The organism is Nocardia sp. NPDC050412, from assembly GCF_044458825.1.
Taxonomy (GTDB): domain Bacteria; phylum Actinomycetota; class Actinomycetes; order Mycobacteriales; family Mycobacteriaceae; genus Nocardia.
In genome coordinates this window covers 111,384-159,699 of record NZ_JBITIJ010000013.1, presented here as the reverse complement: position 1 = coordinate 159,699, position 48,316 = coordinate 111,384, and the positions used below count along the sequence as shown (strand labels likewise).

At 65.2% G+C, this 48,316-nt stretch carries 45 protein-coding genes and 1 tRNA gene (1 of these 46 running past the window's edge); 29 read left to right on the top strand and 17 right to left on the bottom strand.

Annotated elements, in window-relative coordinates; all coding sequences use genetic code 11:
• From ACIBI6_RS31560 to nudC, 3 genes are all read left to right on the top strand, one after another.
• A partial coding sequence (locus ACIBI6_RS31560; RefSeq protein ID WP_396958731.1) for a PD-(D/E)XK nuclease family protein occupies positions 1 to 993 on the top strand: 993 nt, incomplete at its 5' end.
• A gap of 136 nt (positions 994 to 1,129) precedes the next feature.
• The gene (locus tag ACIBI6_RS31555) at positions 1,130 to 2,185 is read left to right on the top strand and encodes a potassium channel family protein (protein WP_364356786.1); all 1,056 of its coding nucleotides are present in this window, start codon (positions 1,130 to 1,132) and stop codon (positions 2,183 to 2,185) included.
• 23 nt (positions 2,186 to 2,208) lie between these two features.
• Positions 2,209 to 3,111: an NAD(+) diphosphatase gene (gene nudC, locus ACIBI6_RS31550; RefSeq protein ID WP_396958730.1), complete on the top strand. Its 903-nt coding sequence runs from the start codon at positions 2,209 to 2,211 to the stop codon at positions 3,109 to 3,111.
• A gap of 61 nt (positions 3,112 to 3,172) precedes the next feature.
• Here nudC and ACIBI6_RS31545 read toward each other — a convergent pair whose 3' ends face one another.
• Positions 3,173 to 3,403 (bottom strand): mycoredoxin, encoded by a 231-nt coding sequence (locus ACIBI6_RS31545; protein ID WP_364356912.1) that lies wholly within the window; start codon positions 3,401 to 3,403, stop codon positions 3,173 to 3,175.
• Between the two features lie 117 nt (positions 3,404 to 3,520).
• Here ACIBI6_RS31545 and ACIBI6_RS31540 point away from each other — a divergent pair, with 117 nt between their 5' ends.
• The 5 genes from ACIBI6_RS31540 to ACIBI6_RS31520 all read left to right on the top strand — a co-directional run bounded on the left by ACIBI6_RS31540 (position 3,521) and on the right by ACIBI6_RS31520 (position 8,011).
• Positions 3,521 to 3,943, top strand: coding sequence for a hypothetical protein (locus tag ACIBI6_RS31540; protein ID WP_364356780.1), 423 nt, complete (start codon positions 3,521 to 3,523; stop codon positions 3,941 to 3,943).
• A complete protein-coding gene (locus ACIBI6_RS31535; RefSeq protein WP_364356777.1) occupies positions 3,940 to 4,386 on the top strand; it encodes an EVE domain-containing protein in 447 nt (148 codons plus the stop codon). Before ACIBI6_RS31540 ends, ACIBI6_RS31535 begins: the two co-directional genes overlap by 4 nt.
• A complete protein-coding gene (locus ACIBI6_RS31530) occupies positions 4,379 to 4,837 on the top strand; it encodes a MarR family winged helix-turn-helix transcriptional regulator (protein WP_396958729.1) in 459 nt (152 codons plus the stop codon). The genes ACIBI6_RS31535 and ACIBI6_RS31530 overlap by 8 nt, the downstream gene beginning before the upstream one ends.
• Positions 4,838 to 4,920: 83 nt before the next feature.
• Complete coding sequence (locus ACIBI6_RS31525) at positions 4,921 to 7,095, top strand: ATP-dependent DNA helicase UvrD2 (protein WP_364356771.1); 2,175 nt, start codon at positions 4,921 to 4,923, stop codon at positions 7,093 to 7,095.
• A 595-nt stretch (positions 7,096 to 7,690) separates the two neighbouring features.
• Positions 7,691 to 8,011 (top strand): WhiB family transcriptional regulator, encoded by a 321-nt coding sequence (locus ACIBI6_RS31520; protein ID WP_396958728.1) that lies wholly within the window; start codon positions 7,691 to 7,693, stop codon positions 8,009 to 8,011.
• Positions 8,012 to 8,151: 140 nt separating this feature from the next.
• Here ACIBI6_RS31520 and ACIBI6_RS31515 read toward each other — a convergent pair whose 3' ends face one another.
• From ACIBI6_RS31515 to ACIBI6_RS31505, 3 genes are all read right to left on the bottom strand, one after another.
• A complete protein-coding gene (locus ACIBI6_RS31515; RefSeq protein ID WP_396958727.1) occupies positions 8,152 to 9,504 on the bottom strand; it encodes an ABC1 kinase family protein in 1,353 nt (450 codons plus the stop codon).
• A 75-nt stretch (positions 9,505 to 9,579) separates the two neighbouring features.
• Positions 9,580 to 10,443 carry a hypothetical protein gene (locus tag ACIBI6_RS31510; protein ID WP_396958726.1) on the bottom strand — a complete coding sequence of 288 codons (864 nt, stop codon included), beginning with the start codon at positions 10,441 to 10,443 and terminating at the stop codon, positions 9,580 to 9,582.
• A gap of 88 nt (positions 10,444 to 10,531) precedes the next feature.
• Positions 10,532 to 11,941: a zinc-dependent metalloprotease gene (locus ACIBI6_RS31505; protein ID WP_396958725.1), complete on the bottom strand. Its 1,410-nt coding sequence runs from the start codon at positions 11,939 to 11,941 to the stop codon at positions 10,532 to 10,534.
• A 127-nt stretch (positions 11,942 to 12,068) separates the two neighbouring features.
• Between ACIBI6_RS31505 and ACIBI6_RS31500 the strand changes: the two genes are divergently transcribed.
• Positions 12,069 to 13,094 (top strand): PDZ domain-containing protein, encoded by a 1,026-nt coding sequence (locus ACIBI6_RS31500; RefSeq protein WP_396958724.1) that lies wholly within the window; start codon positions 12,069 to 12,071, stop codon positions 13,092 to 13,094.
• Here the strand turns inward: ACIBI6_RS31500 and ACIBI6_RS31495 are convergent, their stop codons facing one another.
• Entirely contained in the window at positions 13,095 to 13,676 is a 582-nt protein-coding gene (locus ACIBI6_RS31495; protein WP_396958723.1) for a PPA1309 family protein, read from the bottom strand.
• Positions 13,677 to 13,877: 201 nt separating this feature from the next.
• Here ACIBI6_RS31495 and ACIBI6_RS31490 point away from each other — a divergent pair, with 201 nt between their 5' ends.
• Positions 13,878 to 16,880 carry a UPF0182 family protein gene (locus tag ACIBI6_RS31490; RefSeq protein WP_364356753.1) on the top strand — a complete coding sequence of 1,001 codons (3,003 nt, stop codon included), beginning with the start codon at positions 13,878 to 13,880 and terminating at the stop codon, positions 16,878 to 16,880.
• A gap of 111 nt (positions 16,881 to 16,991) precedes the next feature.
• Here the strand turns inward: ACIBI6_RS31490 and ACIBI6_RS31485 are convergent, their stop codons facing one another.
• Positions 16,992 to 17,543, bottom strand: coding sequence for a transglycosylase family protein (locus tag ACIBI6_RS31485; protein WP_364356750.1), 552 nt, complete (start codon positions 17,541 to 17,543; stop codon positions 16,992 to 16,994).
• 568 nt (positions 17,544 to 18,111) lie between these two features.
• On the opposite strand from ACIBI6_RS31485, the gene ACIBI6_RS31480 reads away from it, so the two are divergent.
• A tRNA-Met gene (locus tag ACIBI6_RS31480) sits at positions 18,112 to 18,185 on the top strand.
• On the opposite strand, the gene ACIBI6_RS31475 is transcribed toward ACIBI6_RS31480, so the two are convergent.
• The 3 genes from ACIBI6_RS31475 to ACIBI6_RS31465 form a co-directional block, all read right to left on the bottom strand.
• Positions 18,186 to 19,517: an MAB_1171c family putative transporter gene (locus ACIBI6_RS31475; protein WP_364356747.1), complete on the bottom strand. Its 1,332-nt coding sequence runs from the start codon at positions 19,515 to 19,517 to the stop codon at positions 18,186 to 18,188. It lies immediately after the preceding tRNA gene.
• A 1-nt stretch (position 19,518) separates the two neighbouring features.
• Positions 19,519 to 20,028: a hypothetical protein gene (locus tag ACIBI6_RS31470; RefSeq protein WP_396958722.1), complete on the bottom strand. Its 510-nt coding sequence runs from the start codon at positions 20,026 to 20,028 to the stop codon at positions 19,519 to 19,521.
• 204 nt (positions 20,029 to 20,232) lie between these two features.
• Entirely contained in the window at positions 20,233 to 20,805 is a 573-nt protein-coding gene (locus ACIBI6_RS31465; protein ID WP_364359345.1) for a TetR/AcrR family transcriptional regulator, read from the bottom strand.
• 199 nt (positions 20,806 to 21,004) lie between these two features.
• On the opposite strand from ACIBI6_RS31465, the gene ACIBI6_RS31460 reads away from it, so the two are divergent.
• The 8 genes from ACIBI6_RS31460 (at position 21,005) to ACIBI6_RS31425 (ending at position 33,027) form a co-directional block, all read left to right on the top strand.
• A complete protein-coding gene (locus ACIBI6_RS31460) occupies positions 21,005 to 21,997 on the top strand; it encodes a Rieske 2Fe-2S domain-containing protein (RefSeq protein WP_396958721.1) in 993 nt (330 codons plus the stop codon).
• A complete protein-coding gene (locus ACIBI6_RS31455) occupies positions 21,997 to 23,088 on the top strand; it encodes a dihydrodipicolinate reductase (RefSeq protein ID WP_364359273.1) in 1,092 nt (363 codons plus the stop codon). Before ACIBI6_RS31460 ends, ACIBI6_RS31455 begins: the two co-directional genes overlap by 1 nt.
• Before the next feature lie 112 nt (positions 23,089 to 23,200).
• The gene (locus tag ACIBI6_RS31450; protein WP_396958720.1) at positions 23,201 to 24,781 is read left to right on the top strand and encodes an FAD-dependent monooxygenase; all 1,581 of its coding nucleotides are present in this window, start codon (positions 23,201 to 23,203) and stop codon (positions 24,779 to 24,781) included.
• A gap of 419 nt (positions 24,782 to 25,200) precedes the next feature.
• Positions 25,201 to 27,354, top strand: coding sequence for a hypothetical protein (locus tag ACIBI6_RS31445; protein ID WP_396958719.1), 2,154 nt, complete (start codon positions 25,201 to 25,203; stop codon positions 27,352 to 27,354).
• 209 nt (positions 27,355 to 27,563) lie between these two features.
• Entirely contained in the window at positions 27,564 to 28,433 is an 870-nt protein-coding gene (locus ACIBI6_RS31440) for a MurR/RpiR family transcriptional regulator (RefSeq protein ID WP_396958718.1), read from the top strand.
• 41 nt (positions 28,434 to 28,474) lie between these two features.
• The gene (locus ACIBI6_RS31435) at positions 28,475 to 29,239 is read left to right on the top strand and encodes an HAD family hydrolase (protein WP_396958717.1); all 765 of its coding nucleotides are present in this window, start codon (positions 28,475 to 28,477) and stop codon (positions 29,237 to 29,239) included.
• The gene (locus ACIBI6_RS31430) at positions 29,236 to 31,581 is read left to right on the top strand and encodes a glycoside hydrolase family 65 protein (protein WP_396958716.1); all 2,346 of its coding nucleotides are present in this window, start codon (positions 29,236 to 29,238) and stop codon (positions 31,579 to 31,581) included. The genes ACIBI6_RS31435 and ACIBI6_RS31430 overlap by 4 nt, the downstream gene beginning before the upstream one ends.
• 18 nt (positions 31,582 to 31,599) lie before the next feature.
• Positions 31,600 to 33,027 carry a lipase maturation factor family protein gene (locus ACIBI6_RS31425; protein WP_396958715.1) on the top strand — a complete coding sequence of 476 codons (1,428 nt, stop codon included), beginning with the start codon at positions 31,600 to 31,602 and terminating at the stop codon, positions 33,025 to 33,027.
• On the opposite strand, the gene ACIBI6_RS31420 is transcribed toward ACIBI6_RS31425, so the two are convergent.
• The gene (locus tag ACIBI6_RS31420; RefSeq protein WP_364359294.1) at positions 33,021 to 33,422 is read right to left on the bottom strand and encodes a nuclear transport factor 2 family protein; all 402 of its coding nucleotides are present in this window, start codon (positions 33,420 to 33,422) and stop codon (positions 33,021 to 33,023) included. The genes ACIBI6_RS31425 and ACIBI6_RS31420 overlap by 7 nt on opposite strands.
• A gap of 87 nt (positions 33,423 to 33,509) precedes the next feature.
• Between ACIBI6_RS31420 and ACIBI6_RS31415 the strand changes: the two genes are divergently transcribed.
• Complete coding sequence (locus tag ACIBI6_RS31415; protein WP_396958714.1) at positions 33,510 to 34,064, top strand: PadR family transcriptional regulator; 555 nt, start codon at positions 33,510 to 33,512, stop codon at positions 34,062 to 34,064.
• Here the strand turns inward: ACIBI6_RS31415 and ACIBI6_RS31410 are convergent, their stop codons facing one another.
• Positions 34,065 to 34,718, bottom strand: coding sequence for a VC0807 family protein (locus ACIBI6_RS31410; protein ID WP_396958713.1), 654 nt, complete (start codon positions 34,716 to 34,718; stop codon positions 34,065 to 34,067). It abuts the gene before it with no gap.
• A gap of 123 nt (positions 34,719 to 34,841) precedes the next feature.
• Entirely contained in the window at positions 34,842 to 36,164 is a 1,323-nt protein-coding gene (locus ACIBI6_RS31405) for a lipase family protein (RefSeq protein WP_364359303.1), read from the bottom strand.
• A 324-nt stretch (positions 36,165 to 36,488) separates the two neighbouring features.
• Here ACIBI6_RS31405 and ACIBI6_RS31400 point away from each other — a divergent pair, with 324 nt between their 5' ends.
• The 3 genes from ACIBI6_RS31400 to ACIBI6_RS31390 all read left to right on the top strand — a co-directional run bounded on the left by ACIBI6_RS31400 (position 36,489) and on the right by ACIBI6_RS31390 (position 39,338).
• Positions 36,489 to 37,742 (top strand): helix-turn-helix domain-containing protein, encoded by a 1,254-nt coding sequence (locus ACIBI6_RS31400; RefSeq protein ID WP_364359306.1) that lies wholly within the window; start codon positions 36,489 to 36,491, stop codon positions 37,740 to 37,742.
• Between the two features lie 82 nt (positions 37,743 to 37,824).
• Positions 37,825 to 38,286, top strand: coding sequence for a DUF2231 domain-containing protein (locus ACIBI6_RS31395; RefSeq protein ID WP_396958712.1), 462 nt, complete (start codon positions 37,825 to 37,827; stop codon positions 38,284 to 38,286).
• A 245-nt stretch (positions 38,287 to 38,531) separates the two neighbouring features.
• Positions 38,532 to 39,338, top strand: coding sequence for a nuclear transport factor 2 family protein (locus ACIBI6_RS31390; RefSeq protein WP_364359312.1), 807 nt, complete (start codon positions 38,532 to 38,534; stop codon positions 39,336 to 39,338).
• Between the two features lie 39 nt (positions 39,339 to 39,377).
• Here the strand turns inward: ACIBI6_RS31390 and ACIBI6_RS31385 are convergent, their stop codons facing one another.
• Positions 39,378 to 40,280 carry a sterol desaturase family protein gene (locus ACIBI6_RS31385; protein ID WP_396958711.1) on the bottom strand — a complete coding sequence of 301 codons (903 nt, stop codon included), beginning with the start codon at positions 40,278 to 40,280 and terminating at the stop codon, positions 39,378 to 39,380.
• 215 nt (positions 40,281 to 40,495) lie between these two features.
• On the opposite strand from ACIBI6_RS31385, the gene ACIBI6_RS31380 reads away from it, so the two are divergent.
• The 3 genes from ACIBI6_RS31380 (at position 40,496) to ACIBI6_RS31370 (ending at position 42,868) form a co-directional block, all read left to right on the top strand.
• A complete protein-coding gene (locus tag ACIBI6_RS31380; RefSeq protein WP_396958754.1) occupies positions 40,496 to 41,659 on the top strand; it encodes a sensor histidine kinase in 1,164 nt (387 codons plus the stop codon).
• Complete coding sequence (locus tag ACIBI6_RS31375) at positions 41,656 to 42,318, top strand: response regulator transcription factor (RefSeq protein ID WP_364359321.1); 663 nt, start codon at positions 41,656 to 41,658, stop codon at positions 42,316 to 42,318. The genes ACIBI6_RS31380 and ACIBI6_RS31375 overlap by 4 nt, the downstream gene beginning before the upstream one ends.
• Positions 42,319 to 42,484: 166 nt before the next feature.
• Positions 42,485 to 42,868, top strand: a complete 384-nt coding sequence (locus tag ACIBI6_RS31370) for a hypothetical protein (protein ID WP_364359324.1) — start codon at positions 42,485 to 42,487, stop codon at positions 42,866 to 42,868.
• On the opposite strand, the gene ACIBI6_RS31365 is transcribed toward ACIBI6_RS31370, so the two are convergent.
• Positions 42,858 to 43,565 (bottom strand): endonuclease/exonuclease/phosphatase family protein, encoded by a 708-nt coding sequence (locus tag ACIBI6_RS31365; protein WP_364359327.1) that lies wholly within the window; start codon positions 43,563 to 43,565, stop codon positions 42,858 to 42,860. The genes ACIBI6_RS31370 and ACIBI6_RS31365 overlap by 11 nt on opposite strands.
• Before the next feature lie 66 nt (positions 43,566 to 43,631).
• Here ACIBI6_RS31365 and ACIBI6_RS31360 point away from each other — a divergent pair, with 66 nt between their 5' ends.
• A complete protein-coding gene (locus ACIBI6_RS31360) occupies positions 43,632 to 43,778 on the top strand; it encodes a hypothetical protein (RefSeq protein WP_364359330.1) in 147 nt (48 codons plus the stop codon).
• Here the strand turns inward: ACIBI6_RS31360 and ACIBI6_RS31355 are convergent.
• The gene (locus ACIBI6_RS31355) at positions 43,775 to 43,975 is read right to left on the bottom strand and encodes a hypothetical protein (RefSeq protein ID WP_364359333.1); all 201 of its coding nucleotides are present in this window, start codon (positions 43,973 to 43,975) and stop codon (positions 43,775 to 43,777) included. The two genes, ACIBI6_RS31360 and ACIBI6_RS31355, sit on opposite strands and share 4 nt — an antisense overlap.
• A gap of 269 nt (positions 43,976 to 44,244) precedes the next feature.
• Between ACIBI6_RS31355 and ACIBI6_RS31350 the strand changes: the two genes are divergently transcribed.
• Positions 44,245 to 45,393, top strand: a complete 1,149-nt coding sequence (locus ACIBI6_RS31350) for an alpha-hydroxy-acid oxidizing protein (RefSeq protein WP_364359336.1) — start codon at positions 44,245 to 44,247, stop codon at positions 45,391 to 45,393.
• Between the two features lies 1 nt (position 45,394).
• Here ACIBI6_RS31350 and ACIBI6_RS31345 read toward each other — a convergent pair whose 3' ends face one another.
• Positions 45,395 to 46,018 (bottom strand): TetR/AcrR family transcriptional regulator, encoded by a 624-nt coding sequence (locus ACIBI6_RS31345; RefSeq protein WP_364359339.1) that lies wholly within the window; start codon positions 46,016 to 46,018, stop codon positions 45,395 to 45,397.
• 98 nt (positions 46,019 to 46,116) lie between these two features.
• Between ACIBI6_RS31345 and ACIBI6_RS31340 the strand changes: the two genes are divergently transcribed.
• Entirely contained in the window at positions 46,117 to 47,418 is a 1,302-nt protein-coding gene (locus tag ACIBI6_RS31340) for a glycosyltransferase 87 family protein (protein WP_396958710.1), read from the top strand.
• Here ACIBI6_RS31340 and ctaD read toward each other — a convergent pair whose 3' ends face one another.
• Positions 47,419 to 48,316, bottom strand: the 3' portion of a protein-coding gene (gene ctaD, locus ACIBI6_RS31335; RefSeq protein ID WP_396958709.1) for a cytochrome c oxidase subunit I. The gene runs 842 nt beyond the window's last position; only the last 898 of its 1,740 coding nucleotides appear in the window; its start codon lies off the right edge, out of view — the gene reads right to left on this strand; its stop codon occupies positions 47,419 to 47,421.

The following is a 48,316-nucleotide window of genomic DNA, read 5'->3' as shown; positions in this document are numbered from 1 at the left end:
CGGACGTTCGACGACTTCGAGCCGCCGTCAGACAGCTTTGCACCGCCCTTCGACGACTTCGAGCCGCCGTCAGACAGCTTTGCACCGCCCTTCGACGACTTCGAGCCGCCGTCAGACAGCTTTGCACCGCCCTTCGACGACTTCGAGCCGCCGTCAGACGGCTTCGCGCCGCCGTTCGACAACTTCGAGCCCCCCCCGGACGAGTTCGGCTCGCCGACCTCCGAACCCGCACCGCCGCACGACCATTCCGCCGACCACGCGCCCGATCCCGCCGATCCCGACGGCTGGTCCGCCGACGTCGACGCCCTCCTCGCCGAATTCGAAGCCGACCAAGCCATCGCCCAGGAAGTCGAACTCCCCGGCCAGATCGCCGCAACCGCCCTCGTCGAAATGCGCGCCGACCCAACCCAACTCGCCGCTCGCCTGCGCCGCCCACTGCCCTTCCCGCCGAATCCACTGGCCCGCCGCGGCACCGCATTCCACGCCTGGGTGCAGCGCTGGTTCGCCGCCGACCGGCTGCTCGGCTTCGATGAACTTCCCGGCGCGGCCGACAACACTGCCGCCGACGCGGGCCTGGACACCGAGCTGGTCACCATGCAGGAGTCCTTCCTCAACTCGCCATGGGCCCATCGCAGCCCGCTCGAAGTGGAGATCCCCTTCGAAACCTCGATCGCTGGCACGGTCATCCGGGGCCGGATGGACGCGGTCTTCGCCGAACCCGGCGGCGGCTGGATCGTGGTCGACTGGAAAACCGGTGCCGAACCCGCAACCGCCGACGAGCCGGCGGTCGCCATGCAGCTGGCCGTCTACCGACTGGCCTGGGCCAGGCTTATGGCGGCGCGCGACCACGGCACCGAAGCGGAAATGCTCCAACGGATCGGCGCCGCATTCCATTACGTGCGCACCGGACGCACCATCGCGCCCGCCGAACTTCCCGGCCCGGACGAACTGGCCGAGCTGATCCGGAATGCGGCGCCGACGCCCCCGGAATGATCGGAGAGATTCACCAACCGTTCGCGTCGGGGTCAGGCGTGGCTGCCGGGACCCGGTAGGCTGCCGTGCGTGCCGGAGGGACAAGCAACGCCGGAGACGGCCGAGGCCGTGGCGAGTACAGGGGCGGGTGCCTGCGGTGTTCGGTGATCGCGCACGCAGTGTCGGACTGTCGAGTCGTCCGGATTTCGCGCTGGTCGGGGTGCTGCGTATTCCCGAAATCCAGAACAGCCCATGGGCTTCGCTGGTGCGCCGGGTGCTCTTCGCTATCGGCTTGCTGTTCGCCGCGGCGCTGGTGGTGTATTTCGGTCGCGCTGGGTACCACGACAATTCCGGTGACGAGCTGTCGTTCCTCGACGCCTTCTACTACGCGACGGTATCGCTGTCGACCACTGGTTACGGCGATATCGCGCCGGTGACCGCCGAGGCCAGGCTGGCCAATATCGTCATCATCACGCCGCTACGCGTGCTCTTCCTCATCGTGCTCGTCGGTACCACTATCGGCGTGCTCACCGAGCGCTCCCGGCAGGCATTCAAGATCCAGCGTTGGAGGCGCAGCGTGCGTAATCACACCGTGGTCGTCGGATACGGGACGAAGGGCCGCACCGCGATCGACGCCATGCTCGGCGACGGCGTACAGCCCGCCGATATCGTCGTGGTCGATACCGATGCGGTCGCGCTGGAGGGCGCGGCGAATGCGGGTCTGGTGACGGTGCACGGTTCGGCCACCCAATCCGATGTGCTCCGGTTGGCCGGTGTGCAGCGGGCCGCCTCGGTCGTGGTCGCCGCCAACCGGGACGACACCGCCGTCCTGGTGAGTCTCACGGCGCGCGAACTCAATAGGAGCGCCAAGATCGTGGTCGCCATCCGGGAGGCCGAGAACACCCACTTGCTGCGCCAGTCCGGTGCGGATTCGGTGGTCGTCTCCTCCGAGACCGCGGGCCGGTTGCTCGGCATCGCCACCACCACCCCGACCGTGGTGGAGATGATCGAGGATCTGCTGACCCCCGAACAGGGCTTCGCGGTCGCCGAACGCGATGTGGAACCGTCGGAGGTCGGCGGCTCCCCGCGCCATCTCGGCGATATCGTGCTCGGCGTGGTGCGCGGCGGTGAGTTGATCCGGGTCGGCGAGGCCGAGGTGGACGCGCTGGAAGCGACCGACAAGCTGCTCTACATCCGGCACGCAGGCCGGTAATACCGGCGCGATAGTCTCGGACCGTGGCCTCTGGATTTCAGCTCAATGGTGTTCCACTGCTTTCGCGTTCAGTGCTCGACCGGGCCGAGGAGATCCGGGCCGACGAACAGACGCTGAAGGAGGGCTGGGCCGAGGCCGAGTTGCTCCGTATCAACAAGCGCGGGCAGTTCCGCTTCGACGACGGTGCGCTGGTACTGGAACCGGCGATCGAACTGTCTGCCGAGCCGAATCCGGCCGCGGTGTTCCTCGGCATCCACGGCGGCAAACACGTGTGGGCCGTGCGTGATGCCGAACTGCAGGGCACGCTGACCGATCTGCGTGCCATGGCGGGCGGTCTCGACGATCTCACCGCCGACTTGCTCACCTCTGCCATGGCCCTGCTGAACTGGCATGACAAGGCCGGATTCAATGCCGCCGACGGCACGGCATCCACTGCGACCAAGGGCGGTTGGTCGCGGGTCACCGAGAACGGCCATGAGGAGTTCCCTCGGATCGATCCGGCCGTCATCTGCCTGATCCACGACGGCGGCGAGCGGGTTCTGCTGGCCCGCCAGCACACCTGGCCGAAGACGCTGTTCTCGCTGCTCGCCGGATTCGTGGAGGCAGGGGAGTCGTTGGAGCGATGCGTCGAGCGCGAGATGCGCGAGGAAGTCGGACTCGACGTGCGCGATATCACCTACCTGGGCAGTCAGCCGTGGCCGTTCCCGCGCTCGCTCATGCTTGGCTTCGCCGCCATCGCCGATCCCGATCAGCCGCTGATTTTTTCGGATGGCGAGATCGCCGAGGCCTACTGGTTCACTCGGGCCGAGGTGCGCGAGGCGCTGGCCGTCGGTGACTGGTCCGCCCAGAACCAGGGCGCACGGTTACTGCTGCCGGGCTCGATTTCCATCGCACGCACGATCGTGGAGTCCTGGGCCGCGCTCTGATCGAAGACATACGAAAGCTCCGTGCGGGCTACACGGTCCGCACGGAACGATCGCAGCCTGATCAGGCCAGCGCGGCCAATGCCTGTTTGACCGCGGCCAGCGACGGATTCGTCGCCGTTGACCCATCCGCGAACTTCACCGTCGGCACCACATGGTTGCCGCCGTTCACACTGCCGACGAATTCGGCCGATGCGGGATCGTCTTCGATATCGATCTCGACATAGCTGATGCCGGACTCGTCCAACTGCTTCTTCAGCCGTCGGCAGTAGCCGCACCAGGTGGTCGAGTACATCGTCAGAGCGGGAGTCACGTCAGTCACGGACGGTTCAACATTTGACGGCCTGATCCTGTTCCACCGGACTCAGAAACCGGGCTTGCACAGGGTTTAGTAAGCGCGCATACTAAATTCATGACAACGATCGCCACCGCACAGGCCACGTCGACCGCGGCGCCCGCCGCCTTCTTCGCCAAGTGGGCGGATATGGCCACCTGGCCGGAATGGAACAACGACACCGAATGGGTCCGTCTGGACGGGCCGTTCGCGCAGGGTGCCACCGGCGCTTTGAAGCCGAAGGGCGGTCCCAAGGTGCCGTTCATCGTCGAGCGGCTTTCCGAGAGCGAGTTCGTCGATGTCTCCAAGCTCATCGGCGCCCGCCTGATCTTCGACCACCAGGTCGCCACCGGCCCCGCGCGAACAACGGTGACGGTGACCGTCTCGATCGAGGGACCGCTGAGCTGGTTCTGGACCAAGGTGATGGGCGCGGACATCGCCGAATCGGTGGAGCCCGATCTGCGTGCGCTCGTCGCCGCAGCGGAGGCGGTGCTCGTATGAAGTACTGGCTGGGGGTGGTCTCCCGGGAACATGTGCGCCGCGGTGTCGAACTCGGCATCGCCCAGGTCAACCATGGCAAGCGGACGCCGCTCGAACGCATGCGTCCCGGCGATGGGTTCCTCTATTACTCGCCGCGCGAGGGTATGCGCAGCGGTGCGCAGATCCGATCCTTCACCGCTATCGGCACCATCGACGACCGGCCGGTCTGGCAGGCGGATCCGCAGGATGGTGGCTGCTTCCAGCCGTGGCGGCGCGCGGTGCACTATCGGACCGATGCTCGCGAGGCTCCCATCGACGAACTGCGCGGTGAACTGGATCTCACGAGTGCGCCGAATTGGGGAATGGTGCTGCGCCGTGGACTGGTCGAACTGACCGCGCACGATTTCGCCGTGATCGCACAGGCGATGATCGACGAACCAGTGGTCAAGGAGGCAGATGAGTGAGGACCGAGGCCTGCGCAGCCGATTCGCCGACGCGGACGAAAGTCCCGGCCTCTTGCTCTGGCAGGTGACCAACCGGTGGCAGGCCGCTCAGCGCGCGGCCCTCGCTTCCTACGACCTCACCCACGTGCAGTTCGTCCTACTGGCCGCGCTGACCTACCTCGCCGCGGGACGCGACGAACCGGTCATGCAACGCGATCTGGCCGCCCACGCCGCCACCGACCCGATGATGACCTCCCAGGTGTTGCGCGCACTCGAGCAGAAGGGGCTGCTCGAGCGACGTGACCATCCGCACGACCGCAGGGCCAAGGCCCTCGTACCCACCGAAGCCGGTGTGGCACTGGCGAATCGGGCGATAATCGCGGTCGAGAACTGTGACCACGAATTCTTCGCCCCGCTCGACGGCGATACGAGCGCGTTCGCCAGTGCACTGCGTCGCCTACGCGATCGCTAGCCGCGCGACCGAGCCCGCGAAACGGCGGAGTCCGATCCGGACCGGATCCCTTGCGCGACCACTTGTCGGCGGGCACTGCCATGATGTGTGTCGTGTCGGCAACCAGTACGAGCGAGCCCACCCGCCCGGAGTTGGACTCGCTGGACCCCGAACAAGCCGCGGCCGTCCGCGCGCCCCGGGGCCCGGTCTGTGTGCTCGCCGGTGCCGGTACCGGCAAAACCAGAACCATCACCCACCGCATCGCGCATCTGGTTTCCGCCGGACACGTCAAGGCCGACCAGGTGCTCGCGGTGACATTCACCGCGCGCGCGGCGGGGGAGATGCGCAACCGTCTGCGTGCGCTCGGTCTCGGCGGCGAGGCCAATCAGGTGCAGGCGCGCACCTTTCACGCGGCCGCGCTACGCCAGCTCAAATACTTCTGGCCGCAGATCGTCGGCGATGTGCCGTGGCAGTTGCTCGATCGCAAATTTCCGGTCGTGGCACAGGCCGCGCATCAGGCCGGATTGTCCTCGCACACCGAAGCCGTGCGCGATCTGCTCACCGAAATCGAATGGGCGAAGGCCACTCTCATCGCACCGGAAGACTATCCGGCGGCCGTGGCCAAACACCGCCGCGAGCCGCCGTATGACCCGATGCGGGTCGCGGCCGCCTACAGCGGCTACGAGAAGTTGAAGGCAACACCGGACGGACTACTGCTCGACTTCGACGATCTGCTGCTGCACACCGCCGCCGCGCTGGAGGACTACGCGTCGGTGGCCGACGAATTCCGCGGGCGCTACCGCAGTTTCGTGGTCGACGAGTATCAGGACGTCACGCCATTGCAGCAGCGGGTGCTCGACGCCTGGCTCGGCGACCGCGACGATTTGACCGTGGTCGGCGACGCGAATCAGACGATCTACTCCTTCACCGGTGCTACCCCGAGTTATCTGCTCGACTTCTCCCGCCGCTTTCCCGAGGCGACGGTGGTCCGGCTGGAACGCGACTATCGCTCGACGCCGCAGGTGGTCTCACTGGCCAACCGGGTGATCGGCGCCGCGCGCGGTCGCATCGCGGGCACCCGGCTGCAACTGGTCGGCCAGCGCGACGACGGCCCGGAACCGGTATTCGCCGAATTCGACGACGGTCCGGCCGAGGCTCATGCGGTCGCGCGGTCTATCAAGAAACTGGTCGCCGCGGGCACGCCCCCTGCCGAGATCGCGGTGCTCTATCGGATCAACGCGCAGTCCGAGGCCTATGAACAGGCGCTGACCGAACTCGGCATTCCCTACCAGGTCCGCGGTGGCGAGGGGTTTTTCGCCCGAAATGAGGTCAGGCAAGCCATATCCGCACTGCGCCAGGTAGCCGCTCGCGAGGATCTACCCGACCAGTCCCGCAGTGGTAAGGCCTTGGTTACCTTGGTGCGCGCCGCACTCGCGCCCGTCGGACTTACCGCAACCGAACCCGCGGGAGCCCAGGCGCGTGAGCGTTGGGAATCGTTGATGGCGCTGGTGCGCCTGACCGAAGAGTTGGTCGACCACGAGGACGCACTCGACCTGATCGGCTTGCTGCGCGAGTTGGCAGCACGCGCCGAGGCCAGGCACCCGCCCACCGTCCAGGGCGTAACCCTCGCATCGTTGCATGCGGCGAAGGGCTTGGAGTGGGATGCGGTATTCCTGGTCGGCGTCGCCGACGGCACGCTGCCGATCGCGCATGTGCTCGGCGACGACGGCTCGGTTGCCGATCAGGCGGCGCTCGAAGAGGAACGGCGACTGCTCTACGTGGGCGTGACCAGGGCACGCGAGTATCTGCAATTGTCCTGGGCGCTCTCGCGCGGCGGGGGCAGTAGGCGCACGCGCCGGCGCTCGCGATTCCTCAACGGCCTGGTGCCCGACGACTCGCCGGCCTCGCGAATCGCCGCACCTGTTGCCGACAGTGCCTCGAATGGTGCGCGCCCGACCTGTCGGGTATGTGCCAAACCGTTGATCGGCACCTACGCCACTATGCTCGGCCGCTGCCGCCGTTGCCCGGCCGAACTGGACGCCGAGCTACTCGCGGCGCTACAGGCGTGGCGCGAGGAGAAAGCGCAGGATCTGCGGGTGCGCGAGTTCGTGATCTTCACCGACACGACACTCACCGCGATCGCCGAGCAACTGCCCGCCGATGACAACGCACTCGCCGCCATACCCGGAATCGGGGCGAAGAAGCTCGAGCAGTACGGGGCCGAGGTGTTGTCGATAGTGGCATCACGGCTGCGGTCAAGCCCACAAAACCGCAGGTAGAAAATAGGTTGTCGCAATGAGCGGCAACACATATGGTGGGATTCACGCACCGGGAGGTCATCTCGGCGCGCAGAGTTACCGACACGAGTACAGGAGGGAGGCAGACCGATGAATGGCAATACGAACTTCAGCGCCACTGGCGTTGCGGTGAATGCTGCGCCCGTCATGTCGGCCTCCCGGGGGATCCTCGCTGCTTTGCAGGGGATCGGTCTGTCCGGTGTCGGCGTATTCGGGGATCAAGGCAAAGCCATGAGCATGCATTCCCCGAGTCGCGTCGTCATTCAGGACAAGCCCAGCGCGGGCTGGCACCCGGCCTCTGCCATTACGGCAGAAGCTGGCGTCTTCGCAGCTGAGGCCGGATATGCACCGGCAGATCTGCGGGCAGCACGCCTCCGCCGCACCGCACACCCAGCGACCGTGATCAGGATTCGACAGAGATGTCGAACTAGGTAGGGAACACCCCCCGACCTCCTGGCCACGGATCGCCCGAAGCGAAACCGTGGCCAGTATTTTTTACCGGCCCTTCAGCCACCACCGGCCTCGGTTTCGCGGAACGAACGAACGTACCGCTGCAAACGAGCTGAAGGAGAACGACGTGTTCACCGCAGAGAGGCCACAAGCCACTACTGACGTGACATGCCGAACCGTGGCACGGCCCACCCGCCCCCGGGAGGTCACAAAGGTCCTGCCTTGTCGAGCCGGAGACCCCGATCTCTGGTTCGCCGAGAGCCCGGTCCAGTTGGAGCAGGCCAAGGCGCTGTGTGCGTCTTGCCCGATCCGAAAGGGCTGCCTGACCGCAGCCATGGATCGGGGCGAGCCGTGGGGTGTCTGGGGCGGTGAGATCTTCGACCAGGGTGTCGTGATCGCCCGCAAGCGCCCGCGTGGACGTCCACGCAAGGTCGCGATCTCGGCATGAGATCTGTGATTCCCCTCCCTCCGGTCGCTGAGGCCTATCCGGTTACGGGCAGGGCCCAGGAACGAGAAAGCAAACAAGCCGCTCACCGTAAGATCCGGTGGGCGGCTCGTTTGCGTTCTCGGCCAATCTCTTTCGAGTTTTCAGCTAGCGGAGCGCTCCTCGCGGAAGCCCGGCATCCAGGCCCGCACCAGTTGCATGAACGGCAGTTCCGCATCGAGCTGGGCCAGGATGCCGACCGAACCGCCGAGCACACGGAAGATCATCACGTACTGCGCGGGCAACTGCAGTGCCCGCGCGGTTTTCATATCCGGACTGCCGATCTCGGAGGCCTTACCTGCCACCCGCTGCATCCACTTGCGGGTGAAGTGGAACGAATCGGTCTGGATCGGGTCGGTGAACGGCCGCAGGTAGTCGGCGATTTCCTTATCGGTAACGGTCCGCCCCGGAATCACCCACCCGCTGTCGTACATGAGCTCGACCAATTCATCGAAGCGTTCGTCCAGTTCGAGGGCCAGCATCCGGCCGAGGACCTCCGGGAACCCGTCCGGCATGGGCGCGCAGGCGCCGAAATCGATGACGGCCAGTTTGCCGTCGGGCAGCATCATGAAGTTGCCGGGATGCGGATCGGCGTGCAGCAGACCGACGGTCTCCGGCGAGGAGAAGTGGAATTTGCCCATCAGTCCGGCGACCCGGTTGCGCAGCGCACGCGTGCCCTCCGGATCTTCGACCCCCTGCTTGATGATCTGTGAGACCGGGATGCCGTTCAGCCATTCGGTCACGATCACCTTCGGCGCGCTGGCCACCACCTTCGGCACCACGATCTCCGGATGTCCGTCGAAGGCCTTGGCGAAGGCGCGCTGATTGGCGGCCTCGTTGCGGTAGTCGAGTTCCTCCTCGGTGCGATCGGTGATCTCGGCCAGCAGTGGCTTCACATCCGCGCCCGGGATCACCGAGGCGATCAGACCGGTCATCCGCGACAGTGTCTTGAGGTCGGCGCGCAGCGCCTCGTCGGCGCCCGGATACTGCACCTTCACCGCGACGGCCCGGCCGTCCGACCACACCGCCTTGTGCACCTGGCCGATGCTCGCCGATGCGGCCGGGGTGTCGTCGAAGGATTTGAATCGCTGCCGCCACTGGGTGCCGAGCTGCTGGTCCAGGACCCGGTGTACGGTCTCGGCGGGCATCGGCGGCGCGGCGGCCTGCAGTTTGGTGAGTGCCTCGCGGTAGTGTTCGCCGAATTCCTCGGGTACCGCGGCCTCCATGACGCTCAGCGCCTGACCGAACTTCATCGCGCCACCCTTGAGCTCACCGAGCACGGTGAACAACTGCTCGGCGGCCTTCTGGTTCAACTGGGCGTTGATCTCCCCCTTATCGCCACCGGCCAGCTTCTTACCGAACCCGACGGCGGCTCGTCCGGCGATACCCAGCGGAATCTTGGCTAACTTGGCATTGCGGGACGAGCGACGGCGCACGATCTCAGACACGTAACCCATCATGGCGGACAGACCCGTGCGATCGCCACGACAATCTTGATGTCTTTGCTTGGCGGCCTGTAAGAATTGACACTCTCATCCGGCGGGAGCAGCGAAAATACGGCGGCATCCGCAGCCGTCGTGCTGCGGCCATTCCCGGCGCGAGATCCGGTGCGTATCGAGTTCGAGTTCGATCGTGGCGTTCATCGTGTCGAGCTGACGCTCGGGAGAACAGAGCATGATCGCCTCGAGTTCGCCGAGCAGCAATGCCGCCGTCGCCAGGATTCCGGCCGGTGAGGCGTGCCCGACCCGGCCGAGCAATTGGCTCGCCAACTGCGGCCACTCCGGGTCGTACTCGCAGCGGGTCAGATCGAGACAGCGCAGGCAGCTCGTCAGACCGGGAAACACCAGCGGCCCGACCACGCCCTTGCCGTCGCGAATGCGCACCTGCAGATGTGGAATCCCGTGCAGCACCAGCTCATTGGCCAGGCGCGGTTCGATGACGAGCGCATCGGCCAGCACCACGAGCTCACCGTGCCAATCCAGCACCGAATCGTCGGGGCGGTAACCGCGCGAGCGGATCGGCCGCAGCCCGAGCCGCCGTAACCCGGCCGCGACCGCATCCGATAGCGGCCCGAGCCCGTGCACCCGCACCGAACGCACCCGCCCCAACCGCGGATCCGGATGCAGCAGCAGGCCCGCGTCATCGATGCGATTCAGCAGCTCCGTTGCGTCCGCGGGTTCGATCCCACATTCCTCGGCCCGCCAGATGACCTGCGGGCGACTGTGCATACCGTCCAGCAGCCGCAGGAATGCCAGCACGGTGTCGGTATCCAATGCGGTCCGATCCAGTAGCAGCGCACGCTCTGGATCCCACCCCAATTGCACGACCCCGGACGACCGAACCAACACGGTCACCCGCGGCGCCAGCATCGGCCCGCCCATCCGCCTCGTCGTCATGGCAGCAGTATGCGGATGGGGCTATCGACGAATCAGCGCGAATCCTGCGGTAGTCCACAGGAATTCGCGTTTATCAACAGGACACCTCTCAGGACGCGTCGGTGTCCTTGCCGAGGTCCGGCCCGGATTCGCCGTCACCCTTGGCGGCCTCGCGTTCGGCCTTTTCGCGTGCCTCGGTTTCGGCCAACTGGGTCAGTGGATCGTCGAAGGCGTCCACGCCGCCGCCGATCACCGAATCGATGAAGCCCGCGGGGGAGTCCAGATCATCGGAGTTCGGCAGCAGATCCGGATGCGCCCAGACGGCGTCCCTGGCGTCGATCCCCGCATCGGCGGTGAGCCGCCGCCACAGCGCCGCCGCCTCGCGCAGCTTGCGGGGCCGCAGCTCGAGTCCGACCAGCGTCGCGAAGGTCTGCTCGGCCGGACCACCGGTGGCGCGGCGGCGGATCAGCGTTTCGGCGAGTGCACCGGCACCCGGTAGACGGTCACCGATCGCCTCGGTGACCACGACCTGCACCCAGCCCTCGATCAGGGCGAGCAGCGTTTCCAGCCGCTCCAGGGCCTGCTTCTGTTCCGGGGTGGTCTGCGGTTCGAACGTGCCCTGGGACAGGATCTCCTCGAGTTTCGAGGGATCGGTCAGCGACATCGGGTCGATATTCTGGGCCGCCGACTCCAGTGCGGAGAAGTCCATCTTGATGCCGCGCGCATAGTCCTCGACCGCGCCGAGCACCTGCTGACGCAGCCACGGCACATGTCCGAACAGGCGCTGGTGGGCGGCTTCGCGGGCCGCGAGAAAGACCAGGATCTCGCTTTCGGGCTGCTCGAGTCCGGCGCTGAACTCCGAGATTGCCGCTGGCAGCAGCGCGGCGGTGCCGGTCGGGCCGAGCGGCAGCCCGATATCGGTGGAGGTCAGCACCTCCTTGGCGAGTTGGCCGAGCGCCTGCCCGAGCTGCGAGCCGAAGGCGAGCCCGCCCATCTGCCCGAGCATGCCGACCATCGGACCGGCGAATTCGCGTGCCTCCTCCGGCAACTGCGCGGTCCACATGCCGGAGATCTGTTCGGCCACCGGATCGCACAACCGCTTCCAGGTCGGCAGCGTTTCCTCGATCCAGTCGTTGGCGGTCCAGGCCGCGGTTCTGCTGGCGCCCGCGGGCAGCGTGGTAGCGCCGTCGAGCCACAGTTCGGCCAGATGCGCGGCATCGGCAACGGCCTTGACCGTGCTATCGGAGACCGGCGTCATACTCGCCCCGAGCTGCTGACGGGCCAACCGCTTGGCGACGTCGTAGTTGACCGGGCCGGATTGCGCCGAACTGGGCTGGCCCATCCCGCTGAGCATCTGGCCGAGTGACGTGAGCATCTGGCCGAGCTGGGCCGGATCGAAACCGCCCGCGCCCGCCCCGCCGAGGCCGAACGGATCGTTCGCCCCGGCACCGCTCGGCTCGTCGCCGCGCCTGCGGTCGTCGTCATCGCGGTTCGAGAATCCGAAGGGGAGGTCACTCATACTGCAAACCTTACGCGCGCGGTGTAGGGGGTCGATGTTCGCGCGGCGCGAAATCTCCGGCACGCGTACGCCGGTAAATACGCGCCTCGCACGACCGGGCGCGGCGGCGATCATTACTGTGGTCCAGGTGAATCGTCGGATCCTGACCCTGGTGGCCGCCCTGATCCCGGTGCTCGTCCTCGGCGTGGTGGGCAGCCTGCTCACTGTGCCCTTCGTCGCACTCGGGCCGGGACCCACGTTCAATACCCTCGGCTCGGTCGATGGCAAGCAGGTTGTCGACGTCCGCGGCGCCGAAGTAGACCCGGTGACCGGTCATCTGAATATGACAACGGTCTCGGTCCGCGACGGACTCAATATCTTCGAGGCGTTCGGATTCTGGGTCAGTGGTGAGCACGGACTGGTCCCGCGCGCCGAGGTATATCCGCCCGGTGTGCCGCGCGAGGAGATCGATAAGTCCAACCAGGAGGACTTCAAGGATTCCGAGGGCAATGCCGAGGTGGCGGCGCTGCACTTGCTGAACCTGCCGACGGTGGTGCTGGTGCGAAAGGTCTCCGACGACGGCCCGGCCAAAGAGACGCTTAAGGCGGGCGACGAACTGGTCAGCGTCAACGGCGCACCGATCGCCACGCCCAAGGATGTCGTCACCGCGGTGTCCTCGCAGGCGCCGGGCAGTCAGATCACCGTGACCTACCGTCGGGAGAACACCGAACAAACCGCGACCATCACCCTGGCCGCCCGCCCCGACGACGCAAACAAGGGCTACCTCGGCCTGACCCCGACCGAGGGCGCGCGCCCGCCCATGCGGGTCTCGTTCAACCTCGCCGATATCGGTGGACCGTCGGCCGGTCTCATGTTCAGCCTCGCGCTGATCGACAAGCTCACGCCCGGTGAACTCGACGGTGGCAAGTTCGTCGCCGGTACCGGAACCATTGATCAGGACGGCAAGGTCGGTCCGATCGGCGGCATCCAGTACAAGATGATGGCCGCGCGCGATGCGGGTGCGCAGACCTTCCTGGTCCCGGCGGCCAACTGCAATGAGGCAAAACAGCGTACGCCCGACGGACTGCGCCTGGTGAAGGTCGAAAACCTCAGCGGCGCAGTGCAATCACTCAACGACATCAACGCTGGTCGGGAGACCGTCTCCTGCGGCTGATCACTCCATCGTGTGGTGCAGTGCCTCGACCAGGTTGGGCGCCAGATTCGGATAGGTGCGCAGGTCGAGATCGCCGAAGTCGTCGGCATCGTCCTCGGGCTTGACCTGCAGCAGGCACAGCTCCGCGCCGGTGCGCAGTACCGCGGCGAACAGCCGGGCCGTGCGTCGCCCCGGATGGGTCTCGGCCGCGGCGCGCGCGGCGGCGTCGGCGGCCTCGTGATCGGCGAGTAGCGGGGTGAGCGCATCGTCGAGAGTGCTCTCGGCATCCGGCGGCAGCACGACGATCTCCTGGACGAGCACACAGCCGCTCACGGCATCGGGCCAGCTGGTGGTGGCGAGGAATTCGTCGAGCGCCATCGATCCGCCGGTGATGTCCGCCGGGAACGACTCCTGCGCAATGGGAGTGAGCTCGCTGCCCTGATCCAGCTGATCGAGCAATCCGGGCTCGGCCGCGACCAGATCGACGGTCGGCACCAGCGCGAACATCTGCGGCGGTCTGCCCCAGCCCTCGGCATCGACGAATTCCGCCACTTCACGGACGGAACGGGCGAGGACGAGTTCGGCGTGCAGGTCTGCGGTCACATCGATATCCAATCAAACACTCGGAATCGATAGCTCGGTGCGTGCGTAATCGCAGACCAATCGCAACCCACCGGTCTGTACCCTCTCAGATTCCGTAGAGTGGGCCGAAACGGTCCGCTTTGGACCACCTGCAACATCGGACTGCGGTGTCACGGCCGAGAACATCGGTGCGCGCGCCGCCGGACCTTGGAGAGTGGCATCGTGGGCATGCGGCCCCCCACCGGCTTACCTTCGTTGTCCCGACGCAGCCGAGTGCTGCTGGTGGCGGCCATCATTCTGGCGGCGCTGCTGCTGCTGGGACCGCGGCTGACCGACACCTATACGAACTGGTTGTGGTTCGGCGAGGTCGGTTTCCGCAACGTCTATCTCACCGTGCTGCGCACGCGGATCCTGTTGTTCATCGTCGTCGCGTTGTTCGTCGGTCTTGTCGTGTGGTTGGCGCTGCTGCTGGCGTACCGGACCAGGCCGGTATTCATACCGGTGGCGGGTCCGAACGATCCGATCGCGCGCTACCGCACCACCGTGATGAGCCGGCTCAAGTTGTTCGGGATCGGCATTCCGCTGGTGCTCGGCGTGCTCTCCGGTTTGGTGGCGCAGTCGAATTGGGTCACCGTGCAGTTGTTCCTCAATGGCGATTCGTTCGGCCAGAAGGATCCGCAGTTCGGCTTGGATGTCGGGTTCTACGCCTTCGACCTGCCGTTCTACCGGATGGTGCTGAACTGGTTGTTCGTCGCGGTGGTGATCGCATTCTTCGCCAGCCTGGTGACGCACTACGTCTTCGGTGGCCTGCGTCTGACCGGGCGCGAGGGCACGCTGACCAGGCCCGCGCGCATCCAGCTCGCGGTGATCGCCGGAATCTTCGTGCTGCTCAAGGCGATTGCCTACTGGTTCGACCGCTACGAGCTGCTGTCGAGCAGTCGTAAGGAGCCGACCTTCACCGGTGGCTCCTACACCGATATCAACGCGGTACTGCCCGCGAAGCTGATCCTGCTGTCCATCGCGGTGATCTGCGCGATCGCCTTCTTCGCCGGTATCGTGCTGCGCGATCTGCGGGTGCCCGCGATGGCGGCCGCGCTGCTCGTGCTCTCCTCGGTCCTGGTGGGCGCGGTGTGGCCGCTGGTGGTCGAGCAGTTCTCGGTGCGCCCGAACGCCGCCGACAAAGAGAGTGAATACATCGAACGCAATATCGCCGCGACCAGGCAGGCGTTCGGCATCACCTCGGACAAGATCGAGTACAAGGACTACAAGGGCGACAGTTCGAAGAGTCCGCTGGAAGTTCCGGTGGATGCGGCGACGATCGGCAATGCCCGCCTGCTCGACCCGAATATCCTGTCGCCCACGTTCACTCAGCTCAAGCAGCTGAAGAACTTCTATGGCTTCCCGGAGTCGCTGGACATCGACCGCTACAACCTCAACGGCGATATCCAGGACTACATTGTGGCCGCCCGTGAACTGCACCCGTCGGCGCTGAGCGGTAACCAGACCGACTGGATCAACAAGCACACCGTCTACACCCACGGCAACGGCTTCGTCGCGGCGCCCGCCAACCGGGTCAACCGGCCGCAGTACGAGGACCCCAATGCCAACACCGGCGGCAGTAGCGACAGCGGATATCCCATCTTCCTGGTCAGCGACCTGTTCAACTCGACCGACCAGCAGCAGATCAAGGTCGACCAGCCGCGCATCTACTACGGCGAGCTGATCTCGCAGTCCAATCCGGACTACGCGATCGTAGGCGCCTCCAACGGTCAGCACCCGCGCGAATACGATTCCGACACAGCGCAATTCACCTACAGCGGCAAGGGTGGCGTCTCGATCGGGAACTGGTTCAACCGGTTGGCCTTCGCGGCCAAGTACACCGAGCGCAATCTGCTGTTCTCCTCGGCCATCGGCGACGACTCCAAGATCATCTTCAACCGCAGCCCGCGCGAGCGGGTGCAGAAGGTGGCGCCCTGGCTGACCACCGACGGCAATGCCTATCCGGCGGTCGTCAACGGCCGGATCCAGTGGATCGTCGACGCGTACACCACGCTGGACAACTACCCGTACGCGCAGACCACCTCGCTGGAGGGGGCTGTCGAGGACAGCATCGATAAGAAGACCGGAAGGCTCTTGCCGCGCAAGGAGGTCAGCTACATCCGCAACTCGGTGAAGGCCACCGTCGACGCCTACGACGGCACGGTGACCCTCTACGAGGTGGACCCGACCGACCCGGTGCTCAAGGCCTGGCGCGGTGTGTTCCCTGGCGCGGTCAAGCCGGAGAGCGAGATCTCACCGGAACTGCGCGCGCACTTCCGCTATCCCGAGGATCTGTTCAAGGTGCAGCGCGAAATGCTGACCAAGTACCACGTGGACAATCCGCGAGAGTTCTTCACCAACAACGCTTTCTGGTCGGTGCCGAGCGATCCGACCACCGAGGGTGGCACCTTCAATCAGCCGCCGTACTACGTGCTGCTGGGTGATGCGTCGGCGAACAATAAGCCGGTATTCAATCTGACCAGCGCCATGGTCGGCTACAACCGGCAGTTCCTGTCCGCCTATATTTCGGTGCGCTCGGATCCGGACGGCTACGGCAAATTCACGATCTTGCAATTGCCGACCGATACGCAAACACAGGGTCCGCAACAAACGCAGAACAGTATGACGACGGCACCGGAAGTCTCCAGTCAGAAAACACTGCTGTCGAACTCGAACAAGATCAGATATGGCAATCTGCTGACATTGCCGATCGCGGACGGCGGAATCCTTTATGTGGAGCCGTTTTACAACGAGCGAAATACCGGCGCGGGCAGCTCCACCTTCCCGCAGCTGCTGCGGGTGCTGGTGAGTTATCGCGATGTGGCGGGCAGTGTCAAGGTCGGCTTCGCCTCCACCCTGGCCGATGCGCTGAACCAGGTGCTGCCGGGGACAGGTTCGCTGGCCACGCCGTTCGGCGGTGATCCCGCGAGCAGGCCGAAACCGGGTACCGCGCCACCGACGGATCACGGCGCCACGCCGCCGACGCAGGGCGCGACACCGCCGTCACAGGGCACCACGCCGCCGCCCGCGACTGGTTCCGGCGCCAAGGATGCCGCGGCCGCGGAGCTGAGTAAGAAGATCGAGAATGTGCGAAATGCCATGAAGTCCGGGAGCTTCCAGGACTTCGGCAAGGCACTGGAGGAACTGGACGCCGCGGTGAAGGCGTATCAGGACGCCGGTCGCTGATCCGACGAGAACGGCCCCGTCACCCGGAAATCCGGGTGACGGGGCCGTTCTCATTGACGTCGAACCGACGTCCACCTCGGCGCCGTTGCCGAGTGACGTCGGATTCCTACGTCAGCGACCGAACGAGTCGATCAGTGCACCGTTCTGGTCCAGCAGCTGCTGGTACTGGCCTTCGAGGCCGTTCTGCTTGGCCAGCTGGTAGCCCGCGGACCGGGCCTGCTCGATGGCGGACTTGACGCTGGAGACGGGGGCAGGGGCAGCCTCGGGAGCGGCGGGCTCCGGCTCGACGACAGCCGGTGCCGGGCTCGGCGCTGATTCTCCGGTGCGCAGGTACTGACCGCAGACCGGCCAGGCGCCCGCACCCTGGGTGGCGAGCACATTCTCGGCCACCCGGATCTGCTCGTCCTTGCTGGCGCTATTGGCGGAACCGTGGCCACCGTTGGCCGCCCAGGTGCTCTGCGAGAACTGCAGACCGCCGTAGTAGCCATTTCCGGTGTTGATACCCCAGTTGCCACCGCTTTCACACTGCGCGACGCCATCCCAATTGTGGGTCGGGGCGGCCGCTGCGGTGCCGGTGGAAAGACCGAACGGGACGGCAACGATTGCGCCGGTGACAGCGGCATAGCCGAGGGCGCGGGTGCTGAGCTTTCGGTGCTTCGACATGTTGTATTCCCTCCCTGCGCCCACCGCCCCCGGTAATGCAAAATGCCGAGTCCCTGTCCCCAGGTGTGTCGGGGATCCTCGGACCGCGGGACAGGGTCGCCGGTGTTCGGCGGTTCGAGTTCGAGCCCATCACGTTTGATCCGGGCCGTGGCTCGACGGTAACGAAGAAATCTCAGCAGATCACATCTTGATAACTTCCCCATTGTATGAAGCGAATAACGTGTATATCGATGTTTGCGCAGGTCGCAAATGCCATAAGAATGGATTCCGGTCGGTCGGTTATAGCACCGTTATGTGTTCGGGATCACTGCGAAATAGTGACTCAGGTCACGTTTGAAGCCCTTGGGTGAGTGGCCTGTTGCATTTGAAACGGCTTTCGCCGCTGCGCTCGCTCGGGTTCGGTGGATGGATTCGGTAGCTGCCCGCCGCCGCCCGTCGGAGCCGTCTGCGCAACCTCGCCCGACCTGCCCCGCCACGGGCTATCCGGCCCGGCTGACCAGGGTAAACCCCCTGGAAGATAAGCGATTTGCCTTCCGTGCATAGACGTGTGTAATGTTGTGTTTACCGACGCGGGGTGGAGCAGCTCGGTAGCTCGCTGGGCTCATAACCCAGAGGTCGCAGGTTCAAATCCTGTCCCCGCTACTAGGGAAACGGCCCGGAACTCAAATGTTCCGGGCCGTTTTTCATTTGGTGCTCGAGCGCGCGTTGGGAATCGTTGCAAGGCTCCTTATCCAGGGCCGATGACCGAGCCGAGGTCGGGGAGGATGCCGCACCGCGTCCGTGCGCTGGCGGATACACATATGTACGCGATGGCGACTTTGTCATGCCGCGGACGTGCCGCCATGCCTTGGCGAGTGCGAGTAGTTGGCGCAGTTCCGTGGTGAGGTCGCGTGCCCCCGGCTGGATTTGGTGCCGGCGCGTGAGCCGGCTAGCTCTCGGGGGGCGCCCGGCAGCTTTGGTGGCGATGGCATCGGCGATGCGGCGGGCATGGGTATGTGGGTCGTCGCCGGTGGCGGCGAGATCGTCGGGGCTGTCGCTGTAGCGCTCGAGATGTAGCAGGCTGTCGAGGATCTCGACCATCATGCGGTGCAGACGGATGGCTGGGTCTGTTCGGCCGTTGTGGTCGCGTCGCGTCTGCAGGACGATTTCGGGTACGGCTGCGGTGAGATCGGCCCACATCGGCCGCAGGCGGCGGCAGTATCGGCCGGTGCGGTCGCATCCGATGTGGGTGAGCAGGGTGCTGATCAGCGGCACGGTGATCGTGGCGGGAGCGGCGACGGCCGAGAGAAGGAAGCCGCCCCATGCTTCCCAGTGCATCTCGGGATCGAATGACGGTCGGCCTGTCATGAGACTGGTGATGGTCCCGAGCGGGTATCCGACCGCTATCGCCCCGAGGCCCGCTATGGTGCCCAGGACCGCTGTGTACAGTGCACGTTCCTGCCAGGTGGTGTCGCCTGCGGTGCGCATCTCGCGCACACTCACCCGGGCTAGGAGCAGGGCTGTAGCGCCGAGCGGCGGGGAGAACGCGAGACAGACCACGACAGCGGGCCAGCCGAGGGTTTGGTCGATCAACTGGTTGGCGTGGCGGGCGGGTGTGCCTGCGATCAGGATGACGGTGCTGGCGGTGATCGTGACGAGGTAGTAGCGCCGCTGCCTGCGCCATGTGTGGGCGGGGTCGGCGCCTGCCCACAACTTGGCGAGGCCGTAGATATTCGACATGGTCAACAGGGTTGCTCCCAGTGAGAGCTGTCGGGCGATGTTCACCACTTCGGTGTCGTCGCCGGGCAGTAGCCAGGCCAGTGACTGTTCGAACCAAGCGTCCCGTAACAGGTTTTCGGCGAGAGCGGCGGCGAGTCCGCGGTTGATGAGTCGGTCGACGGTGCTGTCGCGCAGCAGCCACCACCGACCGGCGAGCACCATCGTGAGGCCTGTCAGGACGGGCCAGGTGATCAGACCCGGGATCGGGGAGGTCATCTCATCGGTGCCGGTTTCGGAAGAACGTGGAGCGGAACCGGCTCGCTGACCGCTTCGGCAGCATCGCTTCGACCAGTAGCAGGTCGGCGAAGGTTTCGGCGGTGCGCTCGCGCTCACTGCCGTAGTCTTGGCGCCGAAGTACGCTGCGGATGGTTTCCAGCGACAGCGAGGGCATCAATTCGCGCAACGACAGATCAGCCACGGCGGCCCCGGGACCGCTCGCGGTCCCGTGGCCGAGGAGCATGTGACCGATCTCGTGGGCGATGATGTGATCGGCATGCCATTCGGAGTCGGCTCCGTACATGATCACGTCGTCGCTTTCCCGGGCAATCCACAGGCCACTTCCGGTGCCGCATCCGTTGCCCGAGAGTGCGCCGATGTCGATCGGGCACAACGTGATCGGCCGTCCCCGGTACTCTGCCACCCGCGCGATGTATTCCGTTATGTCCCATGGGTGGGGGATCGGTACCAGGCGACCCAGCTCCTCGAATCGCGCGGCGAGATCCTCCATTACGCCTTCCCTCGTTGATCACGTCACCCATGCCGATATTGCGGTGAGCGTAGTCGCTCATGCAGCATTGCCGCGAACGTGGCCCGGCGCTTCCGTCAGCACCACCAAAACTGTTGGTGTACGGGCAAAGCCGGGCCGCACCCCAGCTCCCGCACCAGTGAATCTCTGGCGGGTTCAGCGCTGCTGATCCGGGTCGGGTGATCGTCAAACCGCCGTGCGTCCCGAATCCTCGAGGTAGGCGACGATGGCGTTGGTGAGTCCACGCCGAGCCTTGTCGAGGTCGGAGTAGGTGCCGAGTTGGCGTTCGGAGTTGATGCCGCGCATGGCGCCTGGAATCAGCGCTGCGATCTCCTCGACGCGGTCGGGGTCCACGCCGAGGTCTGCGAAGGCGTTTTGGCAGGTTTCGAGCCAGCCGTGGCCCCAGGATGCGAGCTCGGCGGCGGTGCGCGGGTAGAGCTGTTCGAGTTCGGTGTGATCGCGCGGCAACGCGGCACGCAGATTTTCGATCGCACGGGAGTCAGGGGAGGTGAGTCCCGCGTAGAGGGTGTCGATGATGCCGGCGACTCGCTGACGAAGCGGTGCCGCGGTGTCGGTGAAGGTGAGCATTTCGGCTCGCCGCTCGGCGGTGTAGTGCAGCACGGCGGCCCAGAGCCCGTCGTTATCGCCGAACTGATATTTGACCGCACCCCAGGTGGCGCCGATCTCGCGGGCGATCTTGCTGGCCGACACTGCGCCGGGGTCTCCGGTGGCCAGCGAGCGCACCGCCGCTTTCAGCATGTTCTCCCGGGTGGCATCGCCACGGCGATTCGTGCGTCGCTCATAGCCATCCCGGTCGGTCACTTTCCAGATGTTAGCGGGCGGAGCGGATCCGGCCGCATTCGAATCCCTGCCCGCTGAGCCGCTTTTCATATTTTCACAGTACCCACTGTGATAATTTCACAGCGGTCACTGTGATCTGCCGGGAGAGGACAGCGAGATGGCGAAGCCGCCGCTATCGATGAAGCCGACGGGATGGTTCCAAGTCGCGTGGTCGGCCGAGGTCGGCGTCGGTGCGGTCCACCGGATGACGTATTTCGGCCAGGAGTTGGTGGCGTGGCGGGCACAGTCGGGTCTGCTGACGGTGATGGATGCGTACTGCGAGCATCTCGGCGCTCATCTCGGATTCGGTGGTCACGTCGAGGGCGAGGTCATCGAGTGCCCCTTTCATGGCTGGCAATGGAACCATGAGGGCCGCAACGTCTGCATTCCGTACGAGAAACATCCCAACCGGGGCAGGCGCATCCGCACCTATCCGGTCGTCGAGCGCAACGAATCTGTGTACATCTGGCACGACATCGACGGTCGCTCGCCCTACTTCGATGTGCCCGATGTGTTCGCCGGATTCGGCGACGACAGTGGCCCGGCCGACTACTATCCATCGGCCACCCTGTTCCGGGAACGACTGGAACTGCATCCGCAATACGTGCTCGAAAACGGTGTCGACTTCGCACATTTCAAGTTCGTGCACCAGACGCCGATCGTGCCGGTATTCACCCGGCACGACTTCGACGAACCGGTGTCCTACGTCGACTTCACGATCACCTTCGAAGGTGATGACGGACAGTCCATCGAGGATGTCAACAGTGGCGTCGAGGCGATCAATGGCGGACTCGGCGTCGCGGTGACCAAGAGTTGGGGAATGGTCGACAACCGGACCATCACGGCGGTCACCCCGGTCGACGACGGCACCTGCGATGTTCGCTTCAGCGTGTACATCGGCCGTCGGCCCAGCTCCGATCCGGCGCAGGCCGAGCGAAGAGCACAGGCGTTCGCCCAGGAGGTCATTCGCCAGTTCACCCAGGACGTGAATATCTGGCGGCACCAGCGCTACTCGGATCCACCGGCACTGTCCGGAAGTGAGTACGAGGGTTTCCACGCCATCCGCATCTGGGCCGAGCAGTTCTATCCAACGCACGAAAGCAGGCATTGATGAACGCCTCAACCAAGGCGCCGATCCGAGTGTTCCAGGTCGCCACCGGCAATGTCGGAACCGAGATGATCAAACGAATCGGCAACCATCCCGATCTCGAACTCATCGGATTGCATTGCTACACACCGGAGAAGATCGGCCGGGACGCCGGCGAGATCGCCGGTCTGGCACCGAACGGCGTCATCGCGACCGGCTCGGTCGAGGAGATCATCGCCGCCGCGCCCGACGTGCTCACCTTCCACGGCGTATTCCCCGACGAGGACCTCTACGTCCAGGTGCTCGAAGCGGGCATCGACATCGTTACCACCGCGGACTGGATTACGGGTTGGCATCGCGACACCAACCACCCGCACCCGTCGGGCAAGCCGGTTACACAGCTGCTGAGCGAGGCATGCGCCAAGGGCGGCTCGACCTTCTACGGCACCGGCATGAATCCGGGCCTGAACCAGATCCTCGGTGTGGTGTGCTCCGCCGACGTCGCCGAGATCGAGAGCATCATCACCCTCGAATCCGTCGACGTGTCGTGTCACCACTCGAAGGAGACCTGGATCGAGGTCGGCTACGGGTTACCGGTCGAGGATCCGAGCATCTCGGGCAAGCTGGAGAAATACACCAGTGTCTTCGCCGACAGCGTCTTGATGATGGCCGACTGCTTCGGTCTGGATCTAGACGGGGTCGAGTTCACATGTGAACTCGGCGCTTGCACCAAGGATATCGATCTGGGCTGGTACCGGCTGCCGAAGGGCTCGCTCGGCGGTAGTCACATCAAGTACCAGGGCATGGTCGACGGTGTTGCGAGGATCGAGACGCATCTGGAGTGGCAGATGACCCCGCACACCGACCCGAGCTGGAATATCAAGGGCTGCTACATAACTCAGATCAAGGGCGATCCGTGCATCTACAACAAGCACATGATTCTCCCGAAGCCCGGCGTCGACCTCTCCAATCCGGACAACTTCGCCTCGATCGGCATGACCGTCACCGGACTGCCCGCGCTCAATGCGATCGCGTCCGTGGTGGCTGCTCCGCCGGGACTGCTGACCAGTGCGGATCTCCCGCTGCGCGGATTCGCTGGTCGCTTCAAGAACTAGGAAACGGGGCGCGCCCACTCATTTCCCTTCTCAACTTATAACGCACCCGGGGGCTTGTGGCAAGACCCGGGTCGTGCTGCAGAATCGCTGGCCGAGGCCAGAACCTGCGGAGATGGGAAATAACCGAATGCATGTGACCGACACCGATGTGATCATCGTGGGTGCGGGCCCGACGGGGCTGATGCTGGCCGCCGAGTTGCGACTGGCCGGGGTGCGGCCGCTGGTATTGGAGCGGGCGCCGCACCCCCGAGACATCCCGAAAGCCGGTGGTATCGGCGGACAGATCCTGGAACTGCTGCGCTACCGCGGGCTGCTGGAACGCTGCGAAGCGGCCAACACCGATCCGATCCCGCCTCCCCGGTTCCCGTTCGGCGGTGTGCACGTGGACTTGACGCACCTGCCGGATCCGCCGCTGCACGCGCTGCCGCTCCCGCAGCATCGACTCGAGCGCGTGCTCGGTGAACGGGTCGGTGAACTCGGTGCGGCGATCCGCCGCGGACATGAAGTGGTCGCGGTGAGCCAGGACGACGCCACGGTGACCGCGCAGGTGCGCGGACCGGACGGGACGTACCAGGTGACCGCCCGATACCTGGTGGGCTGTGACGGCGGGCGCAGCCGGATCCGCGATATGGCGGGCATCGCATTTCCCGGTACCACGTATCCGGAGGTAAACCGGCTTGTTCAGGTCGCCGTGCACGATTCGGTGACCGTGCTCGACAATGGCGACCTCGACGTCCCGGGGTTCGGCAAGGTCCGCGCGGGTTTCACGCAAACAGAGCGCGGTATGTTCGCGAACGGGTCGACCACTCCCGGACTGCTCGGTCTATTCACCGCCGAAGACGAGTCCACCGAATACGACGACGACGAACCGATGACCCTGACCGAGTTCCAGGACAGCGTCCGCCGGGTACTCGGCGCGGATCTACCACTGGGAGAGCCGATTCGGCTGTCGCGCTTCACCTTCAAGGATCGGTTGGCCGAACGGTACCGTGCCGGGCGGATCCTGCTGGCCGGTGATGCGGCCCACCTGTTCCCGGCAACGGGTGTGGCGATCAATGCGGGCATGCTCGACACGGTCAACCTTGCCTGGAAACTGGCCGCCGACATCGACGGCTGGGCGCCGGAGGGACTGCTCGACACCTATCACGACGAACGTCACCTCGCCGGCGCGCGGACACTGCTGCACACCCGGGCCCAGGTGGCGCTGCGGCGCGGACAGGACGCGGCCGCCGAAGCGCTTCGGCAGGTCTTCCAGGAACTGCTCCTCGACGAGAAGCCATTGCGTCGCGTTGGAGCCCTCATCGCGGGCACCGACATCCGCTACCCGCTACCCAACGCCAACGAGCACGCCTTGACCGGCACCTTTGCGCCCGACCTTCCGCTCTACACCGACCAGGGCGCAACCAGCCTCGCGGAGCTCATGCACACCGCGCGGCCCATGCTGCTCGTCCTCGCCGATCGACCGGAACTCCTCGAGATCGCCCGAGACTGGCAACCCCGCATCGAAATCCACACCGCCCGAACCGATCACCGCCCAGCCGACGCCCTGCTGATTCGCCCCGACGCCCATATCGCCTGGGCGGCAACGGTCGAGGAACCCATCGATACCGCCGCGCCCGCGCTGCGAGAAGCGCTCGCCAGCTGGTTCGGCGCACCTGTCGAAACACCAGTGCCCGCCGGTCAGTCCCGCTGATCGGTCGTTGTTCCCGCCACTTCTCCCGCAGGTCCCTGCGGGAGAAGTGGCTGCGCGCCCAGAGGGTTCAGGCGTGTCCCTCACACAGTGCGCTGAGCGCGATCAAGGACGCCAGGCGGTGCAGGAGGGCGGTTTTCGTGTGCTCGGCGTCGATCGTGGAGGTTTCAGCGAGACTCCTCGGGACCCGCACCGAAGTGCCGTCACGATGGCCTGCGGGAAGCGTACGAAGTGGACGTTAGGTGAACAACTAGTATCGCAAAAGTGTTGCCACGCAACAATAGTTGCGTCATGCTGAGGGTATGGCCAGACGGTCGAAGAGGCGGCCGGTCGGGCCGAGGTGGGGATCCGAGGATCCAAAGGGGTGCTGTCCGCGCCCCGTCGTATCCCATGCAATTCGTTGGCGACGGCGTGTCGGCTGGGTGCTGGCCGTCATCTTCGTGCTGTTCGTCTTTCCCGGACTTGTCGGCGGGCTCGCCAGTGCGCAGTACCAGGCCGCCGCGACCGGCAGCAGTGTCTCCGAAATCGACGGCCTCAGCTGGATGCACATCCGCGATTCATTCGGGGTTCCGCTGGCGAACTACGCCTTTGCGACCGATCACGGCGGCGTGCTGGATCCGGGGTCGACGATCCTCTGGGCCATTCTGGGCTTCGAATTCATCGGCTATATCGCCATCGTGACGACCGCCATCTGGCTGATCGGCAATGCGCTGAGCTTCCAGTGGCTCAATATGTTCGGCTCGGCATTGACCGGCGTCGCGGACCGGCTGACCGGCCAGATCGCGACGCCGATGCTGCTGATCACCGCGGCGACGATCGGTGCTTTCTGCGTCGCCTGGTTCTGGATGCGTGGCTATCACGCCAAGGCAATGCTGCAGATCGTCACGATGCTCGGTGTCGCGGTGCTCGGGCCGGTATTCCTGGCCGAGCCGCTGGGCGATGTGCTGTCCTCGGACGGATTGCTCGCCAAGGGTAGGGATTTGGGAATTTCGGTGGCGGCCGGGCTCAACGGCAACAACAACCCGAATCCGAACCAACTGGTGACGACCATGCAGCGCGATCTGGCGGACAACTTCGCCCGCCGCCCGGTGCAGGTGTGGAATTTCGGCCATGTGGTCGACGAGCAACCGGCCTGCCGGTCGGCCTGGTCCGCCGGGATGACCGCTGGTGACGACGAACGGGTCCGCAAGGGTATGCAGGGCTGCGGTGATTCCGCCGCCTACGCCAAGGCCCAGAATCCGAGCATGGGGCAGGTCGGCACCGGTCTGATGTTGTTGATCTGTGGCGGCATCCTGTTGGTCTTCGCGGTGGTGCTCGGCATCCGGGTCATCAAGGCCGCGCTGGACGCGATCTATCACGGGTTCATGGCGATATTCGGTTTCGCCGCAGGCGGATTCGTCTACGGACCGACGCAGACCTTTCTGGTTCGCAATATCGTCGACGGCTTTGTCGCGGCGGGCCGGATGACGGCCTACACCATCTTCCTCGGCATCTATGTGCTGTTCATGGGCAATCTTTTCGCGCAGGCGAAGGGGCAGACCATGGCGGTGATCGTCATCGCGGGCACCGTCGAGATCGTCGCCATCTCCCAGCTCAAACGCCTGAGCCGCAGCCTCAGCCGGGGCAACGACTGGATCGCCAACCGGTTCGCGCTCGCCGTGCAGGGGTCTGGAGCGCGCCCTGGCGGTGGAGGCGGCGGGGGATCGGCACTCGGCATGGGTGATGCTCGGGCCGGCGGTTCGCTGCACGGCGGGCTGATGTCCGGGATGGGCATGCTGAACACGATCAATGCGTCACCCGCGACCGCGTGGCTCCTCGGGGCCACGGTGGGCCCGTTGAACCCGCTGGCGCGCAGGAAAAAGGGGATGGATCTCAACAACATCGCCGTCTCGCCGATGGTGCGGCAATTGCACGAGTACAACCACGCTGGCCGCGGAAACTGGCGGGTCAAGGCCGCCGGGCGGTTGACCGGAATAGACCGCGGAACCGGGTCCGCCCTGGGTGTCCAAAATATTCTGGACGGTCTGGGCGACAGTAAGGTCCCGGACGCGATGATCGCTCCGATTCTGCTGGCGATGGGTGCGACCGATCAGCAGGTGATCGATGCCCAGCGTGCGCTGGCCGTCCAGAAGGCCAGCATGAAAGACTACAACCCGAACGGCTTCGCGCCCCTACAGAAGGCGGTCGCTGCGGGGTATGCGGTGGAGAACCACCAAGGCATCGCCGCGCTGCCGGCATTCGCGGGGCAGGCCGTGGTCGCTGCGGACAACTTCGTGCGGCACTCCACTGCACCGATGAACCCGAACGCCGTAGATCACCAGTTCGTGCGGCGGGTCATGAATAGCGACGAACATCAGCTCAGAACCATCACCCCGGACGAATGGCGCAACGTCGGGCGCGATACTCGCCAACACATCGGACGGGAACTGGCGCTACAGCACCAGGAAGCGGCCACGAACTACTACCACAACCAGAACGACGCGAATCTTCTTCAGGCGTTGCAGCTGTCGAACCGCCAACTGGCCAACTTCAACAGCCTCGATCCGAATGGCGGACCCAACCCATGGTCTTCGTAGGCGGGCGTGTGGGCAGGCTGACAATATTCGTTAGGTGAAAGATCCGTGGTCCGGGCTCAGGATGCGGAACCTGATCTCACAGCAAGGGGAACCTATTCGCATAGCCCCGAAAACTGGTAGAAACCTGTGGGTTGAACGTGATTGCCCGGGGGCACTAGAACCAGACGGGCAGTCAGTTATGGTGACGGCCTATCGTTCGAGTACCCCGAATGATCGCGAGGCTCACCGTGCGGGACAGCGCTCCCACTACCTATCAGGAACTACGCGCCGTCCTGCAGCAGCGCTTACCGGAACTGGCCGAGGGCCAACAGCGCATAGCGCGGCTGGTATTGGACGATCCGGAAGGAACCGCATTCCGCAGCATCGGCCAGAGCGCCGAACTGGCGGGGGTGCACCGTTCCTCGCTGGTGCGCTTCGCGACCATGTTCGGCCTGCCCGGCTATCCGGGCCTGGTCGAACTCTGCCGCAGACAACTCGCCGCCGAGGCGTATCTGGTGCGTAGACCCGCCGACGCGCCGCCGCCGAGCTCGAACGACGAGTTCTTCACCGCGATAACCGAATACGACACGAACAATATGTCCCGTACCTTCGCGCGCATTGATCGCGGCGATTGGGACCGGGCGGTAGAGACGCTGGCGCATGCCTCGACCGTGCACGTCATCGGGCTGCGGCGCTGCCTGGCGATCGCATATGCCGCTACCTACCAGCTGCAGTTGGTGCGTCATCGGGTCCGCCAGCTCGGGGCGACTGCCCGGCTGCTGACCGACGAACTGCGCGATATCGAACCCGGCGACGCACTCATCGCGGTATCGATCCGGCGCTACAGCAGTGACACCGTGCGCGCGGTCGAGGCGGCGCGCCGCCGTGGCGCCACCACCATCGCCCTCACCGATGACGCGTCCTCCCCGCTGGCTCGCATCGCCGATGTGACCTTCTATGTCGGAACCGGTTCCCTCACCGTGCTGCGCTCGCTGACCGCCTTCAGCGGACTGGTGCACGCCCTGGTCACCGCCGTCGCACTGCGCCTGGAATCCGTCGGCACCGATAGCGACATCCTCGACGAGCAATTGCTCGAGTAGCCGCGCCGTTTGCCGGTGCCGTCCTCGGGTACCGCTTGGATATGACGCCCAGCCATGATCTCCGGGAGCTCGGATTGCCCGAAACGATCTCGGTGGCGCTGTTCGACCTCGACGGTGTATTGACCGATACCGCGGCGGTGCATCGGCGGGCGTGGAAGGCCGTCTTCGACGAGTTTCTGGCCGGACGGAGCCCCGGCCCATTCCAGCCGTTCACCGAATCGGACTATCTGGGCTATGTGGACGGCCGTTCGCGGGCGGACGGTATCCGTGAGTTCCTTAACTCGCGGGGGATCACGCTGCCGGAGGGCGAACCCGATGCGGCGGAGGGCGAGCCGACCGTACATGGCCTCGGCAATCGGAAGAATCGGCTGCTCCTGTCGTTCCTCGAACGCGACGGTGTACACGTCTTTCCGGGATCGCTGGCCTATTTGAAGGCGACGCGAGCGGCCGGATTGCGGACGGGTGTGGTGACCGCATCGGCGAATGCCCATGAGGTGTTGGCGGTCGCGGAGCTGACCCGGTTCGTCGATGTGTGCATCGACGGAGTCGAAATCGCCAGCCGCGGTCTGCGCGGCAAACCCGCGCCGGACGCATTTCTCGCGGCTGCGCAGGCGCTGGACGTCAAGCCGGAACAGGCGGCGGCGTTCGAGGATGCCATCGCCGGGGTGACGGCCGGTCGGGCCGGTGACTTCGGGTATGTGGTCGGCGTCGATCGAGTGCGCGATGGTACGCAGGCCGAGGCACTGCGTCGGGCCGGGGCGGATGTGGTCGTCACCGATCTGGCCGAGCTCGGGCCATCGCAATGACCGCCGACTGCCGTGGCTTCGAGATCGCGCCATGGCACTTGCGTTGGTGCGGACTGGATCTCGAGGCATTGCACCGAACCGAGTCGATCTTCGCGCTCTCCAACGGACACCTCGGGCTGCGCGGCACTTTTGAGGAGGGCGAGCCGGTCGGCAAGCCGGGCACCTACCTCAACGGGTTCTACGAGAAGCGCCAATTGCCTTATGCCGAAGCGGGATACGGCTATCCGGAGGAGGGGCAGACCGTCGTCAATGTGACCGACGGGAAGATCATTCGGCTGCTCGTCGAGGACGAGCCGATGGATATGCGTTACGGCGAGGCCGTCGAACACGAACGGGTACTGGATTTTCGGTCGGGTACGTTGCGGCGCACCACGGTCTGGACCTCGCCGACGGGTCGGTGCGTGCGAATCCGCTCGGAGCGACTGGTGTCGTTCACCGAACGCGCCCTGGCCGCGATCCGGTACGAGGTCGAACCGCTCGATGACGATCTCGAGCTGGTCATCCAATCGGATCTGCTCGCCAATGAACCGGTTCCGACCTCGCACGGTGATCCCCGGCTCGCGGCCGCACTGGATCACCCCTTGGTCGCGGACTTCTGCACCGCACGGGATTTCTCCGCGGTACTCGTCCACCACACCCGAAGATCCGGGTTGCGCATGGCTGCGGCCATGGACCACGAACTCGAGGTCGACGCGACGCCGCGGTGCACTGTGCACGCCGAGGAGGATATGGCCCGGTTGACGATCGCGGTCGATGTCGCCAAGGGGGAGCGCGTGCGATTGACGAAGTATCTCGGCTACGGATGGTCGAGTCGGCGCTCGGTACCGGCGCTGCGGGCCCAGGTCGAGGCGGCATTGGCCGCCGGCCTCGAGACCGGCTGGGATACGTTGCTGGCCCGGCAGCGCGCGTATCTGGACAACTTCTGGTCCACCGCCGATATCGAGATCGACGGGGATCCGGAACTGCAGCAGGCCGTCCGATTCGCGCTGTTCCATGTTTTACAGGCGGGCGCACGCGGTGAGACCCGCGCGATACCGTCCAAGGGGCTGACCGGGCCCGGCTATGACGGCCATTCATTTTGGGACACAGAGACTTTCGTATTGCCCGTATTGACCTATACGGTGCCGGTGGCCGCCGGCGACGCACTGCGGTGGCGGCACGCCACCCTCGACCGGGCTCGTCAGCGAGCACACGAACTCGGCCACACCGGAGCGATGTTCCCGTGGCGCTCCATCAATGGCGACGAGGGTTCCGGCTACTGGCCGACCGGCACCGCCGCGGTGCACGTCAATGCCGATATCGCCGATGCGGTGGTCCGATATCTCGCCGCGACCGGCGATAAGCATTTCGAAAGAGGATGCGGTGTCGAGTTATTGGTGGAGACCGCGCGCTCATGGGTGAGCCAGGGGCACTACGACACAGCTGGGAACTTCCGGATCGACGGCGTGACGGGTCCCGACGAATACTCCGCACTCGCCGATAACAACATCTATACGAATCTGATGGCACAGCGGAACCTCGATGAAGCCGCCGAAGCCTGTGTGCGCCAGCCGGATATAGCCGAGCAGTTGGATGTCGATGCGGAGGAGATCCGCGGCTGGCGCGACCGTGCCAAACGTATGTTCCTGCCCTATAACGAGAAACTCGGGGTGCACGAGCAATCCGAGGGTTTCACCGACCATGCCCGCTGGGACTTCGCCGCGACGCCGCCGGAGAAGTATCCGCTGATGCTGTATTACCCGTACTTCGATCTGTATCGCAAGCAGGTCGTCAAACAGGCCGACCTGACCTTGGCAATGTACTTGTGTCCCGACGCTTTCACCCCCGGGCAGAAGGCGCGCAACTTCGATTATTACGAGGCACTGACCGTCCGCGACTCATCGCTGTCGGCCGCTGGCCAGTCCGTTATGGCCGCCGAGGTCGGCCATCTCTCGCTCGCCTTCGACTATTTCGCCGAAGCCGCACTGACCGACCTGCACGATCTGCATCACAATGTCGCCAACGGCCTGCATATGGCCTCACTCGCCGGAGCATGGCTATGCTGTGTCTTCGGTTTCGGCGGCATGCGCGACCACCGTGGTGAATTAAGTTTCGCACCACGACTTCCCGCGAATATCGGGCGCTTGGCCTTCCGAATCATCTGGCGCGGCAGTGGCATAGCCGTCGAGATCACCCCCCATTCCGCGACTTATCGACTGCTGTCCGGAGATTCGGTCGTCCTGCGCCACCACGGTCGCGATACGACACTCAGCAAGGTCGCGGTGACGCTGCCGATCCCGCGGCAATCCGATCGACCCGAGCCATTGCTACCCAAGGGCCGGGCGCCATATCGGCGGGGGTAGCGGTACGAAGGAGCGGGCATGCCATCGTTCACCGAGTCCGAGTATTGGTTGGGCAGACTGGTTTTCCAGCACGGCCTGGCCGTCATCTATCTGATCGCCTTCGTGGCGGCGGCGCGGCAATTCCGAGCGCTCATCGGTGCGAAGGGGATGTTGCCGGTGCCCCGATTCGTCCGGCGGGTCGAATTTCGCCGGGCTCCCAGCATCTTCCATTTCCACTATTCGGATCGGTTCTTCGCTTCGATCGCCTGGTCCGGTGCGGCGCTGTCGGCCGCGGTGGTGGCCGGTGTGCTGCATCTGGTGCCGCTGTGGGTGGCGATGCTGCTGTGGGCGGTGTTGTGGGCGCTGTACCTGTCGATCGTGAATGTGGGGCAGGCGTGGTACGCGTTCGGGTGGGAGTCGTTGCTGCTGGAGGCCGGATTCCTGGCGATCTTCCTCGGCAATGATCGGGTCGCGCCGCCGGTGCTGGTGCTGTGGTTGGCGCGGTGGCTGCTGTTCCGGGTGGAGTTCGGCGCCGGTCTGATCAAGGTGCGTGGCGATACCTGCTGGCGCGATCTGACCTGCCTGTACTACCACCATGAGACCCAGCCGATGCCCGGCCCGCTGAGTTGGTTCTTCCATCGCCTGCCCAAACCGCTGCATCGAGTGGAGGTGGCGGCCAATCATTTCGCCCAACTCGTTGTGCCCTGGGGACTTTTCGCACCGCAACCGGTGGCGAGCGTGGCCGCCGCGTTCATCATCGTCACCCAACTGTGGCTGGTGCTGTCCGGCAATTTCGCCTGGTTGAACTGGGTGACGATTCTGTTGGCCACCACTGTGATCGATGTGCCTTCGGCGAAAGCGGTTCTGCCCGTGCCCGATCCGCCGTCGATGCCCGCGGCGGCGCCGTGGTTCGCGGGTCTGGTGATCGCGTGCACTGTTGTGGTGGTGCTGCTGAGCTACTGGCCCGCCCGCAATCTGATTTCGCGCCAGCAGCGCATGAATGCGTCCTTCAACCCACTACACCTGGTCAATACCTACGGTGCGTTCGGCAGTATCGGCCGAACCCGCGAGGAGGTGGTGTTCGAGGGCACCGACGAGGCGCAGATCACCGACCGGACACTGTGGCGGGAGTACGAGTTCAAGGGTAAGCCGGGGGATCCGCGGCGATGGCCACGGCAATGGGCTCCGTACCACCTGAGGCTGGACTGGCTGATGTGGTTCGCCGCGATCTCCCCCTCCTACGCCCGCAGCTGGCTGCTCGCCTTCGTCGAGCGACTGCTGCGCAACGACCCTGCGACCCTGCGGCTACTGCGCCGCTGTCCCTTCCATGATGCGCCGCCGACGTATGTGCGAGCGCGAATCTACCTGTACCGCTTCGCGACTCGGGACGAACTCCAGCACGAGCACACATTGTGGCGCCGCACCCTGGTCGGTGAGTATCTCCCGCCGATGGCGCTGAATCAGTAGTAGCCGCGGCCGGCCGCGCCGCCGGAGGCCGACCAGACCTCGGTGATCAGGCCGGAGGTGAAGCGCAGGATATCGGTGCCGCTCACGTCGACCTGCTCGCCATTCGGTCCGGTGAACGCCGAACCGTACGGCCTTGCCACGAATCCCGTTCGGGTGTCGTCTATTTCGACGACCGGCTCGCCCTGGGGTGTGAACCGGACCCCGGGACGCTGTTCGTGGAATTCGGCGATCCTGGCGGCGAAGGTCTGCGGGTCGTGGATATCGTCGTATTGGCTGGCGCCCGGCTGGGCGTAGCGCAGGGTGAATTCGGGGGCCATGATCTTGTCCGCGAGCGCCAAGTCGCCGTTCCACATCGCGGTCCATTCGTCGAACAGGGTGATGCCGAAGTCGCGCATCGTTACTCCTCGATAGTCTCATTGATACGGTCTCGATGGTATTAACTTATAGTCTCAGTGAGACGGTGTCAATGAGATGGAGAAGGCATGCCGGATCTCGGGCCGCAGGACCACATCGTGCTCGGGCTTATCGCCCGGCATGGACCGCTCACCCCCTATGAGTTGAAGGCCAAGGTCGAGGAGAGCATCGACTACTTCTGGCCGGTGCCGCATGCCCAGCTCTATCGAATTCCCGTGCGCCTGGCCGAGCAGGGGTTGCTCGATGAGGAGGCCGAGCAAGGCGGCCGGCGGCGTCGACTCTTCCATCTCACCGATGCGGGTCGGGCCGAACTGAAGCGCTGGCTCGCCGATCCACAGAGCCCGCCCGCCGAGACCCGCGATCCGGCACAGCTCAAGCTCTTCTTCGCCGATCTGGGCGCTGCGGGTGATGTGGTCGCCCTGGCGAACAGTGAGGCCGCCCAGCATCGTCGCCTCCTCGAGCAGTATCGATCGCTATACACCGATATCGACCCGAACGACAAGGTGCGCGCGGTGTCCCGTGCGCGCATCCTGCGCCTGGGCATCCTGCACGAACAGGCCTATGCCGAGTTCTGGGAAGGCCTCGCCGCCGACCTCGAATATCGGGACCAGCGGCGGAAGTAGTCAGCTGCGGCGGGCGCGCTTGACGAAGCGGACGCTGAGGGCGATCAGCGGGGTGAAGAAGATGATCGACAGGACCGGCGAGAGCCAGGCCATGGTGTGGATGGGCAGTTGATAGGCCAGCAGGATGCGGACGGTGGCTTCCGCGACGAGGCCGACGCCCCAGGCAATGGCCAGGGTGTTGAAGCCGCGGCGCTTGGCCGGGTTCGCCCGGTAGGACGCCTCGAATTCGGCGAGCTCGGCCGGTCCGGCGGCCGCGACTGCCTTGCGCGCGGACAGGTAGGTCAGCGGTTTGCCGACCACGGTGCTGATCAGGAAGGCGATACCGACGATCGCGGTGACCGCGGAATCCTTGACGATCATCATCCGGGGGTCGCCGCTGATCAGCGAACCGATCAGACCGAAGGCGAAGACGCCGAGCATGATCGCGGCGAACGGTTCGAGGCGCCGCGTTCGGATCGTCTCGATGAGCAGCACCGCGCCCGAGAACAGGGTGCCGGCGAGCAGACCGGTGAAGTCGCTGTAGCCGAGGCCGGTCAGCAGGAAGTACGCGCCGATCGGCACCGCGACATCGCGGGCGATCGAGGCCAGTGCGCGGATCGGGTTGAAGCGTGGCGCGGCGGTCGGCTCCGCCGCGGACGGTGCGGTGGTCGTCATTACGGGTGCTCCTGGCTGGTGAATTCGGCTGTGCACTACGCGAAATGACGTTACGGATCGACGGTGGGCGACAAATCTGCCAACCATCACGGGTCCGGCATGACAACTGTCATGTCGGACCGCCTACCGACGGAACTGTCGGATCGGCCTGCCTGCGAGCATACGCACGAAAAGCGCGGCAAAACGCAAGTGGCCCAGTGCCTCTCGTCTCGTGAAGGCGACCGACCACACCGTTCTCGTGCCCGCCGCGGGCAGTGGACGATTGTCGAATCGATCCGCCACCCAGTTCATGGTGGCCGGTGCGCCGATGAACAGCAGCGGCATATGCAGGCTGAGGCGGTCGCGCAGATAGCGCACATGCGCGCCGCGGACCGTGTAGCGGGCAACGTGCTGGTCGATATCGTCGACGGCGATGAGCTCGTCATTGACGCCCTGGATGACGAGCATCGGCATGGCGGGCGCATGCACGCCGGGACGGATATCGGCCATGATCTGCTGCAGGCCCGGTTCGGCGAGTAGATCGGCGAAGGTGCGGTGGCTGTAGTCGTCGACGTTCTTGCCCATCAACCGGAACAGCAGATGGAGTGTGGTGCGCGTTTCGGCATCGGTGAGCAGATCGAGGAATTCGGTCTTCACATGGGCGCGCAGGATGCGATCCAGATCCGCGTAGGCTCGGCGCAGTCCGGCCACGCACACCGTCGCGAAACCAGCGAAGAAGGTGCCGTTCAACCGCGCGAAGGCCGAACCGGGATCGCCGACCGGTGAGCCGGCGACCGCGCCGACGATATCGAGTTCGGGTGCGTATTCGGCCGCCAGTTCCGCCGTCCAGGCGGTGGCGAGGCCGCCGCCCGAATAACCCCACAGCGCAACGGGAGTCGCATCGGTCAGGCCGAGCGGGGCGAAGCGCAGGCTCGCGCGGATGGCGTCGAGGGATCGGTAGCCGGGTTCGCGTGGCACGCCGAAATGTCCGGTCAGCCCGCCGTGGTCGGGCACCGAGATCGCCCAGCCGCGGGCCAGTGCATAGGTGATGACGGGCAGTTCGATCTGCGGAATCGAGCCGAGCGCCCGCGCGCCCCGCCGCAACGCGTATGACGGCAGACATTTCGAGCTGACGCCGTCGATGGCGCACTGGAAAGAGACCAGCGGCCGCGGCTCGCGCGGGTCGGCACCCCATGGCAGCAGCACCGTGGTAACCGCCGCCTCCGCGGTGCCGTGCAAGTTGCTGGTGCGGTACAGCAGCTGCCAGGCCGAAAACTTCAGTGGCACACGGCCGAACAGTGCGAGCTCGACCGCACGCGTCCGCAGGATGGTGCCGGGGGCGAAGCGTGCGAAACCGGCCGGCGGCCGATAGAACCGATCCAGCTCCGGTTGTAGTGGCCGACCCGAACGAAACATTTCGGCAACCGGGTGTGCCGGTTCCCTTCCGGCGTCGGCCTGCACGCTCATTCCTGTACATCCTTTCGAAGGCGCACCGGCACAGTGTCTTATTTGAAATGACGCCGGAATACCGATACTCAACGTAGCAATGCGGGGAGGGAAAAATAATTGTCCAGAAACACAATTGAGGCGGGTGTTTTTCTCCTAACCGCTGTGTCGACGGTGACTGTCGTCACTCGGAGCGCAGTGGAACGCGCAGGTGAGCAGGGTCATGCTGAGATGAGTTGTCACTACACACGGACGAGAAGAATCCACGGAAATCTTGTCTTCAGAGACAAACCGAGCGATTACGAGATTCATCAGTAAATGGCTGGGTTGGGTAACGTGCAAGTCATGCCCGTGGTCCTGCCCCCGCTGTCCAAAGACGCCCCGATAATCGCCCGACTGGTTCGTCGGTTACCCGAAATCGCCGAACGCATGCTCGCGGCGGGCCTGGGCTCGACACCGCCGGCCGCGGATCTGCCGGACGGGCATTTCACCGACGAGGTGCTGCCCGCGATCGCCGGATGCGGCCAGGCCTTCCTGCGTGCGGTCCAGGAGCAGCGGGTGTTCACCGGGGCCGAGGTGATCGAATTCGTCGGTCCGGTGGCCGAGCGGCATGCCGAGGACCGAATTCCATTGGGGCTGTTGATGCATGCGGTACACGGCTCCGGTCAGGTGATCCTGCAGGAGGCGGCGACAGTGGCCACGCCGGAGGACATGCACGATCTGATCGCCTTCGGCGCTCGGCTGCTCGATCTGCTGCGGGATATCAATGTCGCCGTGGTGGAGGCGTATACCGATGTGGAGCAGTCGATCTACCATGCCGAACGCGAGGCGCGTCGGGCGCTGTGTTCGGCGCTGTTGCGTGGCCAGGCCGCGGAGGAACTGGCGGCACGCGCGGATGTCGTTCTCGCGGAACGTTATACCGTGCTCGCCATTCACATCCGGCCGGACGATCACCCGATCGTGGTCGCCGATCTGCTCACCCGTCGTCGAATCCGGGTGTTGCAACGGGCATTGGACGGGATCGCCGGAACCAAGGCGTTGAGCACATTCGACGGCACGACCGGAATCGCGCTGCTGCCCAGCGGATCCGATTCCAAGGAGTACGAGCGGCTGGCCGCCGAACTCACCGAACAGTTCGGTGTCGATGTCTTCCTCGCCGAACGTCGCGCGGTCGAGCGGGAGCTGCTGCCGCATGCGGTACAGGAGGCGACCGATCTGGCCGAACTGGCCCGCCTGCTCAACCGGCCGAGCGGACTGTACGACCTGGATGATCTACTACTCGAGTATCAGCTGACCCGTCCGGGTCCGGCCCGGGACCGGCTTGCCGACCGCATTGCCCCGCTGCTGTTGCGCTCGCATCTGTTCGAGGCGCTGGAGGCGCATCTGCGGCACGGATCCGATCGCAAGGCGGCTGCGGCCGAGGTGCACGTGCACCCCAATACCTTCAGCTATCGGCTCAAGCGCATCGCCGAACTCACCGGTATCGATCCGAGTGAGCCCAACGGTTCGCGGTTACTGGCGGCGGCGCTCATGGTGCATCGGTTCTATCCGGTCGGTGAGGCGGCGGAGGTCGTCGAGGGGGACCGATTGCCGGGATGAACCGAGTACCGCGCTGATCCGTGAGGTGAGGGAGATACTTGGGCCGCACCGCTGCTGCGGTCACGAACGCTGGGAGCGCCTCATGTCGACGATCAACGGGTTACCCGCGCACGTGCTGCTGGTGCACCTCATCGTGGTCTTCGTACCGCTGACCGCGGGGCTGCTCATCTTGTCGGCAGTATGGCCTCCGGCTCGCCGGCGGCTGATCTGGCTGGTTACCGCGTTGGCCGCGATCACTGTCGCCCTGACACCGGTGACGACCGAGGCGGGGGAGTGGCTTCAGCACAAGCTCGGCGGATCTCCCGCCATCGATGAGCACGCGGATCTCGGCAACACGATGATCTACTTCGTGGTGCCGCTATTGCTCGTAGCGGCCTTGCTCATCGTCGTCCACCTGCGCGATGAGCATGGTCGTCCGGTGGGGCGCGTGGTCACTGTGCTGGCGGCGGTATTGGCGATCGCCGCCGGCGGTGCGGCGACCACACAGGTGTATCGCATCGGAGATTCGGGCTCGCATGCCGTGTGGGGTGCCCAAGCGCCGTAACGCCATGTTCTCGATCGCTTCGGGCCGCGTTCGGTGCCGCCGCGCGGACCACAACCATGCCGCGGTTCGGACACGACACGGCAATCGTCTCGATCAACGCCCCATTGAAGGGCCCCGGAATCGTCACGTTCCCGCGCAGATTGCGCACGATCGATTTCGAGTGGACCAGGCACTTCTCATCGACCCGCCGGCGCCGAAATTAGAACATGTTCTACCATGTGACGCAGTAGCTAGGAGGAACTGCCATGCCGCTGGATTCGAAAGCCAAGGACCTGATCGCGGCCGTCCAGGCGTCACCGCGTGCGGTGGCGGCACATGACAAGGCGGCCTGGGTCGAGTTGTTCACCGCCGAGGCGACGGTCAACGATCCGGTCGGTTCCCGCCCACATATCGGCCGCGCGGCGATCGAACGGTTCTACGACACCTTCATCGGCCCCAATACCATCGCCTTCCAGGTCGACCACGACTTCGTCGGCCCGTCGACCGTAGTCCGCGACCTGCTGATCCGCACCACCATGTCGACCGGCGCCACCGTCGCGGTGCCCATGCACCTGCGCTACGACCTCGTCGAGGAGGACGGCGTCTGGAAGATCACCCGGCTGGCCGCCCATTGGGAGTTGGCCGCGATGATCGTGCAGCTGCTGCGCACCGGACTGCCCGGACTCGGCGCCGCACTGAAATTGGGCCCGCAGCTGATCGCCAATCAGGGCTTCGACGGCATGCTCGCCATGATGCAGGCACTGCGCGGTATCGGCCGATCGGGCAAACGCGTTGCGGCCCAGATATTCTCGGCCGCTGCGGCGACGGATATCTCGCGGGTTCGTCGGCTGCTCGGCGAGCGCACGACCATCGAACTCCCGGCCGGAACCAGAATCTCGCTGGAGGAATTCACGAATCGGGCGCGAAATATGCAGTGGGACAAGCTGATCGCGGCCGGACGCACGGTGAGTGCGAGTGTCCGGCTCGACGCGGCCCAAGGTGTCGCATTCGTCGACTTCGCCCCTGACAGTCGACGAATCACCGGCATTCGCATATTCATTCACTCGATCTAGCGGCAGTCCGCGGCGGCCGTAAGCCGCCGCGGAAGGAAACTATGCGGCGACCGAGCCCTCGCGCGCTGAGGCTGGGATGACCTGCGGATCGACCTGCGCCGCTTCGGTCCAACCGGGCGGGCCGAAGATGTATCCGAGGCGCCCGCGCCACGTATTCGCATGGCGCACATCGCTGATCAGCGCCCCGAGTTCGTGGTAGTTGACTTTCAGCGGGTTGTCGGTGCCGATGTTCTTGGTGAGGCCGTAGCGGATGGGTTCGCTCTCCGCGGCGAAACTGCCGTAGAGCCGATCCCAGATGATGAAGACGCCGCCGTAGTTCTTATCGATATAGGGCTGATTCGAACCGTGGTGGATGCGGTGATGCGCCGGGGTGTTGAACAGGAACTCGATCGGGCGTGGCAGGGTCCGGATGCGCTGGGTGTGGATCGGGAACTGGTAGAGCAGCCCGATGGTCTGCAGCAGGAAGATCATCCACGCCGGCATGCCGATCAAAGCCGCTGGCACCCAGGCGAATCCGCGCACAATGGTGGCGGCCGGATGCACCCAGGGCAGGCGGATGGCAGTGGACAGATTGAAGTACTGACTGGAGTGGTGGACGCTGTGCGAGGTCCACAGCAGCCGGACCCGATGGTCGGCTCGATGGGCCCAGTAGTAGCAGAAGTCGGTGACCACCAGCCCGAGCACCCACACCCACCATGTGGTCGGCGACAGGTGCAGCGGGGTGATCGCGGCCGCGACCACCACCGCCGAGAACGGAATCAGATACTGCAGCACCGGCTTCAGGAATCGGCCGAGCAGATAGGTGGTGATATTGGAGGCCATATCCCGCCCGGAGTGACCGTTGGCCGGGCGATCCGGATCGCGGCGATAGTCGATCCACTCCACGAACATGAGTACGGCGAACGCCGGTATGGCGTAGATGAATAACTGCGCACCGATCACGATGGCTCCTCCACTCTGCTGCTTCACCGCCACGTTACGGGCGCTGGCCTGGGCAAACATCGCGCTGACGAGGGATTTGCGGTCCCCCGGACGGGGGATGTGCTGCGGCTGGCGCCCAGGCAGAGTTCGGTCCGAGGAATACGGGCGAACGCTGGGTAGGATCGCCCGCGGACGGCTCGACCCGGACTGTGCGAAGGTGGTGCGAACTGTTGGATGTGAGCAGATCGCTGGCCCGCCAATCGCTGGTGGTCGCGGCCGCGGCCGCGGCGGTCGATGCCGCGATGTTGACGTTGAATGGGATCTTCGCGGTGGCCCCGTGGCAGGCCACCGCAGTGCTGATCGCCATAGTCGCGGCCGATCTCGCATTGGCCGCGCCGCCGCGCACCGCCGGTGTGGTGGCCTTGATCCAGGTGGCGCTGCGACTGGCCGAGGCCCTGATGCTGCACCGGCACGGCTTTGCCGCACGCTTCGCCGACGTCGGCTTCTTGGTGGCGGGATATCGAGCCGGCGCCTGGATGGTCGGTCCGAAATCGGTGCTGACCGTCTTTACGATGAGTGCGGGCTTCGCAAGCGCGCATCTGCTGATCAGCAGCAATACCTCACACGATTGGCGGCTGCTGCTGGCGTCGACGGTGTCGGTCGGTGTGGTGCCATGGCTGGTCGGTCGGTATACGGCGGCGCGGGGCGCGTATATCGCCGATCTGGAGCAGCAGGCCAAGTTACGTGAACAGGAGCAGCGGACCGCACTCGCCCGCGCCGTCGCCGAGGAACGCGCCGCCATTGCCAGAGATCTGCACGATGTGATCTCCCATCACGTCAGCGCCATCGGTATCCATGCCGGTGCGGCGCGAATCGCCATGGCCGACACCGGGAATGCCGCGGCCACCCGATCGCTGACCGCGGTGGAATCGAGTAGCCGTGCGGCCATGGTCGACCTGCGTCGCCAACTCGATCTGCTACACGGGCGCGAGGAGGACGGGCAGCGCCAGCCCGGGCTCGCCGATATCGAGGATCTGCTGGAACGGGTGCGCGCGGCAGGTCTGGCCGCCGATTTCATCGTGCGCGGTGCGGCCGTCGAGCTGCCGGATTCGCTGAATCTGACGCTGTATCGCATCGTGCAGGAGATGCTGACCAATGCGCTGCGCCATGGCGACGGCGCGCACGCGCAGTTGGTCGTGGACTATCAGCCGAACCGGGTGGTGTTGGAGTCGATCAATCCACTCGCCGACACCGCCGATATGGGCGATACGGCGGAGCACCGTGGACTCAGCGGGATTCGTCAGCGCGCCGAATTATTCGGCGGCGAACTGCGATTCGGTCCGGACGATGCGCAAACCCATTGGCACACCAGGGTTGCCATGCCGATCGGAGGTTCGTGAACGCACCGGTCCGCGTATTGATCGCCGATGACCACAGCATGTTCCGCTCCGGACTGCGCGCGGTCGTCGACAGTCAGGACGATCTCGAATGCGTCGCCGAGGTGGGCGACGGTCGCAGTGCCATCACCGAAACCGCCCGGCTGCGCCCGGATGTCGCGATTCTGGATGTGCGCATGCCGAAGCTGGACGGACTCGCGGCCACTTCGGCAATTGTCGCGGCGGGCGGCACCCGCGTCCTCGTACTCACCACCTATGACAGTGATGCCAACCTCTACCGCGCACTGCAGGCCGGGGCCAGCGGGTTCCTACTGAAAAGCCTGCCGCCGGAGGAACTGGTGGCCGCCATCCGAATCGCGGCCCGTGGTGATGCCCTGATCGATCCGTCGATGACGCGACGGTTGATACTGCGGTTCGCGGGCACGCTGGCTCCGCCGGACACCCCACCAGAGGTGCAGCAGTTGACCGCCCGGGAGCGAGAAGTATTGCTGCTTCTGGCCGATGCGCGCAGCAATGCCGAGATCGCCGCGGCACTCGGCGTCGGCGAAGAGACGGTCAAAACACACGTATCCCGAGTACTCGCGAAACTCGGTGTGCGCGACCGCCTTCACGCTGTCGTGTACGCACACAAGCACGGCCTCGTCTCCCCACACGGCGGCTAGTGCCGCGTATTTCGCTGTTGACGTCCCGGACCGCCGGAACACGCTATTGCGCGCGGTTAACTCAGGCACCGGTTCGCGCGATAATCTCCAGTGAAGCCCCGGACCATCCCCTTCGGCCCGGGGCTTCGCCCCGCATCGGGACGCATTGCATGGCACGCTGGCGTCCGTGTCTGAATCGCCGAATCTCACAGATCAGGGCCGGATCGCGGCAGTACTGCGTTTTACGACCGAGCTCATCGCCTGGGTCGCGACGCCATGGGCGCTGGCTGGGCATTCGGTTGTGCTGGCCGTGTTTTCGGTGATTGCGCTGATCGGGCTGCCCACCGTGTTCGCCACGCCCGGTGACAAGAAGCAGGTGCTTGTCGCCGTACCGGGGTGGGGCACCATCGCGCTGGTAGTTCTGCAACTGGTCGCGGCGGTCGTCGCGGCCTGGATGGTCTGGCCGGTGTGGCTCGCCGTCCCGGTAAGTGTGTTGGCGGTGCTCACCGCGATCGTGGAGCTGCCGCGCTGGCGCTGGCTGTGGCGTGCCGGCGGTCTCGTTATCCGGTGATGGTCGCGCGGACGAAATTGTGGTCGGAGAGGCCGTCGACCGCCACGACGGAGGCGTCCTGGACGGTCGTGCCACGCACGATGACATGGTCGATGAACTGCGATTTGGTGCCTGATGTGCGCGGACGGGTCGGCGCGGAGGCCGGTGGCAGCTCGGCGATGGTGAAGTCGGGGCCGAGTGCGGATGCCACTTCAGCGCGGTCGATATTGAAGTCGCCGAGTAGCACCGTGGCACGGTCCGGTGGCGCGAGTTCGGCCAATCGGGTCAGCTGGCGGGTACGGCGCAGATCACCGGTCACATGGGTTGCCACAATGATCACGCCCGCCGTTTCGACGGCGAGTGCGCCGTTGCCGGGATCGTTTTCGAACGATTCGGCCGCGATTTCTCGGCCCGGTTCGTCGAGGACCAGGACGAGATGTTCGGTGGGATCTCGCAGTGCGGTGGTTCCATTGCGCGGTCGCGGGACGCGCGGATAGCGCAAGGCGTGAATGTCCTTGTCGGACAACGATGATCGCAGGTTCGCCAGTTGGTCGCCGCTGACCTCCTGTAGCGCGATGACCTGTTCGGGCCGTTCGGCGATCCAGGCAGTTACCGCGGCAATGCGCGCCACTTCATCGGGCCAGCGGGTCGCGATATCGGAGCTCCAATTCTCCGCGTGCACACGGTGCAGGACATTCCAACTGGCCACTGTGATCACAGTTCACGATGCTAATGCCGTATTCGATGTCATCGGCGAGCCGGATGGCCTTGTCCGCCTGGGCGAATGCGTCGTCCCACCGCGCACGCGCTCGACCTCGAGGTCATGCTGTCCATCGGCGGCCGGGAACGCACCGCGGCCGAATACGGCGGCGGCTTTTCAGCTGCGCCGGGTGGTCGCCACGGCAGGGTCGCATTCGATTGTCGAGGCTAGAACTCGCCACTGGTCGCCGGATCGGCCAGCGCGCCCTCCGCGGTCCGTAATCGGTCGGTGAGTGCCGTGAGTAGGTCCATGGACTCGGTGGATAGGCCGAGCGCCAGCTGCACCAGGCGGCGTAGCGGACGACTCTTGATCTGATCGGCCACCAGAAGGTCGTGGTCACCAGGTCTATCGAGGTAGTCGAGATTCACGGCGCGGTTCTCACAATCTGTCAGCTGCTCGGTGGATTACCCGTCGCTCCAGCGGTTAGTCGCGCTACAGCAGGTACGGCCGTCGGACCTCGATGCGCAGGTCATCCGGTGCGAACACCACGAAACTGTGACGCACATCGCACAGAGTCCTTCGCTGTGCCGTGGTCGAATGTTTCGCGGTTCGTCCGGCGTTGATCATGGACATTAGCGTCTAATATTCCGGCAAGCGGAGGCTACCCCTCCGATCGACCCTACCGAAGGGCAGAACAGTGGCGTTCGCGGACTATCAGAACGAGATCTACTTCGCCGCCCTCGGCGGACACGCCCCGGAGTTCCCCATGGACTTCGCGACGCTCGAGGCGAAGGCATCGGCCGCACTGCCCCCTACGCTGCACTCCTATATCGCGGGCGGAGCCGGTGACGAGTTGACCCAGCGGCGCAATGTCGAGGCATTCGAGGACTGGGGTGTGCTGCCGCGGATGCTCGTCGGTGCGACCGAGCGCGACCTGTCGGTGCACGCCTGGGGACTCACCTTTCCCAGCCCGATCTTCATGTCCCCGGTCGGCGTGATCGGTTTGGTCGGCGATAAGCACGGCGACATCGCGGTCGCCGAGGCGGCGGCGAAAACCGGTGTGCCCGCGGTCTTCTCGACGCTCATGGAGGATCCACTGGAGGAGGTCGTCGGTCACGCGGGTGCGACGCCGAGCTTCTTCCAGCTGTACACACCGAAGAATCGCGACCTGGCGGCGAGTCTGGTGAGCAGGGCCGAGGCGGCCGGATATCGCGGCATCACGGTCACCTTGGACACCTGGGTTCCGGGCTGGCGGCCGCGTGATCTGTCGATCGGGAACTTCCCGCAGTTGCGCGGGCACGTGCTGAAGAACTACACCTCCGATCCCGTTTTCCAGAAGATGGTCGGCTCGGACGATCCGCAGTCCATCGTGCTGCACTGGGTGCAGACCTTCGGAAATTCGCTCACCTGGGACGATCTCGAGTGGCTTCGGTCGCTGACCGAGTTGCCGATCGTCCTGAAGGGCATCTGCCATCCCGATGACGCGCGCCGCGCGATCGATGCTGGCGTCGACGGCATCTTCTGCTCGAATCACGGTGGGCGCCAAGCCAATGGCGGTCTGAGCGCACTGGAGACGCTGCCCGGGGTGGTCGAAGCCGTTGCCGACCGGGTGCCGGTGCTTTTCGATTCCGGTGTGCGGTCGGGCACCGATGTGATCAAGGCGCTCGGCCTGGGTGCGACGATGGTCGGCATCGGCCGTCCGTATGTGTACGGCCTTGCGCTGGGCGGGGTTTCGGGTCTGGTGCACGTGCTGCGGATGATTCTGGCGGAGGCGGATCTGCTCATGGCGGTGAACGGCTATCCGGATATCGCCGCGGTGCGCGAGAATATCCGGCCGAGGCGCTGAATTACGGTGTCATCAGGCTGATCAGGAATCGGGTCAGCACCTCGGTGATCCCGGCGAGGTCGGTCTGCTCGTCACCGGTGCTCCACTGGTGTACCAGTGCGAGCAGTGCGCCGAAGTATCCGGTTACGGCCGTGTGGAAGCCACCCGGCGGCTCGAAATCGGGTCCGAGCGCCCGCCGCATTTGGTCCTCGAAGAAGTCCATCCACAGCGCCCGCTGCTCCATCCTGCGCTGCTCGACCCGCTCACCGACCCCGACGACCTCCACATGCGCGATCCGGGCCACGCGCGGGTCACGTCCGATCGCTTCCGCGTAAGCCCGCACCGCCGCCTGTGCCAGGCCGACCGCGTCACCCGATGCCGCCGTCCCGGCGGTGACCGCCTGCCTGGCCTCGGTCTGGATCCGGTCGTACACCGCGATCAACAGATCCTCGCGGTTGTCGAAATGCTCATAGAACTGGCTGCGCGCCAATCCGGCCGCCCGGCACAGCGCGGTAATCGAACTGTTCTGGTAGCCGCTTTCCCCGAATACCACGACCCCGGCGGCCAGAAATTGCTCTCGCCGCTGCGCACGGCGGTCGGCGACAGGCCGTCCGTCGTACATCCGCGATGAGGAGCCAGCAGGCATCCGAGGACCATACCGGTCCTACCCAGCGGTGTGCGCCGCACGCGCAGTGCCACTACCGTAGGTCGGCGAGTCCGGACCCCGATCGCTGGGAGATGAGCGTGCCTGTATCGACGATCGAGAACACGGCGGCGCCGACCGCGGCACCGACCGAGCCCGAAAGCCGCACCATTCCCGCCTCGGCGTTCTGGGTGATCTCGATCCTCGGGACGGTCGCCGGTGTGTACTACATCCACCAGGTGCGCGAAACGATGCAGGTCATGATGCATCTGATGGATCTGGGCGTGTATCAGATCGCCGGGCACCGGGTGGTCGACGGTGCCTCCATCTACGACACGCCGCTGCTTGGGCACACCCGCGGCGTCTGGGAGTTCGTCTACACGCCGTTCGCCGCGCTGCTGTTCGTCCCGCTGGTCAATCTGCACGGTGAGGTCTTCACCTATGTCGGTGCCTTCGGCAACTTCGCCATGCTCACAACGTCGGTGTGGGCGGCACTGTCGATGCTCGGCTACCGACGCGACCTGCGGTTGGTGCTGATCGGCGTGCCGATCGCCGGCCTGCTGATGTGGTGCGAGCCGGTGCGCGAGACCATGGCCTTCGGTCAGATCAATATCTTGTTGCTGTTGCTGGTGCTCGCCGATATGGCGCTGCCCGATACCTCGCGCTGGAAGGGCGTGCTGACCGGGATCGCGGCGGGCATCAAACTCACCCCCGCCTTCTTCGTGGTCTATCTGCTGGTCACCCGCAAGTATCGGGCGGCCGTGACGGCCATTGCCGCATTCGCGGCGACCGTGCTCGTTGGTCTCGCGGCCATGCCCAAGGACTCGCTGACCTTCTGGAGCGGTGCATTCGCCGACCCCAAGCGCGTCGGTGTGCCGGATAATCCGCGCAACGAATCACTGCGCGGCCTGCTCGCGCGCACCGTCGGTGTCGAGGGTGTGCACCAATTGTTTTGGCTGGCAGGTGCTTCCGCTATTGCCGTGGCCTGCCTGTATCTGGCACGTCGGCTGTCGCTGACCGGATGCGAACTGCCCGCGGTGGTGCTTGTCGGACTCACCACCACCGCGGTGTCCCCGTACAGCTGGGTCCACCACTGGGTCTGGCTCGCACCTCTGCTGGTCTATCTGGCAGACCTCGCCTTGCGCAGACGCGGTGCGGTCGCGTCGATCGGGCTGCTCATCGCAGTGATGGTCGCATCCGGAGGTGTGATCGCCTTCTTCGACCCGACCATGAGCAGCATCTACGACTATCCCGCGGGAAGCCACCTCGCGACATTCGTCCACAACGGATACATCTGGCTGACGCTCGCATTGTTCGGCGCAGCCGCCGTTGCGCTGCGACATTCGGCACGTGACCCGCTGCGACATTCGGCACGCGACGCGCTACCCGCCGCGGCGCGGTAATCAGGACTCCGAAGCGGAAGCCTCCGCCTTCTCCTGTTCCGCGACCGCGGCGGCGTGTTTGCCCGAGCCCCAGCCGACGTGCAATTCGGAGCGCATGCGATCGGCCATGTGCGGGTAGTGCAGCTCGAATGCGGGACGCTCGGAACGGATTCGGGGCAGTTCGTAGAAGTTGTGCCGCGGCGGCGGGCAGGTGGTGGCCCACTCCAGCGAGTTGCCGTAACCCCACGGATCATCCACGGTGACCACTTCGCCGTAGCGGTAGCTCTTGAACACGTTCCAGATGAACGGCAACATCGACGCGCCCAGGATGAAGGCGCCGATGGTGGAAATGGTGTTCAGCGTGGTGAAACCGTCACCGGGCAGGTAGTCGGCGTAGCGGCGCGGCATACCCTCGGCGCCCAGCCAGTGCTGGACCAGGAAGGTGGTGTGGAAGCCGACGAGTGTGGTCCAAAAGTGCCACTTGCCCAGGCGCTCGTCCAGTATGCGGCCGGTCATCTTGGGGAACCAGAAATAGATACCCGCGAATGTCGCGAAGACGATGGTGCCGAACAGCACGTAGTGGAAGTGCGCGACGACGAAGTATGAGTCGGTGACGTGGAAGTCCAGCGGCGGCGAGGCCAGGATGACGCCGGACAGACCGCCGAAGAGGAAGGTGACCAGGAAGCCGAGGGAGAACAGCATCGGTGTCTCGAAGGTCAGCTGGCCGCGCCACATGGTGCCGATCCAGTTGAAGAACTTCACACCGGTCGGGACGGCGATCAAGAAGGTCATGAACGAGAAGTACGGCAGCAGCACCGCGCCGGTGGCGTACATGTGGTGGGCCCACACCGCGACCGACAGCGCGCCGATGGCCAGCGTCGCGTAAACCAATGTGGTGTAACCGAATAGCGGCTTGCGA

What these genes read in the sequence shown, in the direction of transcription:
- ACIBI6_RS31400 (WP_364359306.1), top strand. Translation starts at nt 36,489, where the DNA reads ATGCCCGTGGTCCTGCCCCCGCTGTCCAAAGACGCCCCGATAATCGCC.
- ACIBI6_RS31390 (WP_364359312.1), top strand. Translation starts at nt 38,532, where the DNA reads ATGCCGCTGGATTCGAAAGCCAAGGACCTGATCGCGGCCGTCCAGGCG.
- ACIBI6_RS31455 (WP_364359273.1), top strand. Translation starts at nt 21,997, where the DNA reads ATGAACGCCTCAACCAAGGCGCCGATCCGAGTGTTCCAGGTCGCCACC.
- ACIBI6_RS31415 (WP_396958714.1), top strand. Translation starts at nt 33,510, where the DNA reads ATGCCGGATCTCGGGCCGCAGGACCACATCGTGCTCGGGCTTATCGCC.
- ACIBI6_RS31540 (WP_364356780.1), top strand. Translation starts at nt 3,521, where the DNA reads ATGACAACGATCGCCACCGCACAGGCCACGTCGACCGCGGCGCCCGCC.
- ACIBI6_RS31420 (WP_364359294.1), bottom strand. Translation starts at nt 33,422, where the DNA reads ATGCGCGACTTCGGCATCACCCTGTTCGACGAATGGACCGCGATGTGG.
- ACIBI6_RS31360 (WP_364359330.1), top strand. Translation starts at nt 43,632, where the DNA reads ATGCGTCGTCCCACCGCGCACGCGCTCGACCTCGAGGTCATGCTGTCC.
- ACIBI6_RS31440 (WP_396958718.1), top strand. Translation starts at nt 27,564, where the DNA reads ATGATCGCGAGGCTCACCGTGCGGGACAGCGCTCCCACTACCTATCAG.
- ACIBI6_RS31525 (WP_364356771.1), top strand. Translation starts at nt 4,921, where the DNA reads ATGTGTGTCGTGTCGGCAACCAGTACGAGCGAGCCCACCCGCCCGGAG.
- ACIBI6_RS31475 (WP_364356747.1), bottom strand. Translation starts at nt 19,517, where the DNA reads ATGACCTCCCCGATCCCGGGTCTGATCACCTGGCCCGTCCTGACAGGC.
- ACIBI6_RS31410 (WP_396958713.1), bottom strand. Translation starts at nt 34,718, where the DNA reads ATGACGACCACCGCACCGTCCGCGGCGGAGCCGACCGCCGCGCCACGC.
- ACIBI6_RS31545 (WP_364356912.1), bottom strand. Translation starts at nt 3,403, where the DNA reads ATGTACTCGACCACCTGGTGCGGCTACTGCCGACGGCTGAAGAAGCAG.
- ACIBI6_RS31425 (WP_396958715.1), top strand. Translation starts at nt 31,600, where the DNA reads ATGCCATCGTTCACCGAGTCCGAGTATTGGTTGGGCAGACTGGTTTTC.
- ACIBI6_RS31450 (WP_396958720.1), top strand. Translation starts at nt 23,201, where the DNA reads ATGGGAAATAACCGAATGCATGTGACCGACACCGATGTGATCATCGTG.
- ACIBI6_RS31395 (WP_396958712.1), top strand. Translation starts at nt 37,825, where the DNA reads ATGTCGACGATCAACGGGTTACCCGCGCACGTGCTGCTGGTGCACCTC.
- ACIBI6_RS31530 (WP_396958729.1), top strand. Translation starts at nt 4,379, where the DNA reads ATGAGTGAGGACCGAGGCCTGCGCAGCCGATTCGCCGACGCGGACGAA.
- ACIBI6_RS31470 (WP_396958722.1), bottom strand. Translation starts at nt 20,028, where the DNA reads ATGGAGGATCTCGCCGCGCGATTCGAGGAGCTGGGTCGCCTGGTACCG.
- ACIBI6_RS31515 (WP_396958727.1), bottom strand. Translation starts at nt 9,504, where the DNA reads ATGGGTTACGTGTCTGAGATCGTGCGCCGTCGCTCGTCCCGCAATGCC.
- ACIBI6_RS31510 (WP_396958726.1), bottom strand. Translation starts at nt 10,443, where the DNA reads ATGACGACGAGGCGGATGGGCGGGCCGATGCTGGCGCCGCGGGTGACC.
- ACIBI6_RS31345 (WP_364359339.1), bottom strand. Translation starts at nt 46,018, where the DNA reads ATGCCTGCTGGCTCCTCATCGCGGATGTACGACGGACGGCCTGTCGCC.
- ACIBI6_RS31430 (WP_396958716.1), top strand. Translation starts at nt 29,236, where the DNA reads ATGACCGCCGACTGCCGTGGCTTCGAGATCGCGCCATGGCACTTGCGT.
- ACIBI6_RS31535 (WP_364356777.1), top strand. Translation starts at nt 3,940, where the DNA reads ATGAAGTACTGGCTGGGGGTGGTCTCCCGGGAACATGTGCGCCGCGGT.
- ACIBI6_RS31460 (WP_396958721.1), top strand. Translation starts at nt 21,005, where the DNA reads ATGGCGAAGCCGCCGCTATCGATGAAGCCGACGGGATGGTTCCAAGTC.
- ACIBI6_RS31435 (WP_396958717.1), top strand. Translation starts at nt 28,475, where the DNA reads ATGACGCCCAGCCATGATCTCCGGGAGCTCGGATTGCCCGAAACGATC.
- ACIBI6_RS31465 (WP_364359345.1), bottom strand. Translation starts at nt 20,805, where the DNA reads ATGCTGAAAGCGGCGGTGCGCTCGCTGGCCACCGGAGACCCCGGCGCA.
- ACIBI6_RS31505 (WP_396958725.1), bottom strand. Translation starts at nt 11,941, where the DNA reads ATGAGTGACCTCCCCTTCGGATTCTCGAACCGCGATGACGACGACCGC.
- ACIBI6_RS31405 (WP_364359303.1), bottom strand. Translation starts at nt 36,164, where the DNA reads ATGAGCGTGCAGGCCGACGCCGGAAGGGAACCGGCACACCCGGTTGCC.
- ACIBI6_RS31485 (WP_364356750.1), bottom strand. Translation starts at nt 17,543, where the DNA reads ATGTCGAAGCACCGAAAGCTCAGCACCCGCGCCCTCGGCTATGCCGCT.